Origin of the sequence: Paenibacillus sp. OAS669, from assembly GCF_014873645.1 — a bacterium.
Classification (GTDB): domain Bacteria; phylum Bacillota; class Bacilli; order Paenibacillales; family NBRC-103111; genus Paenibacillus_S; species Paenibacillus_S vulneris.
The window spans coordinates 1-51,244 of the sequence record NZ_JADBDR010000027.1 but is presented as its reverse complement, the minus strand read 5'-3'; the positions used below and the strand labels follow the sequence as shown (position 1 = coordinate 51,244).

At 47.7% G+C, this 51,244-nt stretch carries 46 protein-coding genes; all 46 read right to left on the bottom strand.

From position 1 onward, the window contains the following. Positions 1-165: 165 nt before the first annotated feature. The 46 genes from metK to trpB all read right to left on the bottom strand — a co-directional run bounded on the left by metK (position 166) and on the right by trpB (position 51,019). Entirely contained in the window at positions 166-1,371 is a 1,206-nt protein-coding gene (gene metK, locus GGC63_RS33200; RefSeq protein WP_225948674.1) for a methionine adenosyltransferase, read from the bottom strand. Positions 1,372-1,571: 200 nt separating this feature from the next. Next, entirely contained in the window at positions 1,572-1,838 is a 267-nt protein-coding gene (locus GGC63_RS33195; protein WP_192705861.1) for an alpha/beta-type small acid-soluble spore protein, read from the bottom strand. 87 nt (positions 1,839-1,925) lie between these two features. Then, positions 1,926-2,528: a hypothetical protein gene (locus GGC63_RS33190; protein ID WP_192705860.1), complete on the bottom strand. Its 603-nt coding sequence runs from the start codon at positions 2,526-2,528 to the stop codon at positions 1,926-1,928. A gap of 105 nt (positions 2,529-2,633) precedes the next feature. After that, positions 2,634-6,005, bottom strand: coding sequence for an S-layer homology domain-containing protein (locus tag GGC63_RS33185; protein ID WP_192705859.1), 3,372 nt, complete (start codon positions 6,003-6,005; stop codon positions 2,634-2,636). Positions 6,006-6,473: 468 nt separating this feature from the next. After that, a complete protein-coding gene (locus tag GGC63_RS33180; protein ID WP_192705858.1) occupies positions 6,474-10,346 on the bottom strand; it encodes an S-layer homology domain-containing protein in 3,873 nt (1,290 codons plus the stop codon). Between the two features lie 239 nt (positions 10,347-10,585). Continuing rightward, positions 10,586-11,695: an MraY family glycosyltransferase gene (locus GGC63_RS33175; RefSeq protein WP_192705857.1), complete on the bottom strand. Its 1,110-nt coding sequence runs from the start codon at positions 11,693-11,695 to the stop codon at positions 10,586-10,588. A 128-nt stretch (positions 11,696-11,823) separates the two neighbouring features. Further along, entirely contained in the window at positions 11,824-12,516 is a 693-nt protein-coding gene (locus GGC63_RS33170; RefSeq protein ID WP_079914323.1) for a WecB/TagA/CpsF family glycosyltransferase, read from the bottom strand. A 47-nt stretch (positions 12,517-12,563) separates the two neighbouring features. Continuing rightward, positions 12,564-13,688 carry a polysaccharide pyruvyl transferase CsaB gene (gene csaB / locus GGC63_RS33165; RefSeq protein ID WP_192705856.1) on the bottom strand — a complete coding sequence of 375 codons (1,125 nt, stop codon included), beginning with the start codon at positions 13,686-13,688 and terminating at the stop codon, positions 12,564-12,566. Further along, complete coding sequence (locus tag GGC63_RS33160) at positions 13,661-15,718, bottom strand: DUF5693 family protein (RefSeq protein WP_192705855.1); 2,058 nt, start codon at positions 15,716-15,718, stop codon at positions 13,661-13,663. Before GGC63_RS33160 ends, csaB begins: the two co-directional genes overlap by 28 nt. A 19-nt stretch (positions 15,719-15,737) precedes the next feature. Further along, positions 15,738-17,444: a phospho-sugar mutase gene (locus tag GGC63_RS33155; protein ID WP_192705854.1), complete on the bottom strand. Its 1,707-nt coding sequence runs from the start codon at positions 17,442-17,444 to the stop codon at positions 15,738-15,740. A gap of 46 nt (positions 17,445-17,490) precedes the next feature. Next, positions 17,491-17,928 carry a 3-hydroxyacyl-ACP dehydratase FabZ gene (gene fabZ / locus GGC63_RS33150; RefSeq protein WP_192705853.1) on the bottom strand — a complete coding sequence of 146 codons (438 nt, stop codon included), beginning with the start codon at positions 17,926-17,928 and terminating at the stop codon, positions 17,491-17,493. 214 nt (positions 17,929-18,142) lie between these two features. Beyond that, complete coding sequence (locus GGC63_RS33145) at positions 18,143-18,691, bottom strand: CDP-alcohol phosphatidyltransferase family protein (RefSeq protein ID WP_192705852.1); 549 nt, start codon at positions 18,689-18,691, stop codon at positions 18,143-18,145. Positions 18,692-18,805: 114 nt separating this feature from the next. After that, positions 18,806-19,051, bottom strand: a complete 246-nt coding sequence (locus GGC63_RS33140) for a DNA-directed RNA polymerase subunit beta (RefSeq protein WP_079914235.1) — start codon at positions 19,049-19,051, stop codon at positions 18,806-18,808. A gap of 26 nt (positions 19,052-19,077) precedes the next feature. Further along, positions 19,078-19,944 (bottom strand): flagellar hook-basal body protein, encoded by an 867-nt coding sequence (locus GGC63_RS33135; protein WP_192705851.1) that lies wholly within the window; start codon positions 19,942-19,944, stop codon positions 19,078-19,080. A gap of 133 nt (positions 19,945-20,077) precedes the next feature. Next, positions 20,078-20,992 (bottom strand): flagellar hook-basal body protein, encoded by a 915-nt coding sequence (locus GGC63_RS33130; protein WP_192705850.1) that lies wholly within the window; start codon positions 20,990-20,992, stop codon positions 20,078-20,080. 45 nt (positions 20,993-21,037) lie between these two features. Beyond that, positions 21,038-22,036, bottom strand: a complete 999-nt coding sequence (locus GGC63_RS33125) for a rod shape-determining protein (protein WP_079914232.1) — start codon at positions 22,034-22,036, stop codon at positions 21,038-21,040. 188 nt (positions 22,037-22,224) lie between these two features. After that, positions 22,225-22,512: a sporulation transcriptional regulator SpoIIID gene (spoIIID, locus tag GGC63_RS33120; RefSeq protein WP_028550977.1), complete on the bottom strand. Its 288-nt coding sequence runs from the start codon at positions 22,510-22,512 to the stop codon at positions 22,225-22,227. Positions 22,513-22,701: 189 nt separating this feature from the next. Beyond that, positions 22,702-23,436, bottom strand: coding sequence for a M23 family metallopeptidase (locus GGC63_RS33115; RefSeq protein WP_079914231.1), 735 nt, complete (start codon positions 23,434-23,436; stop codon positions 22,702-22,704). A 67-nt stretch (positions 23,437-23,503) separates the two neighbouring features. Beyond that, positions 23,504-24,562, bottom strand: a complete 1,059-nt coding sequence (spoIID, locus tag GGC63_RS33110; protein ID WP_192705849.1) for a stage II sporulation protein D — start codon at positions 24,560-24,562, stop codon at positions 23,504-23,506. Positions 24,563-24,716: 154 nt separating this feature from the next. Next, complete coding sequence (murA, locus tag GGC63_RS33105) at positions 24,717-26,036, bottom strand: UDP-N-acetylglucosamine 1-carboxyvinyltransferase (RefSeq protein WP_192705863.1); 1,320 nt, start codon at positions 26,034-26,036, stop codon at positions 24,717-24,719. Between the two features lie 327 nt (positions 26,037-26,363). Continuing rightward, positions 26,364-26,615: a DUF1146 family protein gene (locus GGC63_RS33100; RefSeq protein ID WP_192705848.1), complete on the bottom strand. Its 252-nt coding sequence runs from the start codon at positions 26,613-26,615 to the stop codon at positions 26,364-26,366. Between the two features lie 20 nt (positions 26,616-26,635). Then, the gene (locus tag GGC63_RS33095; RefSeq protein WP_192705847.1) at positions 26,636-29,170 is read right to left on the bottom strand and encodes a S8 family serine peptidase; all 2,535 of its coding nucleotides are present in this window, start codon (positions 29,168-29,170) and stop codon (positions 26,636-26,638) included. Between the two features lie 257 nt (positions 29,171-29,427). Then, positions 29,428-30,942: an NADH-quinone oxidoreductase subunit N gene (locus GGC63_RS33090; RefSeq protein WP_192705846.1), complete on the bottom strand. Its 1,515-nt coding sequence runs from the start codon at positions 30,940-30,942 to the stop codon at positions 29,428-29,430. 4 nt (positions 30,943-30,946) lie between these two features. After that, positions 30,947-32,566 carry a complex I subunit 4 family protein gene (locus GGC63_RS33085; protein WP_192705845.1) on the bottom strand — a complete coding sequence of 540 codons (1,620 nt, stop codon included), beginning with the start codon at positions 32,564-32,566 and terminating at the stop codon, positions 30,947-30,949. Then, on the bottom strand, positions 32,556-34,439 hold the full coding sequence (gene nuoL, locus GGC63_RS33080; protein WP_192705844.1) for an NADH-quinone oxidoreductase subunit L: 1,884 nt from the start codon (positions 34,437-34,439) through the stop codon (positions 32,556-32,558). The genes GGC63_RS33085 and nuoL overlap by 11 nt, the downstream gene beginning before the upstream one ends. 74 nt (positions 34,440-34,513) lie before the next feature. Then, on the bottom strand, positions 34,514-34,825 hold the full coding sequence (gene nuoK / locus GGC63_RS33075) for an NADH-quinone oxidoreductase subunit NuoK (protein ID WP_192705843.1): 312 nt from the start codon (positions 34,823-34,825) through the stop codon (positions 34,514-34,516). Positions 34,826-34,828: 3 nt separating this feature from the next. Beyond that, positions 34,829-35,353 carry an NADH-quinone oxidoreductase subunit J gene (locus GGC63_RS33070; RefSeq protein WP_079914222.1) on the bottom strand — a complete coding sequence of 175 codons (525 nt, stop codon included), beginning with the start codon at positions 35,351-35,353 and terminating at the stop codon, positions 34,829-34,831. Next, positions 35,354-35,797, bottom strand: coding sequence for an NADH-quinone oxidoreductase subunit NuoI (nuoI, locus tag GGC63_RS33065; RefSeq protein WP_079914221.1), 444 nt, complete (start codon positions 35,795-35,797; stop codon positions 35,354-35,356). It abuts the gene before it with no gap. Positions 35,798-35,845: 48 nt separating this feature from the next. Beyond that, on the bottom strand, positions 35,846-36,853 hold the full coding sequence (nuoH, locus tag GGC63_RS33060) for an NADH-quinone oxidoreductase subunit NuoH (protein ID WP_079914220.1): 1,008 nt from the start codon (positions 36,851-36,853) through the stop codon (positions 35,846-35,848). Next, positions 36,853-37,953: an NADH-quinone oxidoreductase subunit D gene (locus GGC63_RS33055; protein ID WP_079914219.1), complete on the bottom strand. Its 1,101-nt coding sequence runs from the start codon at positions 37,951-37,953 to the stop codon at positions 36,853-36,855. The genes nuoH and GGC63_RS33055 overlap by 1 nt, the downstream gene beginning before the upstream one ends. 6 nt (positions 37,954-37,959) lie before the next feature. Continuing rightward, positions 37,960-38,865: an NADH-quinone oxidoreductase subunit C gene (locus GGC63_RS33050; RefSeq protein WP_192705842.1), complete on the bottom strand. Its 906-nt coding sequence runs from the start codon at positions 38,863-38,865 to the stop codon at positions 37,960-37,962. Then, entirely contained in the window at positions 38,862-39,380 is a 519-nt protein-coding gene (locus GGC63_RS33045; RefSeq protein WP_028550962.1) for a NuoB/complex I 20 kDa subunit family protein, read from the bottom strand. The genes GGC63_RS33050 and GGC63_RS33045 overlap by 4 nt, the downstream gene beginning before the upstream one ends. Next, positions 39,365-39,730 (bottom strand): NADH-quinone oxidoreductase subunit A, encoded by a 366-nt coding sequence (locus GGC63_RS33040; RefSeq protein WP_079914217.1) that lies wholly within the window; start codon positions 39,728-39,730, stop codon positions 39,365-39,367. Before GGC63_RS33040 ends, GGC63_RS33045 begins: the two co-directional genes overlap by 16 nt. A 442-nt stretch (positions 39,731-40,172) precedes the next feature. Then, entirely contained in the window at positions 40,173-40,571 is a 399-nt protein-coding gene (locus GGC63_RS33035) for a F0F1 ATP synthase subunit epsilon (RefSeq protein WP_079914216.1), read from the bottom strand. Between the two features lie 146 nt (positions 40,572-40,717). Further along, positions 40,718-42,124 carry a F0F1 ATP synthase subunit beta gene (gene atpD / locus GGC63_RS33030; protein WP_192705841.1) on the bottom strand — a complete coding sequence of 469 codons (1,407 nt, stop codon included), beginning with the start codon at positions 42,122-42,124 and terminating at the stop codon, positions 40,718-40,720. 127 nt (positions 42,125-42,251) lie between these two features. After that, the gene (gene atpG, locus GGC63_RS33025; RefSeq protein WP_079914214.1) at positions 42,252-43,109 is read right to left on the bottom strand and encodes an ATP synthase F1 subunit gamma; all 858 of its coding nucleotides are present in this window, start codon (positions 43,107-43,109) and stop codon (positions 42,252-42,254) included. A gap of 120 nt (positions 43,110-43,229) precedes the next feature. Beyond that, positions 43,230-44,747, bottom strand: coding sequence for a F0F1 ATP synthase subunit alpha (gene atpA, locus GGC63_RS33020; protein WP_079914213.1), 1,518 nt, complete (start codon positions 44,745-44,747; stop codon positions 43,230-43,232). A gap of 33 nt (positions 44,748-44,780) precedes the next feature. Next, the gene (locus tag GGC63_RS33015; RefSeq protein WP_079914212.1) at positions 44,781-45,314 is read right to left on the bottom strand and encodes a F0F1 ATP synthase subunit delta; all 534 of its coding nucleotides are present in this window, start codon (positions 45,312-45,314) and stop codon (positions 44,781-44,783) included. Next, positions 45,311-45,796 (bottom strand): F0F1 ATP synthase subunit B, encoded by a 486-nt coding sequence (gene atpF / locus GGC63_RS33010; protein ID WP_079914211.1) that lies wholly within the window; start codon positions 45,794-45,796, stop codon positions 45,311-45,313. The genes GGC63_RS33015 and atpF overlap by 4 nt, the downstream gene beginning before the upstream one ends. A 77-nt stretch (positions 45,797-45,873) precedes the next feature. Next, complete coding sequence (gene atpE, locus GGC63_RS33005) at positions 45,874-46,098, bottom strand: F0F1 ATP synthase subunit C (protein ID WP_028550954.1); 225 nt, start codon at positions 46,096-46,098, stop codon at positions 45,874-45,876. Positions 46,099-46,175: 77 nt separating this feature from the next. Then, entirely contained in the window at positions 46,176-46,877 is a 702-nt protein-coding gene (gene atpB, locus GGC63_RS33000) for a F0F1 ATP synthase subunit A (RefSeq protein WP_192705862.1), read from the bottom strand. A 33-nt stretch (positions 46,878-46,910) separates the two neighbouring features. After that, positions 46,911-47,306, bottom strand: coding sequence for an ATP synthase subunit I (locus GGC63_RS32995; protein WP_192705840.1), 396 nt, complete (start codon positions 47,304-47,306; stop codon positions 46,911-46,913). Then, the gene (locus GGC63_RS32990; protein ID WP_192705839.1) at positions 47,306-47,527 is read right to left on the bottom strand and encodes an AtpZ/AtpI family protein; all 222 of its coding nucleotides are present in this window, start codon (positions 47,525-47,527) and stop codon (positions 47,306-47,308) included. Before GGC63_RS32990 ends, GGC63_RS32995 begins: the two co-directional genes overlap by 1 nt. Before the next feature lie 174 nt (positions 47,528-47,701). Beyond that, positions 47,702-48,844, bottom strand: coding sequence for a non-hydrolyzing UDP-N-acetylglucosamine 2-epimerase (gene wecB / locus GGC63_RS32985; RefSeq protein ID WP_079914207.1), 1,143 nt, complete (start codon positions 48,842-48,844; stop codon positions 47,702-47,704). A gap of 48 nt (positions 48,845-48,892) precedes the next feature. Then, positions 48,893-49,522, bottom strand: a complete 630-nt coding sequence (upp, locus tag GGC63_RS32980) for a uracil phosphoribosyltransferase (protein ID WP_079914206.1) — start codon at positions 49,520-49,522, stop codon at positions 48,893-48,895. Positions 49,523-49,855: 333 nt separating this feature from the next. After that, entirely contained in the window at positions 49,856-51,019 is a 1,164-nt protein-coding gene (trpB, locus tag GGC63_RS32975) for a tryptophan synthase subunit beta (protein ID WP_192705838.1), read from the bottom strand. Positions 51,020-51,244: the final 225 nt, after the last annotated feature.

The following is a 51,244-nucleotide window of genomic DNA, read 5'->3' as shown; positions in this document are numbered from 1 at the left end:
ATACATAAGAATCCAAGCTACGCGGGGGCTTGGCCCCTCCCGCGACCGGACTTTCACCGGATAGAAGATGCGTGCTTAGCTGGGCACGCCCAAAACAAAAAAAAGCCCGGATCACTAGGAACCAGGCTTTGGTATCGTTTGTCTAACTGTATTCGATTAGGCTGCTTATGCCAAAGCGTCACGTTTAAGCAAGTCTGCTTTGTCCGTACGTTCCCATGGAAGATCCACGTCGGTACGCCCAAAATGTCCGTAAGCCGCGGTTTGATTATAAATCGGTCTGCGAAGATCCAATTGCTTGATGATGCCTGCAGGACGCAGATCAAAATGCTTGCGGATCACATCAACCAATTTCTCTTCAGCTACTTTGCCCGTTCCAAACGTATCTACGGAGATCGATACAGGCTGTGCCACACCGATAGCGTAAGCGAGCTGAACTTCACATTTGTCAGCAAGTCCTGCTGCAACCACGTTCTTAGCGACATAACGAGCTGCATAAGCACCGGAACGGTCCACTTTCGTAGGATCTTTACCGGAGAATGCGCCGCCGCCATGACGAGCATAACCGCCGTACGTATCAACGATGATTTTACGTCCAGTCAAACCAGCGTCACCTTGTGGTCCGCCGATAACGAAACGGCCCGTTGGGTTGATGAAATACTTTGTGCTGGCATCAAGGAATTTCTCAGGCACGATTGGTTTGATAACGTGCTCTTTGATATCCGCTTGAATTTGCTCCAAAGTAACGTCTTCACTGTGCTGGGTAGAAACAACAATAGTGTCAACACGTACTGGTGTGTCGCCATCGTATTCAACTGTTACTTGGGTTTTTCCGTCTGGACGAAGGTAAGGCAAGGTACCGTTCTTACGAACTTCAGCCAGTCTTCGGGACAATTGGTGGGAAATCGAGATAGGAAGAGGCATCAGCTCAGGAGTTTCGTTAACCGCAAACCCGAACATCATCCCTTGGTCGCCTGCTCCGATAGCCTCGATTTGTTCGTCTGTCATTTGACCTTCACGTGCTTCCAGAGCCTTGTCTACGCCTTGAGCAATGTCAGGAGACTGCTCGTTCAAGGAAACAAGCACAGCGCAAGTTTTGGAGTCAAATCCGTATTTAGCACGAGTATATCCGATATCTTCGATGGTTTTGCGAGCAATAGCTTGAATGTCGACATACTCGGATTGGCTTGTGATTTCACCGATAACAAGCACCAAGCCTGTAGCAACGGATACTTCGCAAGCTACACGGGCATTGGGATCATTCTTAAGAAAAGCGTCAAGTACCGCATCGGAAATCTGGTCACAGATTTTATCCGGATGCCCTTCAGTTACGGACTCGGATGTAAATAAACGACGACCGCGAGGAATGGACATAGTATCGACCTCCTAAAGAGTATTTATTAGATAAAAAGTATACATACAAAAAATCAACCTTTTCCTATAGGAAAAGGTTTTGTTTACATGACCTTCTTTATGCTATGTTACTGGATTTGTCGAGGACTGTCAATAAAATTGCATGAGTTCCTACAAAAATTAACAATTGGAATGCCCCGTTGTTTACCTGATTAATGGCACTATAGATTGAGCATCATTTCTTCTGCTTTGCGAATCAAACGGCTTGTAATGGCTCCGCCTACAGCACCAGTATCTCTGGATGCAATATGTCCCCAATAATCCTCTTTTACTGATTGTGCCGGTATGGCACCAAGTTCTGTCGCAAATTCTACATTGGCATGGGCTGCACTCTTCCCAACAGGAAGACCTAATTCAGCCGCAATCTCATACTTCAATACATCCAATGCCTGCTTGCTTTCCGGAACCACTTTCTTGGCCTTTGCCATAAGATCCACCTCCATAAGTGATGTAAACCTAGTTTGTCCACTCACTTAAGGTGCAATCGTATAAACTGTTTACATTATGGGTAAAATTTATGGTGTAACCTTAGAGCCGTCAGCATTGGTTAACTTATAGTCGCCGCGAATCATGACGTATACTTCTTGCTTTTGTTTCGGATCCGGCTTAATACCACGGCCTTCTCTTGGAATAATCAGCAGATGATTGTTCTCAACGGCCGAACCTGCGACGATATCTTTACCTGAGGTGACATCAGCTATACCGTCGTCTTTACTGACAGCTATCGTTTTTCCGGTCCGAACAATAATCTCTGTACCGGCACTTCCATATAAAATCTGTCCTTGTTCTAATTTGATGACTTCCAAGGAAGAGCCACCGGATGAGCCGGTAGTATCTGAAGCATTATTTGATGTTCCTCCGGAATTACCATCAGCTTGTCCTTTTCCCAGCTCTGAACTGATGATTTGTCGAACCTTCTCTTCAGTTATGGACTGTTTGGTCAGCTCGTCCGTAATTTTTTGTTTAATATTTTGTTCCAAGTAGCTTTTCGTAATGACAGGATCATCTACAGAACCTGGTTGCACCGATGTATTCGTACCATCCGCATTCGCGCCCACAATGGTTGCTGCCCATAGCATTAATGTACTGATGATAATCTTGGTACGTATCTTGTTCATGCTTCACCTCTTGTATTTTGCTTGGTATGTATTGTAAGTATAGCTTGTAAAGATAAAAAAAAGAAGACCCCGAAGGGTCCCCTTTCTTTCAATAGTGGTTAACTATTAGTTTTTAACAGTTACAGCGAAGGATGCAGTTACATTGCTAGTCGAGAAGACATTAACTGTGAATGCATCAACGTTGGAACCAACTTTAGTGATTTTACCGTTAGTGATTTTAACGTCGTTATCAGTTCCGTTTTTGTCTCTAAGAACGATGTCAGAAACATAGAAGCTGATACCCAATACATCGATGTGGTTTTTACCGATGTCGCCGTCTTTAACCAAGAATTGATCTGTAGCTTTGTTTTCTTCACCTTTAGCACCAGGAGCGAACTCGGATACGATTTCGTCACCATATTGGTCTTTAACAGTGATTTTCTCAGCAAGTTGCTTATCCCACAGGTAAACACCGCTATTCAATACAGATCTTTCTACATCTTTACCAGTTTTCTTCAAGGAAATGCTAGCAACAGAAGGAGACTCATTCTTAGTTGTCAAGTTCAATGTAGCAGACTGAGACTCGTTTTTAGCATTCGTAAATACAACGTTCAATTGGGAAGTACCAGCAATCAAACCGAATACGAAGTTTGGTTTTCCGTTAGGGAAATCAGCTACTGATCTGTTACTGGAGCTTACGCTAGTGATAAGGTTAGGAACTTTAACCTCTTCACCACTGCTGTTTTTCGCTCTAACTTTGAGTTCTTTACCCAATTTGTTGTAGTTATCGTTAACGTAAGTTGCTTGGGAAACGGAACCGTTAGAAGTATAAACTGTTTTGTCAAGGTTCAAGTAGTCAGCAGAAGCAAGGATGGTGTTGTTAACACCTTTATCCAAGTATACTTCATAAGTCAATTTGTTAGAAGTTTTCGTAGGATCGATAACTTCTACATTTTGGCTCTTGCTGTCAACAGAAACTGCATCGGCTTTTGTTTTCTTTTTGTCGTACTTGAACAGTTCAGCTTTAACTGTGTAGGAAGCTTCAGGAGCACCTGGGTTAGAGTAGATTTTGAACGATTTGTCGAAGAAGTTCTCCCAATCGTTTTTACCCTTCATATCATCGCTGCTCATCAGGTCATACTCTTTAGCGTATACGTTTTTAGTAACTACACCATTCTTATCTACAACTTTAGTAGCTTCGGATGGGAATACATCAGTTCTAGTATCGTCAGCATTCTTTTGCTTAGATGCAAGGTAAGTTTTTTCAGCACCAGCAACAGAACCATCAAGAGTATAAGAAAGTCTTACGAAGTAGTTGTACTCATCGTTGTTGTTGAATTTCATTTCTGTGCCATTTTGGTCATAGATTTTGAATTTCAATTCGTTATCAACAACAGTTTTTCCGTCTCTAGCAGAAACCATTTGTTTCTTAGGCAGAGTGGAGAACTTGATTTCAGAAGCTTCACGAGCATCACCAACTTGAATAGTTGTATTTGCTCTAACGTTAGGAAGATCTTTCAAAGTAACTGTCAATGTAGCAGTACCTTTTCTACCTACGCCTTTAATTGCGATTTGACCTTTGTGAGCGCCAGTTTTTGCGATTTCATTGTCTTTATCCAAATCGATACCGCTGGAAGAACGAACGTCGATCTTATCATCGTTAAATGCATCAACGACCTCTTGCGGGCTCAATTGTTCACCTTTGGAATCTTTGAAGATCACAGGTACGTAGAATTTGTTATCAACGGATTCGTCGTTAGTGATAACGTCGTTCTCAGCCAATGTGTAGTTGTAAGAACCGAACTCTACAGTTGCTGGTACTTTGGATGCTTTGATCGTGATATCTTTAGTTACCGATTGTCCGCCACGAGCGAAGATGGAAACAGTAATTTTCTTCTCTTCGTTCTTAACAGAACGGATTTTCAAGTCTGCAGCATCGTCGCCGATAACATTATCAACAAATGCGTCTTTGTCGTCGTTACCAACTTCGAGGTCACGGTCAGTTGGGTTAACTGTTACGCCGTCATTCAACAGATCTTTATCTTCTACGCGAAGACCGTATTGGTCATATGCTTTGAAGGAAAGGTAGCCAGTTGTGTTAGCTTCCAGGTAGTCAACTTTATTACCAGCGCTGTTCAACAGGTCGCCGACGTCGATTTTGGAAACGATAGCTTTGTCACCAACAGTGAACAATTTGCTAAAGTTAATTTGACTGTCTTCATGCATGATAGTAATGTTGATTCTGTCGTTTCTTTCTTGTTTGGAATCTTGGGACAAGTTGATTGCTTGCTCGCCTGCGATTGTGGAGAAAGAACCGTCACTTACTCGAATGTCAAATTGGCTTGCGTTGAAGGAAGCTTTTTGACCATATTGGTTAGTTGCTTTAAAGTCGATACGAACTTTGTGCAACAATTTACCGTCTTTATCAACTGCAAGAGGAATTGTGTCAGATGCAGTCAAGAAGTCGATTTTTGTTACTTTTTCTTTCGTAGTTGTTACGGAAGAAGTTTTAGCAGTGTCATCGATGTTGGATACGCCGCTAATAGTAACATCAAATTTGCTTTCTTGGAATTTAGTATCGAAAGTCAGAACAGCTTTAGTTTTGTCATCGCTCCACTTCGTAGTGTAGCCAGAGGACAATGTGTTGCCGTCTTTCTTAAGTTCGATTTTAAAAGTTTTTGCAGCTTCTTCAGTCAAAGGACCGTTCAATTCAAGAGTCAACTCGTTAAAGTTAGTTGCTTTGAAGGAATTGATGGCATATTTGCCGTTGAAGTCTGCTTTGTATTGATGTTTAGCTTCATAGGAGCTGAGCACCAACAGGTCACGAGTAGCTGCAGTAGTACCACCGAAAGTACCGTCAGTACCGTTGCTCAACAATTTCAATTGAAGTGCAAGAGCTACATAACCTTTAGCCCAGTCGGAAACAGTGTTGTCGTTAACGCCTGGAGTCGCTTTGCCTTCGGAGTCTTTTTTCAGACCACGAATCAAGAAAGTAGCCAATTGTTCTTTGGTTACTTCGCCAGCTGGGTTGAACTCGCCAGGAGCGTAGCCATCAGTAATACCAGCAGCTTTAACTGCTTCGATGTACGGAAGAGCATAGCCGTTAGCTGGGTCGTCAGCTTTAACGTCCGTGAAGCTGGAAGTTTTCAAGGAAGTGTCAACTTTCAATTTGAAAACCAAAGCCGCAACTTTAGCAAATTGAGCGCGGTTCATTTTGTCTTTCAAACCAAAAGTATCGTCTTTCACGCCATCAAAAATACCAGCGGAAATCATTTCATCAAATTTAGCTTTAGTAGCTGCGTCAAGATCTTTCAGGTCGCTAAAGTTAGCGGAAGTCTTGCCAGCTTCTTCACCGAATGCTACGGAAGAAAACATCGAGAATGCCATAGCAAGGGACAAGATTGTGGATAAACTTTTTTTCATAACCTTTTTTTCTCCTCCTCGAATATCTTTCGGTTGTTGAGAGTTTTGTTTTAAATTAGAGCTCGATTCCCTCATTAGCCGATTCACCCCCTTCCCAGAGTTGAGCGAATTATTATTATAAAGGTCTGCAATGAATAAGATTGCAGAAACTAGTAAACCATAAGTAAAAAAACTAGATAATCGCATACCCTTATACATTATACACTGCAAAACTAGTAAGGTAAAGAGGTTATTTTGTGAAAAAAAACCAACAAAACCAGCCTCTTCATGGTGTATCATTTGTGTTTCAATGAATTAAACGCAGTGTTGCATCAAAAGTTGCGGTCTTTGAAAAACTTTTTTTCGGTATTTTAATTTATTTTCGTATTCATTGTTTGTTCAGCAAGCTTGTCTATCAGACATATATATCATTTTTCATACACTCGCTTGCTCACGAAACTTAGTATACAATGATATATCAGCTTCGTCATCACGTATTATTTTCCAATGTTAATTAAAGAAAAAACTCGCCATATTAGTACTTTGGCGAGTCTTTTCATCTGCTTACTTAGGTATTTTCTTTTGTTGCTTCAGTACGCGTATAGCTACAGCTGCCGCTTCGGCACGAGAGAAAGGATCTTTGGGTGCAAAGCGATATGTTTGTTTCTTTTGTCCCTCAAGAAGGACATTCGGCATACCTTCAATTAAACCGGCTTTGGTAGCCGCTTCAACAGCTCCTCTGGCGTAATAATCAATACTTCCACCGTCTGTAAAGGACTTCTGAAGGGATGCCAGCAGCTTCTTGTCATCAGTGCCCATTTTCAGATCAGCAGCACGAGCAATCATAACCGCAGCATCCTGACGAGATATCGCATCGTGGTGGCCAAAATAACCATCGCTGCCTCCTCTAACAATACCAGCCCTTGCGGCCGCTTCAATGTGTTTGAAGTCATAGAGGCCGTCAGATCCGTACAAGTCGCCTCTCTGAACGTCTTTGAAGGTTCCGTCTGTGTAAACGTTGTTGTCTATAGGCATACTTGTATCTTCGTTGTCCAACGGAATATTGAAGATTTTGACGAGCATAGTGACAAATTCCCCGCGGGTTATAGACTCATCGGGCGAGAATTTCTCAGGGCTGGACGTTTTGTTGTTCATCATCCCTTTGGAATACAAAATATCCAAATAGTCTCTTGCCCATGGATGCCCTGTCACATCATCGAAGCTGTCATCCATATACATAACCTGATAGTAACCGAAGGAATCAAATGGTACGGTAATGGTGTTTTTGCTTATGTCCACTACACCACCGATGTTTCTCCATTCTGCTCTTGTATCATTCGGCATACCGTTATTATCGGAGAAGGTGCTGAATTCAAATACCGTAACGTATTTCCATGCATCATCACGAATGCTAGAATCATATTTCAATGTCAACGTACCTCTTTTGGTAGGAATGACATTGTCTTTTAAATACCTATTATAGAAAACATCGTTCGAGGAACCAAAATCGGAAGCTTCATTCGGCAAACGACCGCTTCCTTGAAGCGCGTCCTTCAGTTTAGCTTCCTGATTAGAGCCTCTAATCTCCTCAATCGTTCCCGCATCGATCCAGAATCGCTTGCTCGCCGGTTTGAATCGTCCCGACGTTTCAATAAGGAAGTTTTTCCCGCCACGGTCTTCAATTTCTTTATCTACCCGACCGTCGTCATTGCTTGCAATACCGAACAGGATTTTGCGGTCAGCTGAAATATACTGTTTCTCTGCTGCACGATCGTTGCGCATAAGCTTTGTATCTTTAGGGAAGCTTAGTTCAATATCTCCATTAAATACTTTCATCTTGGAGGTCAGGAGTGACTTATACTGATTTCCTTCAATAGGTGTATCCACGTTAAACAGGATGAAGCTTCCGCTTAGTTTGCCTGCCGCACGATTAATAGTAAATTTAATTTCATTTTTCCCTGGCTTTAATCCTGTAACCTCATAATAATAAATATCAGGTTGGGTTGGATCTGTAGATTTGACTGCCTGATCCTTACCAAAAACTACGCTATCCGCATTTTCAGCAAGAATTTTGATTTTCTGAAAGTTCTTGTTGATGTTAGCTTGATCTTTGCCTGCTTCATTCTTAATAAGCTGCGGCTCCAGAATTAAATAAGGGGTCGGCTCACGAGTGATAGTGAACGACTTGGTTACTGTAGCCCCGCTATCGTTCGTTACGACTACTGTAAATGTATATGCGCCGTAATCATTAAGCTTAATTGGATCTCCGCTATTTCGGAATGGAGTTGCTACAGCTCCTGCTGATGTTGGCGATATACTAAGATCAATAGCTGATGTGCTGCCCGGCTTGAAATAAGTCACTTTAATTTGTTTTGCGTTTGCCGCCGAACCTGTAATTTTCAACTCGCTGGAGGTTGTATAATACGTATCCGGCTTTGTATCTTTAGTGTACTTAACATCCTTTGGATCATAATCCGGTGCAAAATTCAAGATGGTCGGAAGATTTTGACTAAATACAAAAATGTCATAGTTGGCTTCTGATACCTTTTGACCATCAATCCAAATTTCAAAATGAACCGTCTTTCTTCCATCTTCTTTCCCAAACAACGACTCAGCCCGTGTTGCATCGGTAGGCTTCACAGTAAACTTGGTAGCTGAAGAGAACGTAACCTCTCCAGGCTGATCCACCGGCTTATTGTTTATGGATACCTTCAGTTCTCCATTTCCGCCTAGGTTAGCCACTCTACCTGTAATACAAGTATTTCCGCTTTCACAGATGATCTCACTGATACTCTTTACAACCATTCCGTTGTAAATATTATCTACGATAATGTAAGGTGCAGCAGAAACCTGCAAATCATAGGATTTGGCTCCAGCCGGAAAATCAGTCGGAGTCCCCCCTGTTGTATAAGGGATAATTTCCAATGTAGTTAAACCATCGCGAAGCCCTTGCAACAGCACGTCCGCAGTATCGCTATTAATAGGATAAATTCCGCCTGAGTGCCCAGCTACCCCATCATCGTAAGGAGAGCCATTAAGCTTCACCAATACTTGCGATGATTGTTTGGCAGTGATTCTCAAAGTAGCCGGAAACTCGGTAATCTGATTGCTTCCTGTTTCAATGAGCTTAGGATTAGTGCTGGCACCAGAGATAATGCGTTCAACGAAATCTACATAAGGTGCATTAGCATCTACGAAATTGAAATTAAAGCTGGATTTCGTAGTGTCGATCATATTTTTATGGGTAAAAGTCACATCAATTTGTTGAAATCTCCGGCTCGTATTAACCGGCAAATCAACTTGAATGTTATGAATTTCAATACCACTTACTGTATCGATCGTTACATTAGTATTTGCTGTATTAAGATTTGGAATGAAGTTTGGTGTAACCCCATTGTTCAACTTACCAGTGGGATCCATTACAACATTATTATCGATATCAAGAAGAGTAAGCTTCTTATCGCTGAAATTATAGTGAAGCTTATAAGCTCCGCCTGTACCCACCATTTCGATATCGGCATAAACGTAGTCAGATACGCTTCCTGAACGGGTCGTCTTTAATGATGCGGAAAAAGTCACGTTATTGTTGGTACTTGAATTTTGCTGCAAGGTCGGAACTTGTGCCGCGCTTACCTTTTGGGTTGGCGCTGCCCCGTTAGTCGTTTTCTGATCCACCATAGCACCATAAGCAAATGCTTTGCCATCGTCATAAATAAACGACTTGTTTAAGTTGTATGTATTCGTGGAATTCTTGGATACAAAATTAACTTCATTATCACCCGGCACAAATTTGATATCATTGGTTCTGCCCGTGTTAGTAATATAGGTAAAAGTACCCCGTGTAAAATTGGCTGGATGATAAGCCGTCGTACCTCTGTTCAAGTAAGCCTCTATACTTGTAGCATTTCCCGCTATCCCTGTAACAGTCGCTCCGGAATACGGCGCCTTCTTAGGGAACATTTGACCATCAATAATTTGGTCCCCGTTAATGAGGAGATTATTAATAGTAGAAACCGGAACATAATAAGCCCAGCTTGGGGCGGATGCAGTATTTACGGTTCCGTCATATCTTAAGACGATTTTGTTAAGACCTTCGGTTAAAACTACATTAGAAAAAGTAATTTCGTTATTTCCCGTTTTAATCGGCTTGCTGGTCTTGTCGACATTCGATTTCCCTGTCTTTACGTTCGTTACCTCGAAGTAAATGTTAGAGATCTCGTCATCCCCAATACCATTCACATCAGCTGTGATAGAAATCGGGTTCGTTGTGAATTGGTCAACGATCGAATTTCCGTCCGGCTCTTTATCTGTATTACGATACTGCAAGCTTGTAACGCTCAACGTCACTTCGGCGAAGGCCGTTAATGGCGCCACTAAACTTAAAACTAGAGCCAATACAATGGAAAAGCTGGTCCATTTGTAAGTGAGTCGTTTCAAAATGGTTCCTCCTTATGTCATATTTCTTTGATATTTGTTGCATGCTGTCGATCTGCCCTCTCTGCAAAAAAGCCCCCTTTGTTCGTTTTACTGCAGACACAGGCTACCGCAGCAGTAAAAAAAGATTCGTGTACTTTACTTATCGGCTTTAAGACCTAAAAAATTTAGCGAATCCTGAAAATAGGCAGAACAAAAAATCCCAAACCTTTGAAGGTCTGGGATCTTCTACATATTACTATTTACTTAATCATCCGAGATCGGTTGCCGGACAAACCTCTTATTTTTTGCAGAAACTGAAGCACAGGCTTCTTCGTCTGACTAATGATACCTATCGCTTCCGCCCCTAGTACAAGGACCGCGATAAGAACGACGATCAATAACACCATTCCCCATATCGCCTGCTGCTCGGACATATAGGAGAGCAGAACGGCCGCGCCTCCAAATAGGGAAGCTACCCCGTAAATAATCAAGACGGTTACACGGTGACTGAAGCCTAATTGCAGCAAGCAGTGGTGCAGATGGCTCTTGTCCGGTTTGGAGATAGGCAAATTATTAACCCATCGTCTCAAAATGGCAAAGAATGTATCAGATAGAGGTACCCCAAGTATCATGATAGGCACCAGTAAGGATAAGACAGTAGCCTGCTTAAAGCCTAGGACAGATAACGTTGCCAAGCTGAACCCAAGGAAGAGTGCGCCTGAATCTCCCATAAAGATTTTGGCAGGGTGAAAATTATAAAATAAGAATCCGACAATGCTGCCAAGCAATATGATACTGAGCAGAACTACGGTTATGTTCCCCATCATCAAGGCCAAGATAAGAATCGTTGTCGTTGCGATCCCTGATACGCCTGCAGATAATCCATCCAGACCATCAATCAGGTTAATCGCATTCGTCACTCCGACAATCCAGAAAATAGTCAAAGGAACAGCCAGCCAGGTTAACGAAATGGTTGTGTCACCAAACGGAACGTTCACTAGATCAATCACGACTCCGGAATAAACGACAACGCATGCGGCGAGGATTTGCCCAAGCAGCTTTACTTTGGGGGACAAATCAAACCGGTCATCCAAAGCACCTACCAGTACAATAATTGCGCCTCCGATAAGCAAGCCCAGCGCTACGTCTCCGTTCAACGAGTCGATGGCAGGAGAAATGACGAAATAAGCGCCTACAAATCCAACAAAAATGGCCAAACCGCCTAGCCTTGGCATGATGCGACTATGTACTTTCCGATGATTGGGTGCATCAACAGCGCCTACCCAGAAAGCAAACTTTTTTACCAAAGGTGTCATTAGAAGGGCAATTATGCATGCGACAGCAAATCCAATTCCGTATAATACATTCATTTTTGTTTTCACAGCCCCTTTTATCTATAAAAACCTCAAACACTTCAGATTATACTCCGTTTGACACCGCAACACCACACTAATTTTAAGGAAATCAGGCGGTTATCAGTAAGTTTTCATAGTTTTTTTCAAGGTCTCTGTACGGTATCCTTCTCTCTAATCACTTTCAAAGCAAACTTCGGCAGGACAAGCATACGTTTGTACCGCCAAGGTTCCTGAAGCAGCCGGTAAAACCATTCCAATTTCAGCTTTTGGAACAACTTCGGTGCCCGCTTTAATTTGCCGGACATGACATCAAAGCTTCCCCCAACCCCCATAATAACCGGAACCTGAAGCTGTTCCTTGTACTTGGCGATCCAGGGCTCTTGGGTATCCGCCGATCTTCCTACCAATAGGATGTCCGGATGATGTGATCTAATATTCTCGATGACACTTTGATCCTCTTCCGGCTTAAAATAGCCATCCCTATATCCGACTAGCTGGAGGTTCGGAAACTTCTCCTTTAAACGGTTCGCAGCAGCCTCAATAATTTCGGGGGATGCTCCGAGCAAAAATACTTTCCACCCTTTGGATTGCCCCAAATCCATAAGATGATGTATCAGATCGAAGCCTGTTACCCGTTCGGCCACAGGGTTGCCAACGTATTGAGAGGCCCATACGACCCCCGCCCCGTCAGGGACGATCAAGTCGGCATTTTTCATCATCTCTAGATAAGCCGTGTTTTCCAAGGCTGACATGACCATAATCGGGTTAGCCGTAATGATTTGATGCGGGTGTCCGGAATCGATCATCCGAGCAACTTGTGTGATCGTATCCTTCATATTGAGTTTGGAGAACGGTACGCCGAATATGGACACTTTCGGTATCGTCACTTGGAATCCCTTCCTTTGGTGAAAAATGAAGCCATATATTGTGCAGGCTTTTGTGCTTCGTTCTTCAGCTGACTAATAAGCCCTTTTTTCTCTTCACGCCAGGAAGAACGATTGGCAAGCAGCTGCAGCCCTTCTTCAGCCACTCGTTCCGGCTGAATACTCTTGGTCGTTGCAACGACCGGCATTTGCAGCCGTTTCATAAATTGATCGATCTTCGGATCATAGGAAATTCCGAGCATAGGCACTTCCTGTGAAGCGGCATAGATCAGCGAATGAAGTCTCATTCCTATTAACAGCTGGCACCGGCCGACTTCAGCCAGCATGTGCTGCGGGTTAATAACATTCTCTGCCGTAGTGATCCGGGAGCTAAACTTGTCCCCGATGAGACTGCGAACTTCGCCGGAAGCATCCGTATCTAATGGCAAGTGAAACGGTAAAAATCTGACAACTGCTTCGCTTTGCTCCAACATAAGGCGCAGTGCCTCGGCAAGAGCCTTCAGCTCTGAACGGTCCTGGTTCCAATAGCGAACGGACACGCCGATGACGGGTTTTTCCTCTGACCGGTGCCCTTCCGTTTCATAAGAGCCAAGCGGCATCCCCATCACCGGATCCGGTACCACGGTGATCTCCTTCGACACCTTCATCCTCTGAAGCAATTCTCTAGATTCCTGGTCTCGAACCGATATATATTGCGTTTTATTAAAAATAGAACGAATCCAGCCAAAAAACAAACCGCGGCTAACCGGACCGATTCCTTGCGAGTAAATAAAGGTTGGTTTCCCAAACCATTGCGCAATTTTCAGGATGGCCAGGTAATAAGGAATCGTTTTTGCGCTGGTGGCATCCTGGAGAAGACTGCCCCCGCCGCTAATCAGTCCATCCGCTCCGCGAATGGCGCTAATCACTTGGCCGAGCTTCATCCGATGAACGGATTCGACTCCGTACATTCTGCTTGTTTTCTCAGGCTGAATCGAAAGAACGACCGGCACGAATCTTACGCCGTTCGCCCTTCCTTGTTCATCCAATGCCAGCAAGATAGATTGGAGTACAGCTTCATCACCGCTATTATCAAAGCCATAATAGCCGGATAAGACTATTCTTTTAGTAATAACGGGGTCCAACGACGCCAACTCCTTACTACGATCTCCCAAACAATAATGTAACCAAGTCCGATTAGGATCCCGAACGACAAGCCGTATACGATTCGAATCGACGAAATCATCAGCGGGGTATGCAAATGAGCAAAGGTATCGACTATTGAAGCCTGACCAACGACACCTACCAGGATAAGCAGCAGCGCATTGCGATATTTCATGCACAAGTAAGCTCCAAGCAGGAATAGCGGATGGGCAATCAAGAATTCCTTGGTTCTAGGTCGAATGCCTAAAGTGTTCTCCAGGAATGAGCGGAACAAACGTTCAAACGCTGAAGCTTGTCCTTCGTTTCCCGTTCTTGATAAGTAGTACATCCCGGCACCGACAATGGCGGCGGCACCGATAACCCACAATACGCTAATGTACGATGACAGCAGCTTTTTCCCTTTGGCCAGCTTTTCTTTATGAGATAAATCTTCATTAAACAGCAGCCAGTAAAGTGCTACCAGGACAATCGGCAGCAAATGCAGCACGCTGACGCCCCTGAACTGGTCTAACACCAGCGGGTAAATGATCTGATTTAGCAGCCCTACGATAAAGCATACGCCAATAACTGAGATAGCCGAAGTTCGCAGCAGCAGCCAAATCGCATAGCCAAGACGGTTGCCTGTGCGCGCCTGATACTTGGCTTTTGCCGAACGAAGGGCGTAAATAATGGCCAACGTAGGGGCACAAGTTCCCGAGGCCAAAGCAAGGGCTTGAGCGAACAAATTCGGTGAGAGAACGTATAATCCTGCTGCACCGATCAAGCCGATAATAAAGATAAACAAGGTTATCTCCGGAATAAAAGCCGATACCGTCAATGCAATCAAAGCAATCGCCCCAACGAACAACACGACCTTGGCTGCCTTCTGCCATCCGGAATGGAATGGGAAGAAGCGCTCTGCTATCCCCATGGTATATCCGGCATCTTTAATACGAGGAATCGCTCCATCCTCGCCCCGCAAGCTTTCTTTGATGGAATCGAGCGGGTTAAGAATTTTTCCTTTATCCAGATTCTTAACTGCCCGCGCATTTAGGAATACCATGCGGATATTGCGATCCTTAACCGCCAACACAAAGCGATCCGAGACGCCTTGAATGCGATCCTTCAATTCTTGCTCCGTCAAGTTCTCCGTCAGCTTCTCTCCATCCTTCTCGGTGAAGGAGTGCAGACGAACGACGTTATAATCGATCAGCTTGGATAGCCGGTTAAATCCTTTTTGCTGCGTTTTCTGCAGCTCGATATTGGCCAGGCCCATATGATGCTTTTTCATCAGCTCAGCCATAATCTCGATGTTTTCCGGCTTGGTCTCACTGACGTAGCCAGGAACCGTCTCTCCATCGATGATAAATCGCTTAACACCTAACTGTTGAAGCTGGCCGAGCAGTCCGTCCATCCGAGCTTCATCGAACGGTCTCCGGTTGGACATCCTCATAACGATTTGGAATCCTTGCTCCTTCAGCATCGAAAGCGTGATCGGATCCGGGTCCATAGGCTTGAGGTTCGCTTCATCCAGTCCCATTTCGATAATCATACCGTTTTGGTTTTTGAAGCTCCATGGACGTGTTTTTACATTCAAGCTGTTAAAGGTTTGGGTAATCAGCGGCTGGAGCTTATCCTGAGCGTCCTTCTCAGCAAACAAAATATAAGTAAAGTTTTCGTTCGGTGAGATCGGGCTCTGGGTCAGCGCAGTCGCTTCATGAGATGAAAACACCTCTATCCTCCGGCTTAATCTAAGCTCGCTTAACGTAGACTCATAGACCGCCATGGATTGTACGCCTGCGCTTTTCAGCTCTTTAAGCTGAGTCATAACAAATTGACGCGGATCTGTCTGGGTATCGGAAATTTCAAGCAAGTCCCGATAATCAAACACAATTTCAACCTTGCGCGCCGTTTGCTGTTCGGTTTCGTTTCTTTCATAAGCAATGGGCAGCGAAGCCAAAAGCCCAAGAATAACAAGCCACCATAACCATTTGATACATTTCCGATTCCAGTGCGAGTAACGCCCAGTCAACACATTCCAACTCCTACCGTTATTTTTGGTCAACCCGGCTCATGACGGCGTTAACCAGGCCATGAATCGCGTCGGAGGCTGCTTGCGCTGAATTGCCGCGGACAGCAAAATATACTTTAATCTTCGGCTCTGTGCCGGATGGACGCAAGCAGAACCACGAATTGTCCGCTAACGTATATTTCAATACATTTTCAACCGGCAATCCATACAAGCCGAGGGAGAAGTCTTCGACTTTGACAACCCTTTGGCCGTTCACTTCAGTAGGTGGATTTTCACGCCAGTCTCTCATAATGCCCTGAATTTGCTCTACGCCGTCTTTGCCTTTCATAGTCCGCGACTCAAGCGATTCCAGGAAATACCCGTGGCGCTCATAAAGCTCCTGAAGAACCGCGTACAAGGTTTTTCCTTGATTCTTATAATAAGCGGCTGCTTCACAAATAAGCATGGAAGCGATGACCGCATCCTTATCTCTTGCATAGTTGCCGGCCAGATAGCCATAGCTTTCCTCATAACCGAACAAAAATTCCGCTTCTTTAGAAGCTTCGAACTGCGTCATTTTCTCCCCGATGTACTTAAATCCGGTTAAAGTATTCAAGGTTTCCACGCCATAATGCTTGGCAATAACGGCGCCCATCTCGCTAGTTACAATGGTTTTAACTACAACCCCGTTGGAAGGCAGCTCACCGCGTTCCTTCAGATTGCTTAACAAATAATCAACCATGATGGCACCGGACTGATTGCCTGTCAGGACAAAATACTCCCCGTTCGCATCCTTGACTACCGCACCCATCCGGTCGCAATCCGGGTCGGTACCGATGATGATGTCAGCGTCGACTTCCTTCGCTTGCCGAATCGCCAAAGTGAAAGCATCCTTTTCTTCCGGGTTAGGGGACTTGACTGTAGAGAATTTAGAATCCGGCAGCTCTTGCTCGGCCACAACCTCAACATGATTAAAGCCAACAGCGCCCAAGACCGCTCGAACCGATAAGTTCCCTGCTCCATGAAGCGGAGTGTACACGACGCGGAAGCTATCGCTCATTGTTCTTACGATTTCTTTATTCAAGCTGACGGCCGTAACAGCCTGAACATACTGCTCATCCAGTTCTTCTCCAACCCACTGCAGAAGACCGGATGCTTCCGCGCTGGCCCGCGTCTCCCGTTTCACATCGCTGAAGGACTGGACCTGCTGAATCTCGCCGATCACTTGTTCCGCTTGATCAGGAACCAGCTGCCCGCCATCGGAGCCGTATACCTTGTATCCATTGTATTCAGGCGGATTGTGGCTGGCTGTCACTACAATACCTGCGGATGCCTTCAAGGCTCTAACGGCAAAGGAGAGCTCTGGCGTAGGACGCAGCGATTCAAAAACATAAGCCTTAATTCCGTTACCGGCCAACACTTTGGCTGCTTCCAGAGAGAACTCCGGCGACTGATTCCGCGAATCATAAGCTATGACTACCGACGGATTAGTGTAACCTCTTTTATTAATAAATTGTGCAAGGCCTTGTGTGGCCCGGCCCACCGTATATTTATTCATGCGGTTCGTTCCCGCTCCAATAACACCGCGAAGTCCTCCGGTTCCAAATTCGAGATCGCGGTAAAAGCGGTCCTCTATTTCCTTCGGCTGATCTGCGATGCTTTTCAATTCATTCTTCGTCTCTTCATCGATGGCAGGATCGTTCAACCATAGTTTGTATTGTTCTTCCACTCGGTTTTGCGTGCTCATAATCCATCTCCTTTTTAGACCTATATAATAGTAAGAAATAAAACCATTACTTTTTGGCGGGGTCGGACAAAGCGAACATAAGGGTTCCTTCGGCAACCACCTTGTCGCCTACTTTGGCTACGGCCTGTCCTTTCCCAATGGAGCCCTTAAGGCGTGTAATCTCTACTTCCAGGATCAAAGTATCACCAGGCACAACTTGGCCGCGGAAACGAAACTCATCAATGCCGGCGAAAAACCCCAGCTTGCCCCGGTTGGCTTCTACCAGCAGCATTGCAACAGAGCCGACTTGAGCTAACGCTTCAACAATCAGGACTCCTGGCATCACCGGATATCCCGGGAAATGGCCTGCAAAAAAAGGCTCGTTAATCGTTACGTTTTTAAGACCCACCGCTTTGACGCCGGCTTCCACCTCTAAGATTCGGTCTACAAGCAAAAATGGGTGTCGATGAGGAATAATTTCTTGAATTTGTACAGCATCCAGCACAGTAATGTGACTCCTCTCAAGATTGGGTATAAAAATTTTTCTTTCAACTTACAATATAACTGTCCCTTCATGACCTGCAGTAGTGAAGGTTGATATAAGGGAGCTTATGTCCAGGCTTGCCGATGTATGCCAGCTTGGGCCTAAGCTCTTTTTACAGTATAAGGGCTAACGAGGCTGCACATCCACTCTTGCTCCAGAAGTGCGGCAGGCCTCTTCATATGTTGGGCTTTTGCGGCTCAACGGCCACCTTATCTTCGGGTTTATTGAGAAAGTAAAATTGAAAGGCATAAATCGTCGATGTAACGAAAGAAACAATAATAACAAACCATAAATAGGCATTCGCATAAGGAAGCTGAAAAATAATAAGCAGAATGGCTACATAGTATAAAACCGTTGTCAATTTACCCATAGCATTAGCCGGTACCGTCTGTTTGCCGCGAAAGTGAAAAATCGCTGACCCCACAATCATTCCAGCATCGCGCAAGAACATGGCCAAAGCAGCCTCCCACGAAATCATCCTGGACCACACCAAGGAAAGAATGACGGTTATCATCATCATCTTGTCCGCCAATGGATCGAGCATGCTGCCCAGTTGGGTGACCAGCTTCTTTTTACGCGCGATATAACCGTCCAGCACATCCGTCATCCCCGCCAGCAGCAGCACAAAAAAAGCGGATCTGACATAACCTGCCTCGAACACCAACAAATACACGGGGATAAGAAAAAACCGGCATACTGTTAACAGATTAGGTAAGTTCCACACGTAAAAACCTTTCTCCCCTTCCGCGTGATTTGGGCATTCGTTCCCATCATCCATATATTATACCGTTCTTAGACCAAAAATAAAACTCCCACGAAGGGAGCTTCTACGACGGTATTAAGTTTCGGAAAAGACCAGATCATACAAATGACGCCATGTGTCTATTTCATAGACTTCGCTCATGGGACGCTTTCCTATATAGACGTATCCCAAGACAAGCCCAATAGCTAAAGCAACCATACATAGGAACGGAATGGACAACCACTTGGCTATTAAAAAGGTGACTCGCTTCCATTTTTTTGGGGACTTGGGACGTTTCTGTCCTTTATCCTTACTTGCTTTTTTGGGAACTGCTTCTGTCATTACCTCAACCTCACTTTAAAAGAGGCCTATCCGCGCAAGCTGTTGGCAAGACCCATCATCGTATCTGCGGAAGTGATCGCTCTCGAGTTTAATTGGAATGACCTTTGCACTTGAAGCAGGTCCGTCATTTCATCGGCTAATTTCACGTTCGACTTCTCTAGGAATCCTTGACGCACGGCCACTCTATTTACTGTATTGTCCGTTGTTGCTACGGGCTCCAAAATATCATTGGGGTTCGCAGCATCGGCCGGTAACCCGTATAAATTATCACCCAGCTGCTTCAGAAGCTGCGGGCGAAGAACGCGTACCATCTTGATCTGGCCGACTTCTACCGGAGGAGCCGACTTGTCGGCATCGTCCATCGCCATGATCGTACCGTCCTCTTCAATCTTCACTTTATGGTTAGCCGGAACTCGGATCGGATTCCCGTCGGTTCCCATTACGTAACGTCCATCTTTCGTGGTCAGAAAGAAGTCCGCATCCGCCGGGTTTTCCGAAGGACTCAGCTGAAAGGAACCATCCCTCGTCCATACGGTTTGGGCTGTTAAGGCCCCATTGGCATCCCGGGTGATGCTATTGATTTCGAATAAACCGTTACCCTCGACAGCTAAATCCAGATCGTTGCCTGTAGGCTGCAGGGAGCCTTGTCCCATATTGAGCTGAGCCTGTACTAGCATGGCACCCCATCCCTGATTATACCCAAGAGGAGATAAACGGCCTTGCTTTTGAAACCCGTTAGGCTGTTGCTTTACGCTGGTAAGGACATCCTGGAAGGATGCTTCTTTGCGTTTATATCCGTTCGTATCAATATTAGCCATGTTATTGGATAAAATATCGAGCTTTTGCTGCAGAGCCTGCATTGATACCGACGCGTTGATCATTGAGTTGTTCATGCGTTTCCTCCTAAGAGTTTTGCGAAGCAAAACTTACTACGTAAGCGCTGCTGAGTTTTGCTGCAGTAAGCTTGCTTCGTAAACATCGCCGAGTCCTGACCTAGCAAGTAGGCTGCCGCGGCAACCCATTCGCTTATACTCGGCCGACCTCGTTAACGGCCTTGTCCATGCTTTTGTCATAAAACTGGACCACTTTCTGGTTCGCCTCATAAGCTCTTAGAGCGGCCATCATATCAACCACAGATTGGCTCCCATCGACATTGGAGCGCTCAATAAACCCTTGGCGTACCTCCAGCTGCTCCATCTCGTTAGGATCGTTCGCATTAACAGGTCTTGCCATGCCTTCGAAGCCAGGATTCAACCGATATAACCCATTTCCTTCGCGCACCAATTGGTTCGGGTCTTCAATGCGGCTAATCAACAGACTGACAGGCTGATTGTTAGCATTAAGAATTTCGCTTCCGTCCGGATTCAGAAACCGACCCGACTTCGTTACACGAAAATCGATGATTGGCGTTTGGGTTGTGGTGTCCATCAACACAATAGGTTGTCCATCCGTACCCAGTACCGGAAGCCCGTTAGTCGAAATTAACCGTCCGTTGACGTCGACGGAGAACTTGCCGTCCAATGTATACCGCTGCTCGCCATTAGGATCCTGAACCGTAAATAGAGCTTGCGGCTGATTAATTCGCTGCCCATTAGCATCCACATATTTACCTGAAGCATCAAATCGGGCACCAGGCACCTGCATGTTGGATACAATCGCAAAATCAAACGGACTGCTCGTCTCCTGAATGTCCCCCTGCTTATGGACGGACACATTTTCCTCCGCCATAACGCCTGTATTGAGGCGGCCCACAGGAATGGCTTGAGGCTCTCCCTTCCCGTTCCCGATACGCGAAATCAGCATTTCCGGAAAGGAGCGGTTTATCGCATTGCCTTGTTTGAAGCCCGGTGTATTGATGTTAGCGATGTTGTTCGTCACGATGTCGTGTCTGCGCTGTTGTGAAATCATACCCGAAGCCGCGGTATAAAGACCTCTTAGCATGGTTATGTATCCTCCCAGACGTACCAGTTAATAGTTGAAGCCGGGTTAAAACTTCCGTTTGGAGACCTTGTCAAGGTTGTCCAGCATAATTCCGGTTCCTTTAACGACGCAATGCATCGGGTCTTCTGCAATAAGGACAGGCACCTTAAGCTCGTCCGCCAGCAATTGATCAATTCCGTGCAATAAAGCGCCGCCGCCCGTCAGAATAACGCCTCTGTCAATAATATCTGCGGATAGCTCCGGAGGAGTGCGTTCCAATACGGATTTTGCCGCAGCAACGATCGAAGAAACCGGATCCCACAACGCTTCCTGAATCTCATTCGAGTTGATGGTAATCGTCAACGGCAGTCCGCTCACCATATCTCTGCCGCGGATATCCATCGTTTCCTTGCGTCCGTCCGGATACACTGTTCCAATTTTGACCTTGATATCTTCCGAGGTGCGTTCCCCGATCAAAAGCTTATATTTGCTCTTGATATACTTCATAATACTATTATCGAACTTGTCCCCCGCAATTTTAATAGAAGAGGAGGTGACAATATCGCCCATGGACAGCACGGCAACATCTGTCGTCCCCCCGCCAATGTCTACAACCATGTTCCCGCTAGGCTGGTAAATATCCATGCCCGCGCCGATCGCAGCGGCTTTAGGCTCCTCTTCCAAGAATACCTCTCGGGCTCCGCTGCGCTCTGCAGCTTCACGAATAGCCTTTTGCTCCACGGACGTAATGTTGGTCGGAGCGCAGATGAGAATTCTAGGATGGCTGTACCACTGCTTGCCTCCGACCTTATTGATGAAGTGCTTGAGCATTAATTCCGTGATCTCGAAGTCGGCTATGACGCCGTCCTTAAGTGGGCGAATAGCCACAATATTGCCGGGAGTACGTCCAACCATACGGAACGCTTCCTCCCCTACGGCCAGCACCCGCTTCGTGTCGCTCTCAATGGCGACAACCGACGGCTCATCCAGTACAACGCCGCGCCCTTTCACATGTATCAGGACGTTCGCTGTCCCAAGATCTATGCCAATATCCTTGCTTAACATTGAAATGTTCCTCCCTAAACAAACCGTCCATTCCTTAAACAGAAGCGGTACCTCTATTATAATCGTTACTGTATACCATTCGCTATTCGTTTGCAAAATCCTCTTTTTTAATCGGCTTTTTCGACATGAATCGCTTTCTGTTGTCGGTTCGGATCGGTTTGAGGGAGTGTAAGCGAAATCATAACCTTTTACTTCGCGGTGACCAGTTTATCCTGAGCTTTTGGGCTGCGTGTTTTCCGGTATTTGATCTTCGTAGCTTCCCCCCCGCGCAGGTGACGAATCGACTTGTGATACTCCAGAATATGTTTGACTTGGTTAGCCAGATCCGGGTTAATTTCGGGCAGTCTTTCGGTTAAATCCTTGTGCACCGTACTCTTGGAAACACCGAATTCTTTAGCGATTGTGCGAACCGTATGCTTAGTTTCCACTAGGCAACGTCCGATTTTGATGGTTCGCTCCTTAATGTAATCGTGCACTCCCCTCGCCTCCCTACTCGAGTTAGTTTGGTACATTATATGAGGGGCGTTTACTTATATTCTTTGTTTCCAAGCGTGACAAGCCCATTAAGACACAATTATTTTCAAGGACAAGCAGCCATGACAAGCTTCGATGCGAAAAAAAGGGAGCGTCTATGCGCCCCCCGCCATCTTTATTCCTGGTTCAGATTAATGACTTGTCAAAAAGGTTTCCGGATTGACGGCTTGACCGCTCTCACCTTGGCGAACCTCGAAGTGAAGGTGGTTGCCTTGTTCCTTCTCCAGCTCGTTGCGGCCGGCTTTGGCGATAATATCGCCTTTTTTCACTTCGGCATCTTTGGCTACTTTAATATCCGCCAAGCTTTGGTATACGGTAACCAAACCGTTGGAATGCGTAATTTCTACCAGGTTGCCGACGACCGGATTTTTCTCCACTGCCGTCACCTTGCCGCTCATAGCAGCCATAACGTCAAACGACTGATTGTCCGGTCTGGAGAAATCCATGCCCATGTGCGGAGTGAACGTGTCGCCGTATTCTACCATGGCTGTCTGTCTTACTTCGTTAGAAGCCTTGCTGTCGAAGAACGGAAGCACTACATCAAGCTCACTGCGATCCTTGAACGGCCATTGCATCGTTTCGGTGTTGGCGTTGACAGCTACGGCGTTCGGGTTCATTACGCTATCGGTTACCGATGCCGATTTGCTGCTGTCGATTCCCAATTCATTCGTTAGGGTCGACTTTCCGGCATCCTGGTACACCCACATTAACGTTAAGATAATTGCCGCCGCTGCCATGTAAGTTGCAGGAAACACCCACTTTTTCGCTAGCAATCTTCTCCAGGAAAAAGCTGGTTTGGTTTGCGCTCCTTCGATAGTTTTAGGAGCTTCTTCATTGTTTTGCAAATCTCTCTTTTGATCATTCATAGATTTATCACCTCGCTAACCATTGTTGCCACGGATACAAGTTTTATACGCGAGATGATCTATTTTTTTAGAAACTTTTCCCTTTTACTAGGTTCGATGCTCTACTAATTTGGATTCCGGTATAAAAATACTTGACGATCTCCTCCGCTTTACGTCCCTCCATCGCCATTCCGTTGGCTCCCCATTGACTCATTCCGACTCCATGGCCGTAGCCGAACGTAGTGACCTGCAGATTCGTCCCCTTCCAACTCCATTGAAATTGAGAGGAAGCCAAGCCCAGCTTCTCACGGACTTCACGACCCGTAAATGTCTTTCCTCCTATGGCCATTGACTTGATCCTGTGCCCTTCGGTCATCTGAAGCACCTTTAACGCCCCGCTGCCGTTGGCGGAGACCGGAATGGACGTGCGAATGCCCAGCTTGCTTTGCAGCTCTTTGAGAGGAATGGTGGTTGTCTCCTTGTAACGCGGCGATAGCTTGGTGTCCCAAGGGCTGGGCACGCTGCGTAAATACGGGATGTATTCGTTCCAGTAATCCTCCGAATTTTCCGTATATCCGTTGCTGGTAGAGAAGAAGGTAGCCTGGATCGGCTTTTGTTGATAGGTTAAGATCAAATCCTTCGTTTCGTTCACCGCCTGATCCAGCTTGTCCGAATTAGCCGCATAGGCTGCTCCCCATCGCGCTTTCAATTCGTCGTCGGACACATAGGCTTGGTGAGCAGTCGTATCCGTTACCCAGGCATTGCTTACCGGCATGTTGCTGAAATCCTGCTCCACTATTCTTCTAAGGATGTACGTTCGCGCCGCCATAGCCTGAGCCTTCATTGCTTCCAATTCAAACTCTATCGGCATCTCGGCAGCCAAGACGCCTCTTACGTAGGCTTCGAGTGGAATAGATTCCACTTGCTTGTTTTTGCTCAAATAGACCGGGATAACGAGGGAGGCGATCCCTTCCTGTTGAACTGGCTGTGAGGCTGCCGCGTCCTGCTGTCTTTCTGCCGGAGGCGCAGGAGTAACGTTTTTTACGAGTATGGCGGGTACTATGATTATGACGGCTAAGAAACTAGTTAAAGATAGCGCAGCCCATTGGATCATCACTCTCTTGTCCATCGTTTCTACTTCCTCCATCTTCTGTCGGCTCTTAGACAGCTTATTGTTGTGATGCCAGGTAACTCCATCTTATGAGCCCAAAAAATAGAATAGAACACGGAAATAGAAAACAAAAAAGAGGAGCTCTCCCTCGTATGAGAGATTCTCCTCCTGCCGTACACCTTCTATTCAATTATGCCAAGCTAGGGCTTACAGCGAAGATCGAAATGGATTCTTCCTCCGGCTCCACGACTTCCAGCGATACCCGCTGAATGTCTGCACCCAGCATACGCAGCTTATTGGCAATATCAACGTAGCCCCGGTCAATATGGTGGATGCCGGTAATCTCCGTTTCTCCATCCGCAGCAAGCGCAGCCAGGATAAGTGCCGCTCCGGCGCGAAGGTCGGTAGCGCATACCTTGGCTCCACGCAGTCTGGCGCCGCCGCTAATGACAGCCGAACGCCCGTCAACCTTAATGGACGCATTCATATTAACCAGCTGTTCTACATGCATAAAGCGGTTCTCGAATACGGTTTCCGTAACGATACCGGTCCCTTCAGCCGTTAACAAGAGCGCCATCATTTGCGATTGCATATCGGTAGGAAATCCGGGATAAGGCAGCGTCTTCACATCAACGCAGCGAAGAGCTCTATCGGTATATACACGAAGACCGTTCTCGTCTTCCTCGATGGTTACACCCATCTCCTGCATCTTGGAAATAACCGGCCTTAAGTGATCGCCAATGGCGCCTTCAATGTACAAGTCGCTTCCTGTAATTGCTGCAGCAATCATGTATGTACCCGCTTCGATCCGGTCCGGTATGACCGTATGTACTGCACCGCTCAGCTTCTCGACACCGTCGATACGAATGAGCCCTGTTCCGGCACCGCGAATTTTGGCTCCCATGGCATTCAAATAGTTTGCCAAGTCCACAATCTCCGGCTCCTTAGCCGCATTCTCGATCGTGGTCGTCCCTTCGGCCAACGTGGCGGCCATCATAATATTTTCGGTAGCCCCAACGCTAGCCACGTCCAGGTACACCTTCGCACCCTTCAGCCGGCCCGATACTCTCGCCTCGATATAGCCCTGACCCAGCTCGATCTCCGCTCCCATCGCCTCAAAGCCTTTTAAGTGCTGATCAATAGGACGCGTGCCGATCGCGCAGCCGCCCGGCAATGATATTCTTGCCTGACCCATACGGGCCAATAAAGGTCCCATAACAAGAAAAGAAGCCCTCATTTTGCGGACCAGCTCGTAGGAAGCCTCGCACGTTACAATGTTCCGGGCATTGACCCGTATCGTTTCATCTTTATATTCGATTTGTACCCCGAGACTTTCCAAAACCTTATTAATAACGATGACGTCGTCCAGGGGAGGTGCGTCGTGGATTACGCTGTCTCCTTCTGTACCCAAAATAGAGGCTGCGATAATCGGCAAAACGGCGTTTTTTGCACCGTGTATTCTAACTTTGCCTGACAATCTCTGGCCGCCGCGGACGATAATTTTGCTCATCATGGTCCCCCTCCGCGCTGTTTTCATTGCACACTGTACTAGTTTAGCATTGAACCTTCAGCATGTAAATTTTCATTTTGAAAAACCAATCAAGATACTATTCGGAGCAAACAAGGGATTTACAACGGTTGTACTATCCATTGTTGACAAGATTCACCTTAGTTATTCGCAAACCGCATCTTCCTGCCTGCTTTAGCCATCTTTTTCACAAAAATGTCTAATCATTCGATAAAGCCCGACATCCATACGAGGCACGCCTCGTTATCCCTAACGCTTTCCTCGGTTCAGTGCATCTCAACGATGTTATGGAACAAACCGGGCTGCCGGTTAAAACATCCCCGACAGCCAAGTAGACCAGTTAAAATAGTCAATGAAAAACCGCGCCAATTGGTAGCCTAGACCGACGGATAAAAAAATCTGAAGCATCTTGCCCTGCATGCTTTTCGGCCTTTTCATCATTTTGTCCAGGTTCAGCTCTTGGAGCGCCCACCAGGAACAAGCGATACAAATCAAAGTAATGAAAATATTGATTATACCGTTCATTCCCATGGAGGTGTTCATTTGCTGTACATAATCCATATTTGACCCCACTTTTCATCTTAAGGCATAATTTTGGCCAGCATTGTCACGAATTCAGCCCGCGATGCTTGCTGATCCGGCTTGTAGCTTCCGTCCTCGTAGCCGTTAATCCAGCCTTCCGCCTTCATCTGCTTCAGAATGCCAACGCCCCAATAATCGTCGTCTACATCCGTGAACGGAACAGCACCGCGTTTTTTGCCCGAAATATTCATGCTTCTTGCAATCATTGCCGTCATTTCCATGCGGCTTACCGGCTGGTCCGGAGCAAAGGAATTGTCCGGGTATCCGTCAATAATTCCGCTCTGCGCTGCCTTGGCTATGTCCGCATACGCCCAGTGATTCATACTCACATCCGTATAGCTGATGCTCTTCTGCTTGGACAGCTTGAAGGCCCGGCTGATGATCGTAGTCGCCTCCGCTCTAGTAATAGGAGAATCCGGCCGGAACGTATAGTCGTCGTACCCGTTTACGATCTGCTTACTGCCCATCTCCAAAATGCTGTCCATCGCCCAATGCCCCTGAATATCGGCATACCCGCCGATCAATGGCTTGGCTCTGACCATCAGCTGGTACACATCGCGGTCGAACGGAGCACTCGCCGTAAGCTTCAGGTAGTAGGTCCCTGCCGGAAGCCGTTCCTTCATCTCAATCTCTCTCGATGAATTCGTGCTGGCCATAGGCTTCATGCTTCGATCGTATAGGAAGGCATACATATTCACGCTGCGGGGAATCCCCGTCAAGCTCAAATGAACATAGCTTTCTTCATTCAGCTGGAACTGGAACCAGTCAATATCGTCCACTTTGTCAATTAGCCCGGTATACTCCGTATCCAGAGATATAGTCGTCGCCTGATACGAACGATTGTTAGGTTCATTAGGATCGATCTGTTTCGCATCATACTCTATTTGTAACGTATATTCCCCGGTGACCGGAAATGCATACTCTTTCACATTGCTGACGCGAATATAATATTTGCCCGGAAACACCTCCGGCACTACCAGCACCTCTGTAACCCCGTCTCCTCCCTCATCAACGGTAGTGCCCTTTTCCCCCTGCTTCTGCACGAACAGAACCGGATCAATCCTTGCCGTATCCGTACTGAGATGGAAGGTGAGCATACCGGATTGTTCCACGGGGAACTCAAACCAATCCTGATCGTTCATCTGATGGAAGGTTCCTTTGATCGTTTGGCTCCGTGAGGGAAGCACATAGGCCTTGTACTGCCGGTCATTATCTTCGAAAACATCACGGTAGATGTCAAACGACGTCGTCAGCTTATAAGGAATTTCAGCCTTCTGGTTCCTGTCGGCCAAGCGAAATTGCAAATAGCTGCGACCTTTGCTGACGTTCAAGGCAACAGGCTGTCCCGGAGCCGCCGTCACACTCGTAAATGTCCCTTTGGCATCCGTGTGCTGAACGGCAACCGACTGCCCTTCTTGAAGGTCAAAGGTCAGATTGACGGTCCCGTCATAAGGAGCATCCAGGTAAAACCAATCCTGATCCGATCCGCCGGTGAAGGATGCCGAGATCATCTTACTGATGGACAGCGCCTTGGCCTGATCCTTCCGGTTGTTCGGCTCATAGATATCGAGCAGTGGCATCTCCGTCAATGCCCGGTCGGCTCTTAGCAATCCGTACCCTGTCTGTTGATCCCAGCCCGGAGACATCGAATCGTCTGCCGTTTGGCGTAGCAGCTGACGGATTTCATATGGCTTCATATTCGGATATTTGCTCCATACCAAAGCTGCAACCGCAGCGACTTGCGGAGCCGCCATGGAGGTCCCGTCCTTATACTCGTAAGAACCGCCCAACGCGGTCGTAAATACATCCCAAGGCGCAACAAGGTCAATCTCCGGCCCCGTATTGGACAGCTCATGCGCCGCGCCATCTGCGGTTACACCTCCGACCGCCAATACCGTTGGGTATGCGGCTGGATATTTAACACGATTCCCCTCATTTCCTGTCGCCGCGACAAGAAGGACATCCTTCTCCTCCGCATAGCGTACAATATCGCTCAAATAAGTTGAATATTTATTTAAACCAAGAGATAGAACAACAATTTTGGCCCCATGATCAACCGCATACCGGATGCCTTCTCCAAGCTTGGCTTCCCCTCCGGAGCCGTCCGACTCCAGCGCTTTAATAGGCATCACCTTGGCATCCCATAATATGCCGGAGACCCCTTTATCATTATTGGTTGTTGCTGCAACGATCCCGGCAACATTCGTCCCATGACCATTATCGTCTTGAGGCGGCAGCTTGGGATTCATCAGGTTGACTCCAGGCACCAGATTCTTTTTCAAATCCGGGTGATTCAAATCAACACCGGTATCGACAATGGCAATCGTCAAATTCGGGTTGCCCTTGGCGCTATCCCAGGCTTCGTTAATATGGATCTGCTGCAAGTAAGATTGTTTTTCTGTTAAGGGGTCATTCGCTAGGGCTGCTATGGTAACCAGCGGCTCTTTACCGAAAGCCTGTCCGGCACATACCAGCAGCATCACGATCCCCATGATCCAATGAACGAGTTGGCGAGTCACTAGTTTACGTTGCATGTTCATGGTTCCTTCTTTTCTTTTGCTTATTGGAGTAGCTTTACTATTTCGATAAAAGTATCCGGTTTCCTGCCGTAGTTTCGGAAAACCGCTTAGCAAATGATGGAGGTTTTATGAACTTCTATAGGGGGAAACGGTTTTTGGTAAGAGAATGGGTCAAAAAGCAGCGTATGACAGCCTTATAATAGGGTTTAACCTCAAAAAAGCCCGGCTGACGCACCATCTTAAGCGTCAATCGGGCTCTGACATCCAACCTGCTAGCTGAAGAAAAACAAATCCTGTGTGAGCGAGAAAATACGATCGATCCAGCCCAGCACCCACTGCGGCACAAGACCGAGCAGTACGCTAATTCCGGCACATAGCCACAAGGTAATGCCGAGCGGCCACGGTACCGTGACGCTCCTCGATTCAAAATCGGTGCGCATGAACATTTGACGGATCAGTCCGAAGTAATAATAGAAGGAGATCACGCTTGTCACAATCATCACTGCAGCTAACCAGTAATGCTGGGTTTGCATCGCTCCCATCATAATGAACACTTTTCCGAAGAAGCCGCCGGAAATCGGCAAGCCCGCAAGCGAAAGAATCAGCAGCACTGTCGCCACAGCTGTACCCGGTGCCCGGTAATACAAGCCGGCCAGTCCGCTTACGGTTTCATCGCCAGTAGATCGCTCCATGATCATCACGACTGCGAAAATACCGATATTCATAAACAGGTAAGCGATCAAGTAAAACGCAAATTCCGAGAAGTTCGAATAATGGACCATGGAAAAATGCGTAGCGATCGGAATAAGCAAATATCCTGAGTTCGCAATACCGGAGTAGGCCAATAGCCGTTTTAGATTGCTCTGCCGCAGCGCGATAAAGTTCCCGAGAATCATGGCTGCCGCAGATACGACCATTAGAGATACTAGAACGTCGCCATGGAACGGCAGCTCCATTAAGGCTCCGATGGCATACACGCCGTACAATACGCGGAACAAGACAGCAAATGCGGCTGCCTTGGACACTACGGCCAAGAAAGCGGTGACTGGCGTCTGAGCTCCTTGATACACATCCGGAGCCCACATATGGAATGGAGCCGCCGCAACCTTGAAACCGAAGCCGGCCAGCAGCATAAAGAAGGACACATACAGGAACGGCAGCATCGATTCGGCGTTTTGTCCTAGCGCTGCGTTGATCTCCGGAATGCTGGTCGAGCCTGACATCCCGTACAAGAAGGACATTCCGTACAAGATAATGGCGGAGGAAATCCCCCCCAGCACAACATACTTGAAGGCTCCTTCATTGGAGCGCAGATCTTTTTTGCGCATGGCGACCAGAATGTAGGAGGTGATGCTGAGCAGCTCCAGACCTACATACAGAGTGATCAAGTCGCCCGAAGACGACATAATCATTCCTCCCAGGGTTGCAGGTAAGAGCAGATAGTAAAACTCCCCGATATGCGGAACTTCCTCTTCCTTTAAGGAGCCGATGCTCATGAAGGTCACCAGACCCGCACCGGTTAACAAGATCAGCTTGATAATGCTGGCGAAGTCATCAATGCGATAGCTGTAATTCAACAGCTGTTTCGGCTCTGTCGGGTTCAGGTCACCGACAACGAACAGGCCTGCGATGATGATGCTGAGCAGCGACAGCCAACCGAGGGCTTTACGATTCGTTTGCTTCGGCAGCAGAAGATCGAGCAGCGATAATACCACTGCCGCAATAACCAGAGTCAGCTCCGGTGCCAAGTATCCGAGATCGCTCCATTGGAGACGTAGTTGTTCCACCGGCCTAACCCCCTATCTTCACTACAGTTTGAATGAATTGATCGAAGCCGCTGACGGTTTGATGCAAAGGTCCGCTAAGCACCGCAGGATAGATACCCAGGACAACGACGAAGGCTACTAAGGCCACCATAGGAATGGCTTCCATCAAGCGGGCATCCTTCATGCCGTCTCCCTGAATTCTCGGAGGGCCGTAAGTAATGGCCAGAACCCCGCGCAGCACGTACACGGCGGTGAGTATGACCCCGATGGTTCCGATGACCGTGATGACTTTGGCTGTCTGGAATAAGCCTGCGAAGGCCAGAAATTCGCTGATGAACCCGGACAATCCCGGGAGACCGAGTGAAGCCATTCCGGCTACCAGCAGGATACCGGAAATGAAAGGAACGTTTTTGGCGAGACCGCCCAATTGATCCAGCATAGTGGTCTGGGTTCGTTCATAAATCGCCCCTACCAGCAGGAAGAGCAGCGCTGAGATAAGACCGTGAGATACCAGCTGGAAGACCGCTCCTTCGAGTCCAATGGTATTGAATGCGGCGATCCCGAGCAGCACGATCCCCATATGACTGATACTGGAGTAAGCCAGAACCAGCTTGAAATCCTTTTGTACGAAAGCCAGGATAGCTCCGTATAAAATATTGATCACACCCAGAATAGCAAGTACGGTCGCCCACTGCACAGCTTGCTGCGGAAAGAGCAGAACGCCGAAGCGGATCAAGCCGTAGGCCCCCATTTTCAGCAGGATGCCGGAGTGGATCATGACGATGGAAGGCGGGGCTTCCGTATGTACCCTAAGCATCCACGTATGGAACGGAAAGATCGGAAGCTTGATTCCGAATGCAACCAAGAGCATGATGAACAGCACCCATTTCATCGTGTCGCTCAAGTAGAACGGGTAATCGCTCTGATTGACATAGGCAGCTTCGCTTTGGAACAAATGGCTTGTTATGACACTGAGGTCCCCGCTGTAAAAGATCGAATTGCCGCTGTCATTGGACACCTGTCCGAACCCTGCGGTACAAATGAGAATGATGAAGGCGATAAGCATGATGGCCGAGCCAATCCCGTTGTAGATCAAAAACTTGTTCGCTGCCCTTTCGCGCTCCATATATCCCCATATCCCAATAAGGAAGAAGACCGGAATCAGGGTTACCTCGAAGAACACGAAGAACAAAAACAAATCCTGCGCCATAAATACACCGAACATTCCTGTTTCCAGCAGCAGGTAGAAGATAAAATAAGATTTCCATCTTTTCTTGATATAGACGGAAGCAAGTGCCGCCATCGTACCGATCAAGGCTGTCAGGAATACAAGAGGCAGCGATAATCCGTCCACAGCCATGATGTATTTAAACTGGAAGAAGAAGGACGTCATTTGATTCAGGCCCTGGGCCTCGTGATTGAGAGGCACTTGAATCCAGCCTAGCTCCTCCTTAAACTGCATCCCTTCGAGCTGATGATTGAAGGCGGAGTAGAGCCATGCAGATAATACAAGCGGAATCAGGGTGGTCACAATAGCGACCGTTTTGATCCACTGCCCTTTGTGGGCGGGCATGAATAGTAACACCAGCACCCCTAGCAGCGGGGAAAAAGCTATCAGGGACAATAAATGCATACTATCCGACATGGATGAACCTCCTTCCTGCGATGGCAAGGATCAGAATGAGCAGCCCCAGCAAGGTGGCGAGCCCATAGGTCTGTACCTGACCATTTTGCAGACGAGATCCGATCCGTCCGATGCCGACCACAGAATAGCTGGCCAGCTTAACGATGCCGTCGACAACATATTCATCGAACAGATGAAGCACCAGACCAAGACCTTTCAATGGCCTTACGATAACCTGTTCATAAATTTCATCGATATAATATTTGCGGTTCAGCAAGCGGTACAGCCATGGAGCGCGGCTCGATACGGCATCGCTTGAGATCATTTTTTTGACGTAGACCAGATAGCCCAGCCCGATCCCCAACACTCCAACGACGGTAGAAAGGGTCATCACCACAGCATTGGCGCTCTCTTCCTCCGCATGCCCCGTGAGCCAAGTGCCAAGCCATGGACTGAATGGGGTAAAGACAAAGCCGGCCACCACCGCCAACACAGCCAGAACAATCAAAGGCAAGGTCATAGTTGCCGGAGATTCATGCACATGCTCCTGATGGCGCGGTTTGCCCATAAAGACCAGGAAGAACAGCCTTGACATGTAAAATGCGGTGAAAAACGCCGCGATCAATCCCACCCAAAACAGGAGCTGATTATGCGTGTAGGCTTCCGCTAAAATAGCATCCTTGGACCAGAACCCGGACAACGGCGGAATTCCCGACAAAGCCAACGCTCCGATCCCGAACGTCCAAGCCGTTATCTTCATCTTGCTGCCCAGACCACCCATTTCATGGATGTCTTGAGTATGTACGGAATGAATGACACTGCCCGCTCCCAGGAAGAGCAGAGCTTTGAAGAATGCATGTGTAAATAGGTGGAAAATCCCTGCCGTATAGGCAACCGACGTCCCTATTCCGAGGGCCATCATCATATACCCGAGCTGGCTGACCGTGGAATAGGCAAGCACCCGCTTGATATCGTTTTGCGCCGTTCCGATGGTAGCTGCAAATATGGCGGTAAAGCCTCCGATACACGCCACCACAGTAAGAGCAGCCGGAGATGCTTGGAAAATGTCAAACGTGCGAGCCACCAAATATACCCCTGCCGCCACCATCGTAGCCGCATGAATGAGAGCACTGATCGGCGTCGGGCCCTCCATCGCATCCGGTAGCCAGGTATGCAGCGGAAATTGACCCGATTTCCCTATGGCTCCAACGAAGATCAGGATAGCGATCAAGGTTGCCATCCCGTCGGATATTTTGCCGCCCGTCACTGCATTATGAATGGAGGTAAAGTCCAGCGAATGGTTCGGCATGACCCAGAACAAGAGCAGAATAGCGATCAGTAAGCCCACATCGCCGATTCTCGTAACGATGAATGCCTTCTTCGCTGCAGCCCGCGCTTCCGGTTTGAAATACCAGAAGCCGACCAGGAGAAAGGAACAGACTCCCACGAGCTCCCAGAATATATACAGTTCCAGCAAGTTCTCGGAAATGACGAGTCCTAGCATGGAGAAGGTAAAGAGAGCGATGTAGGCAAAAAATACATTGATGCGTTCATCGCCTTCCATATATCCCTTCGAATATAAGTTGACCAATAGACTGACTAAGGTAACAATCACAAGCATCAAGGCATTCAAATTCGTAACCTCAAACCCCATGTTCAGGGAAAACGTTCCGAACTTGATCCACTGCAGTTTGTTCCATGTGTAGTCCTCAATCGTGCCTCCCAGCCGTTCAATGAAAATGAGCAGAGACACCACGAACGAGGCGAAGACGGCAACAATGCTGATATATGCGCCCGCGTCTTTTAATTGACGCCCTACTGCCGTTAAAATAAGGAACGCTAGCAGCGGGAACAACGGGATAAGCCAGGCATACTGCGAGTAGGCCGATATCATGAATTTATGTCCTCCTCCTACAAGTTTGCATCCGCAAACTTACTTCGAAAGCGCTGCTATACGTTGTTAGCAAGCTATCGTTTCAACGAATCCATCTCATTGACGTCCGTCGTTCCTTTGTTGCGGTACAACGCTATTAGGATGGCTATGCCTACCGCAGCCTCCGCTGCGGCTATCGTGATGTTAAACAAGGAAAAAATTTGCCCCGTCAAGCTCGGATGAACGCCCAGTTTCGAAAAAGCGACCAGGTTAATGTTGACTGCATTGAGCATCAGCTCAATGGACAGCAGTACAATGACGGCATTCTTTTTGGACAATGCTCCATACAGGCCGATACAAAATAAAATCGCCGCCAGGGTCAAGTAAGGGGTAGCCAATCCCGTCATAGTCTAGTCCTCCTCTCTCTTCGCCACTACGATGGCTCCGATAAATGCTACGGTCAAGAGAACCGACATGATCTCAAAAGGAATTACATGCTGATTGAAGATCAGCTTCCCTATCTCCAATGTGTTGTCCTCCGCCGCCTTGAATTCGCCTGCCGGAAGATTCACATTTTGGATCGCGTAGAACAGCACGCCGAACAAGGCCAGCGCCCCGATAAATAACAGCGTGTTATGAACAGGCCGCTTGGGCTCCTCTTCTTCTCCTTGGTGCTTGGTCATCATAATTCCGAAGATCATAAGAATGGAAATCGCACCGGCATAGATAAGAATTTGCACAAAGGCGACGAATTCGGCATCCAGGACGACGTATAGCCCTGCCAAGCTGATAAACGTCAGCGCCAGAGCCACCACCATATGGACTACCTTGTTGAAGCTGATCATAAAGATGGCGCCGCCGATGGCCAGTAATGCGAATACGAAGAACGCAATATTCTCACCGCTGGATAAAAAAGCCGCGATATTACCGAACATTTACTTCGCCCCACCTTTCGGAAGAGCCGAATTATTTTCTTTCCGTACATTCACGTTGTTTTCATTCAGCCACTGCAGGTTTTTAAACAAATCATCGCGGCTGTACGTGCTGAGCTCGAAATTATTGGTCATCACGATAGCTTCCGTTGGGCATACTTCCGTACACAAATCACACAAGATGCATATTTCAAAATTGATATCGTACGTATCGATGACCTTTCCCTTTTTCTCCGGATCCGGATTGGGCTTACCTGTTAAAGTAATGCATTCCGTCGGACAAATACGCGCGCACATATTGCAGACAATGCATTTATCAGGGTCAAAATGCTGAATTCCCCTGAACCGGTCAGGCATTTCCAAAGGAACATCCGGGTACGCGTAGGTTACTTTTTTCTGGGTCATGCTTTTGAGGGTAACGCCGAGACCTTTGACTATGCCTTTCATGATTTCTCACCCTTTCCCAAGCATCATTTCTTTATAGAAGCTTACTCATCATCCGATGATGCTCATATAAATGGCTGTCACAAAAATATTGATCAAAGCAAGCGGCAGCAAGACTTTCCAGCCGAGCCCCATCAGTTGATCTACCCGAATCCGGGGCAGCGTCGCCCGAATCCAGAACAGGAAGAACACGATGAAAGAGAATTTCAGCAGGAACCAGATAATGCCCGGAATGAAATCAAGGAACGGGAATGGCGCATGCCAGCCTCCCAGGAACAAGGTCGTTGTCAATCCGGCAATAGCAAACACATACACATACTCCGCCAGCATGAAGAATGCGAACCGAAAGCCGCTGTACTCCACATGATAGCCTGCAACAAGCTCCGATTCCGCCTCCGGCAAGTCAAACGGCGTACGGTTTAATTCGGATACGCCTGCAATAACGAATACGACAAAGCCGATGATTTGGGGCAGGAAGTTCCAGTGCCAGAACCCTCCGGACTGATGCTCGGCAATCGTGTTCAGGTTCAGGCTGCCTGTCATCATAATGACCCCAATTACGGAGATAACCAGCGGTATTTCATAGCTGATCATTTGAGCAGCTGACCGCATCCCGCCGAGCAATGCGTATTTGTTGTTGGAAGCCCAGCCTCCCAGCACGATTCCGATGGTGGAGATACCAGACAAGGCAACGTAGAACAACAATCCTACATTGAGATCGGTGCTGATCAGTTTTTCCGAGTAGGGAATGACCGCAACAACGACAAACGCAGGAATAAATGCAATGACCGGGGCCAAAATAAACAGTTCCCGTTCCGCTTTACGCGGGATGGTGTCCTCTTTAATCAGGAGCTTGAACACGTCTGCAACGCTCTGCAGAAGCCCCAGAGGGCCTACTCGGTTCGGTCCGATCCGCAGCTGCATCCATCCGATAACCTTACGTTCAAAGTATATGGCATAGGTTACGAACCCAAGGACTAATAACAGCAAAAGGACTCCCCACGCGAAGAAGATCGCAAAATTCGTCCAGTTCAGCTGCTCCTGCAATAAACCTCCCATTAACAGTCCACCTCCCCGACGACAATATCAATGCCTCCGAGTATCGTGATGAGATTCGTCATGGTTTCCCCGACCAGCAGCTTAGGTAATATTTGCAGATTCACAAAGGAGGGTCTGCGGAATTTCAAGCGATAAGGCTTATCCTTCCCTTTGGATACGATGTAGCAGCCGATTTCGCCGCGCGGCGCCTCAATCCGAGCGTATACCTCCCCTTCGGGAACGCGAAGCACCCGGGGAACCTTTCCCATAATCTCGCCCTCGGCGGGAAATTGCTCTACGGCTTGCTCAAGGATCCGCAACGACTGTCTTATCTCCTCAAACCGGATTAAGTAACGGTCGTAGCAGTCGCCTCTCTGCCCAACGGGTACATCGAATTCAAATCGATGATACAGGCTGTACGGCTGGTCCTTTCGAAGATCCCACTTCACCCCGGTACATCGCAGATTGGCCCCGCTTAAGCCGTAAGCAATAGCGGTTTCCGCATCATATTGACCGATCCCTTTAATACGGGCCAGGAAGATCTCATTGCCGCTAACGAGGTTGGTGTATTCATCAAGCTTATCACGCATGTACGGAATAAACTTGCGTACCTTCTCGATCCAGCCTTCCGGAGCATCCCATTTTACACCGCCAACACGCATGTAGTTGTAAGTCAGTCTTGCCCCGCACAGCTCGTTAAATAAATTGATAATGATTTCCCGATCCCGGAAGGCATAAAGGAAGGGACTCATCGCCCCGATATCCAATAAGTAGGTTCCCCACCACACCAGATGGCTGGCTATCCGCTGCAATTCCATGACAATTAACCGTAAAAATTCGGCCCGTTCCGGTATTTCCAGCTGCATCAGCTTCTCTACGGCATGAACAAGGACATAGTTGTTCGTCATAGCCGAGACATAGTCCATGCGGTCGGTGTAAGGAATAATCTGCGTATAGTTCAGATTCTCTGCGAGCTTCTCGGTTCCTCTGTGTAAATAACCCATTACCGGATCGGCATGAGTAATGATTTCCCCGTCAAGCTTAACCACGATCCGAAACACTCCGTGAGTACTCGGATGCTGAGGCCCTACATTTAATAACAGCTCTTCTGTTCTGATCAAGAGACTCTACACCTCCGGGTCAAGCGGTTCATAGTCTTTGCGCAGTGGATGGCCGACCCAATCGTCAGACATCATGATCCTTCTCAAGTCCGGATGCCCCGGAAAATCAATTCCTAATAAATCGTAAATTTCCCGTTCGTTCCAGTTGGCTGTTGGCCAAACAGGGGTAACCGAAGGGATGGACGGAGCTTCACGGTTCGTTTTAATTTTAATGCAAATCTCTTGCTTCGTCTCCAGCGAGAGCATGTGGTAAGCAACCTCCATATGCGTCTCCTGGTCAATTCCGGATACATTCCGCAAGTAGTTCATTTTAAAATCCTGATGATCCCGAAGCTGCTTCGCCGCATCCACCCATCGTTCATTCTGGATAACTATATAAGGAAGATGTGCATCCCGTTCGTTGATAAAAGCTTCCTCTACAATATCGTCGCCGAGCTTCTCTTTGAGAAGCTTCACCCACAGGTCCAGCCTAGGCTGATTCGGGGAAGGCTCTTTAGGCGCAGCGGCTTCCGCTTCACCGTCCGGCTTCTTTGCCCGGGCACTAGCACGCGCCGCGCGAGCTTCAGCAGCCGCTTTCGCTTTAGCTTCCTTGTCCTCGTCCGCTGAAGCCGCCTTCGCCGGTGCAGCATTCTCAACCGCAGCAGCGCCTGTAGCAGCAGCGGCCTTTCTCTCCGGTCTTGGGGGCCTTGCCGGAGCCGACTCCGGCTCCCCATCGCTCGGCTTCTCGTTAGAAGCCGTTTCGCTCACCGCAGCTTCCTTAGGAGCTGCGGCCGCTTCGCTCGGCTTATCTTTCGATTCCGGTGCATTGTCTGCAGGCTTTTGCTGCGGTTCTGGTGCCGATGTGTCTGCATTGGCAGATGGCTGTACTCCTTCATCAGGCTGCAGCCCATCCTTCTTTTGCTCATCGCTCATCGATTGGTCACCTGCTTACCCGTTTTTGCTTCATACCGTATCTTCTCCTGAAGCTTATTGATACCATAGATTAAAGCGGCAGGGTTCGGAGGACACCCGGGAATATATACATCCACGGGAACGACCTGGTCAACGCCTTTTACGACTGCATAGGACTTCACGTAAGGACCGCCCGCCGTCGCACAGGAGCCCATGGCGATCACCCATTTCGGTTCCGGCATCTGCTCGTATAGACGGCGCAGCAGCGGAGCCATTTTCTTCGTTACGGTGCCGGCCACGATCATCACGTCGGATTGCCTTGGAGATGTGCGGAAGATAACCCCGAACCGGTCCAAATCGTAGTGCGATGCTCCGGTTCCCATCATTTCAATGGCGCAGCAGGCAAGACCGAAGGTCAATGGCCACAAGGAATTGCTTCGAGCCCAGGCTTTCACTTGCTCTAACGTCGTCATAAATACATTACGTTCCAGCTCTTGTCTTTCTTCCGGGGAAATTGACTCTAAATTGAAGTCCATTGCAGCACCTTCTTCTTCCAAGCGTAAATTAACCCTACAACGAGAAGCCCGACAAAGATGCACATCTCTACAAGCGCAAACAAGCCTAATTGCTTATACGCAACGGCCCATGGGTACAAAAATACAGTTTCTACATCAAAAATAACAAACATCAAGGCAAACAAGTAATAACGGATATTGAAGCGCACGTGGCTCTCGCCGACGGGCTCATTTCCGCTTTCATAAGTGGTATACTTCTCCTCCACCGGCTTGTTTGGGCGTAGCAATCGTCCAACTGTAAGCGCTACAACTGGAAGTAACACTCCAAGCATGAGAAAAATGGCAACGACCACGTAATTGTTCATGTACATCGTGAACGATCCGCCTCCCACTAAAGTATTGGAAAGTATGTTTTTCTGGAGCTTGTGCAGGGCCGATTTGGCAGAAGGACATCGTCGTTTCTTCTCATTTACAATGTAAGCGTAAACAAGATGAATTTCCTAAGCCGTTTTTTTCTAAAAGCAAATCTGACCAAGCACGCTGCTACTGTTAATTTATGCCTAAATAATTATAACAAATGCCTGTTGGGGTGTCTAATATTTCCTGAATTTCCTTTAAAGCAAAAAGTTCCTTTTTTAAAATATTCCACAGACGGCCGAGAGGGGAGGTTTCATATTCCTATATGGCGAGAAAAAAAGCGAACCCTCCAGTGCCTAAATGCTGATTCGAGCACATTGTGAAGTCAAAATGTAAATTGTATATGGTAAAAAAGCGAGAGAAACTAGGTTCCTCTCGCTTGATTATGTTAACTTCTTATCTTTTACCATACACTTCAATCCGATTCAATGCTTTCTGCAAAGCCACTTCCGCGCGTTTGAAGTCGTAGTTGTCCTTGGACGCCAGACGCTTCTCGGCACGTTCTTTGGCTGCTTTAGCACGCTCAAGATCGATTTGTTCCGGCAGCTCAGCGCTTTCCGCCAGAATAACCACTTTGTCCTTGCGGACTTCCATAAAGCCGCCGTTTACCGCAATATACAATTGCTTACCGTTCTGCTTCACGGTAACCGGTGCCACTTTCAATGGAGTAACCAAAGGAATGTGATTTGGCAGAATACCAAGCTCCCCAGCTACACCCTTCACGATAATCATGTTTGCATCTTCAGCAAACACTTTACGTTCAGGAGTTACGATTTCCAGTAGGAAAGTACTCACTTGGATTCCTCCTAAGAGTTTGCTTCAGCAAACCACTTGGTCAGCAACTAACGAACTTGAGTTCCCTAGTTTGCCATTTTTGCTGCCGTGCTCTTTATAAATACCGCTGGACAAGCCGTTAAGATTGCCCAGCGATGCTTGTTAGATTACAAAGTTTTCGCTTTTGCGATCGCATCTTCGATCGTACCCACGTTGTGGAACGCCGGTTCTGGAAGATCGTCATGCTTACCATCCAGAATCTCTCTAAAGCTGCGAACTGTTTCTTTAACCGGTACGAACAGACCAGGGATACCGTTGAACGCCTCGGCCACGTGAAGCGGCTGGGACAAGAACAATTGAATCCGTCTTGCGCGTTTTACGACCAGTTTGTCTTCGTCGGACAACTCGTCCATACCGAGAATCGCGATGATATCCAGCAACTCTTTATAACGTTGCAAGATTTTCTTAACGCCTTGAGCAACATTATAGTGTTCTTCACCAAGAATTTCTGGAGTCAGAATACGGGAAGAGGATGCCAATGGGTCAACCGCAGGGAAGATACCCATTGCTGCAATGTTACGCTCCAGGTTTGTTGTAGCGTCCAAGTGAGCGAACGCTGTAGCCGGAGCCGGGTCCGTATAGTCATCCGCAGGAACGTAGATCGCTTGGATCGAAGTAACGGAACCTTTTTTGGTAGATGTGATACGCTCTTGCAATTGGCCCATCTCTGTAGCCAATGTAGGCTGGTAACCTACCGCAGATGGCATACGTCCCAGAAGGGCGGATACCTCGGAACCTGCTTGCGTGAAACGGAAAATGTTGTCGATCAATAGAAGAACGTCGCGGCCTTCTACATCACGGAAATATTCAGCCATTGTCAAGCCTGTCAAAGCAACGCGAAGACGCGCACCTGGCGGCTCGTTCATCTGACCGAACACCATCGCCGTTTTGTCGATAACGCCGGACTCCTTCATTTCATGGTACAAGTCGTTACCTTCACGCGTTCTCTCACCAACACCCGCGAATACGGAGAAACCGCCCATCTCGGATGCGATGTTGTGAATCAACTCTTGCAGTGTAACGGTTTTACCTACACCCGCACCACCGAACAGACCGATTTTACCGCCTTTTGCGTAAGGCGCGATCAAGTCGATAACTTTGATCCCTGTTTCCAGAATTTCTACTTGCGTAGACAGCTCTTCAAACGAAGGAGCGCTTCTATGGATTGGGTTCGTCACGGAGCGATCGACTTCCTCAATCCCATCGATTGGATCACCCAACACGTTAAATACGCGGCCCAAAGTAGCTGCACCAACTGGAACGCTGATAGGTGCACCAGTATCAACAGCTTCCATACCGCGAACCAAACCGTCAGTAGAAGACATCGCAACGCAGCGCACCATGTTGTCGCCCAGATGAACAGCTGCTTCAACCGTCAGGCTAATAGTTTGTTCGCCTGCTTGCTCTGCCTTTTTTTCAATTTTAATCGCATTTAAGATCTCAGGGAGGTGTCCACGATCAAACTCAATGTCGACGACCGGTCCCGTAATGTTCACAACGCGCCCTTTGCTCACTGTTTTCCCTCCTAAAAGCTCTGTCATTGGACAAAGCTGCTTGATAGCATTGACTCTGCTTCCGCTTATCGCGCCAGCTTTGCCTTATCCGTTCCTAAATTGTGTTTAGGTTGATGATTGATTCGTATTAGCTTTGTGCGTTCGCGCCCGCGACGATCTCGGAGATCTCTTGGGTAATCGCAGCCTGACGAGCACGGTTGTACGACAATGTCAAAGTATTGATCATCTTTGTCGCGTTCTTCGTTGCATTGCTCATGGCCGTCATTCTCGCGCCGAATTCACTTGCTTTACCGTCCAATACGGCACTGTAAATCAGCGTCTCCGCATATTTAGGCAGCAACACTTCCAATACACCTTCCGGAGAAGGCTCGTATTCGTAGTTCGATACTGCCGTTCCGCTCATATCTTCCATAGGTAAAAGCTGCTTTACCGTAGGAATTTGGGAGATCGCATTGACAAATCTGTTATATACGAGGAACAAACGATCGTAAGATCCGTTCTCAAAGTTTTTCACTGCAGCACTAGCAACTGTCTTGATATCTCCGAAGGTCGGTGAATCAGATAGCCCAACCACCTCTTCGACGATGTTCATGTTGCGCTTGCTGAAGAAATCTCTACCTTTACGCCCGATAACGAAGATGGAATACTCGCTAGGAGACTTGTGTCTTTCCTGGATCTCCGTCATAACCCGGCGCAACACGTTCGCATTGTAACCACCCGCCAAACCGCGGTCTGAAGTCACAACGAGATAGCCCGTTTTCTTCACTTCGCGATTTTGCAGCATCGGATGCTTGATGCCTTTACTGCCTGCCGCAATACTGCCGACCACTTCCTTCAGCTTGTCAGCGTAAGGGCGTGCCGCTTCAGCAGCCTCTTGCGCTCTTCTCAGCTTGGAGGCAGCAACCATCTCCATCGCTTTCGTGATTTGCTTCGTGTTTTGTTTGGACTTGATCTGGCGCTTAATCTCGCGCATTCCTTTTGCCATGCCTGCTCACCTCTCTCTCGAAGCTTCTCCTTTGACAGAAAAGCCTTCACTCGAAAAGCCTGTTAAAAGACTTAAAATGGAACACCGAGCTTCCCGTACGAGAAGCTCAGATTCGTTCATCTATTGCGCGGAAGTTGCAAATCCTTTTTTGAACTGCTGGATTGCATCAACCAGTGCGTTCTCATTATCCGACGTCAAATCTTTCGTATCGCGGATGTTTTGCAAAATTTCAGGACGGTTGGAATCCAGGTAAGCCAGGAATTCAGCTTCGAAGCGAGTGATATCCTGTACTGGAAGCTCGTCAAGATGTCCTCTTACCACCGTGTAGATGGAAGCAACTTGCTTCTCAACCGGCAGCGGCTGGTGAACGCCTTGTTTCAAGATTTCCAATGTACGCAAACCACGGTTCAAACGAGTTTGAGTCGCTTTATCCAAATCGGAACCGAACGCTGCGAACGCAGCTAATTCACGATATTGGGCCAAGTCGGTTTTCAGCGTACCGGCAACCTTTTTCATCGCTTTGATTTGCGCGGAGCTACCTACCCGGGATACGGAGATACCAACGTTAACCGCTGGACGTTGACCGGAGTAGAACAGGTCGGACTCAAGGAAGATCTGTCCGTCTGTGATCGAGATAACGTTCGTCGGAATGTAGGCGGATACGTCACCCGCTTGAGTTTCGATGAACGGAAGGGCTGTAATGGAGCCTCCACCCAAAGAGTCGTTCAACTTAGCTGCACGCTCGAGCAAACGGGAATGCAGGTAGAAAACGTCACCCGGATAAGCTTCCCGACCCGGAGGACGGCGGAGCAGCAAGGACAACTCGCGGTATGCCGCTGCTTGCTTCGTCAAGTCATCATAAACGATAAGCACGTGCTCGCCTTTGTACATGAAGTACTCGCCCATCGCGCAGCCTGCGAAAGGTGCAAGCCACAACAACGGAGCAGGCTCGGAAGCACTCGCTGTTACGACAATCGTGTAATCCATAGCGCCGGCTTTACGCAGAGTTTCAACCACGTTAACGACGGTGGATTGTTTTTGGCCGATAGCAACGTAAATACATTTTACGTTGTTACCTTTTTGGTTGATGATCGTATCGATGGCAATCGCAGTTTTACCTGTTTGACGGTCACCTATGATCAACTCACGCTGACCGCGACCGATAGGAATCATCGCGTCGATTGCTTTAATACCGGTTTGCATTGGCTCATGGACCGATTTACGGGCCATAACGCCTGGAGCCGGAGATTCAACCGGACGGAAAGTCGCTGTGTTGATAGGACCTTTACCATCCACTGGCTGACCCAATGGGTTAACGACACGACCGATCAGTTCTTCACCAACAGGAACCTCCATGATACGGCCGGTACGTTTTACTTGGTCACCTTCACGAATGTCTGTGTAAGGTCCCAAAATAACGATACCTACGTTGCTTTCTTCAAGGTTAAAAACGTAGCCCAAAACGCCGTTAGCGAACTCAAGCAGCTCTCCAGCCATAGCGTTTTCCAAGCCGTGAGCACGAGCGATACCGTCACCAACCTGAATAACTGTACCTACGTCAACCACTTGCATATCGGATTTATAGTTTTCAATCTGTTGTTTAATCAATGTGCTGATTTCTTCAGGTTTGATACTCAACGAACTTCACCCCTATTCTTACAGTGCTAGTGCTTATTTTAACGAACTTGCCAGACGATTCAGACGCCCCGCCAAGCTTCCATCATATAAACGGTCTCCGATCCGTACTTGAATGCCGCCAAGGAGCTTAGGCTCAATAACGGTTTGAACACGGATGGTTTTATTCGTCAGTTTGCCGAATTGTGCCGCAATTTCAGCCTGTTGGGCTTCGGAAATCGCAAACGGCGCGTACACCGTAGCGCTAGCCTGACCCAGAGCTTCATTGGCGATCTTCACATAATCAGTAACCAACTGGGCCAAAACGCCCTCTCTACCCTTATCGATCAAAATCTGCAGCGTATTCCACACCGGTTCGGAAACATTGCCTTCAAAAATCTGCTTCAGCAGGTCCTTTTTGACGGAAGCCCCGATATTCGGATGGTTCAGGAACTTCTGCAGATCCGCATTATCCCTAATCGCACCAACTACAGATTTCAGCTCTTCTTCCACTCCGGAAATAATGCCCTTCTCCTGAGCTACCTCGAATAAAGCTTTGGCATATCGCTTCGCTACTACGATGTCACTCATACGTTGCCTCCTACCTCTTTGAGGTAATGCTCAACCAAATCATTCTGAGTTTTCTCGTCGATTTGCTTCTCAATAATTTTGGAGGCGATCAATACGGACATCGCACTCACTTGGCTGCGAAGAGCTGCAACCGCTTTGTTTTTCTCATTCTCGATATCTTTAAGCGCTTCATCTTTCAAACGGTCAGCTTCTTTACGTGCTGCTGCAACAATCTCATCCGCTTGTTTGGAGCTCGTTTGTCTAGCTTGTTCAATAATATCATGTGCTTCTTTACGAGTTTGTTGAAGGGCCTGTTTTTGCTCCTCTAACAATTGCTCAGCTTGCTTGCGGCTATTTTCAGCCGTTTGAATTTGATCCTTCACGAGCTGTCTGCGTTTTTCCATCATGCCGAACAAAGGGCCGAACGCAAACTTTTGCAGCAGGAAGTACAAAATCAAGAAGGCTACGATTTGAATAAAAAACGTGGTCCATTCGATATGCAAGTAAGGTCACTCCCTTCTGATAACGTGGGCAAAACGAAGGCGTGGAGGCTATGTCGCCATCCCCGCCAAACGATTTCTTAAGCTTGGCCCATCAAGATGAACGCAAGAACCAAAGCTACGACTGGCATTGCCTCTACTAGACCTACACCGATAAACATAGTTGTTTGAAGAGTACCGCGAAGCTCAGGCTGACGGGAAATACCTTCCAAAGCGCGACCTACGATCAAACCGTTACCAATACCTGCACCAAGTGCACCCAAACCAAATACGATTGCTGCTGCTACTAATGCTAAAGCTCCCATTGAGAAAATCCTCCCTTAGATTGAAAAGTTTTTTTATAAAATGACTCGAGTATATAGCCCGAGGTGAGTCTTGCTACTTAGTGGCTTTCTTCTTCGTGGACCAAAGTTTGCGAAATGTAAACCATCGTCAGCATCGTAAATACGAATGCTTGAATCGCACCTACGAACACACTGAAACCCTGCCAAACAAATAGAGGCACAATACCAAACCAGCCAGCCCCCAAGATGACAGAAATCATAATTTCACCCGCATAAATGTTACCGTAAAGACGGAAAGCGAGCGTCAGCGGCTTAGATACCACTTCAATCAAATGCAGCGGAAGCATAGCGCCTTTGTATTCAAAGTAATGCGCAAAATAGTGTTTGGTATTACGAGTAATACCCAAGTAGTGGCTAAGAACGATGACAATAACCGTTAAGGCAGCCGTTACGGCGATGTCTGCAGTCGGCGATTTCCACCAAGCAACGTGATCTTCAGTAACGATAGAGAACGGAAGTCCCAGCATGTTACCGACAAAAATATACATGATGAGCGTCATTCCGAGTGCGATAAACGGTTTGCCGTGCTTCGTCCCAATGGTGCTGCCGATAATGCCCTCAACAAACTCTACGACCCATTCCATAAAGTTTTGAATTTTCGAAGGATTCGTAACGGATCCTTTGCTAGCGCCGGAAATGGCGAGAATTAAAACGATGATACTAGTCACGACGATCATAAGCAGTGCAGACAGATCGAAGTGAAGACCAAACAGTTCTATACCTGGCACGTGATGTTCCATGTTTTCCATTTTCACCCCTTTCCACGAATGGTTTTACTTCTTGGATCTTTTAATAGAAAGAATACCCAATACGAGTGTTGCCAATTGAGCAAAAAAGTATCCGATAATTGTCGTAACAAGCGCGACATGCTCCGGAAAGCGAATGGCCAGAAGCCCCGCCAAACCGGCAATGGCTGCCCTTGTTAAAAAACCTATGTTGGCTTTGGTAGGTACTTTTTGCTCAGGTGGAGCTGCGATCACTTTCTCGGATAGCTTGCGAATTTTCCAAGCAAGATACCTAGCGTTGATCATGCTGACGACTGAACCAAGCATCAATCCTGCCGAATACGGTCGGAATTCGACGAAAATCGCCCATACGACCAAACAAAAGGAAAGAAAAAAGAGAAACACATTTTGAACCGTTTTCAGATGGGCCGAAAAATCATCCATTATAGCCCTCCGTACTGCTTGATCATAAAATAAATGCTGATAATTGCAGAGACAAGACCCAGCAGAAAGCCTCCCAGCAGCCATAACTGCCCGCCTAACGTATGACTTAACCAGTCGCCGAACCAATATCCGGCCAACAAGCATACAACAAGGTCGATTCCAATGGCGCTCGACAATGCAGCGGCTCGCCACGGATTATCGTTGCGGTTTGGCTGTTTCATAGGCATCCTCCTGAGAATCCTCACTTATTGTAACGAAGCTATGCGAGGTTTGTCAATTGCCGATCTTTGTTAACAAACCGTGATCAAAGTCACAAAAAGCCCGTCATATCAAGGTTTTTTTGGCTTACAAACCAAACAGTGCAACTGTACGCTGTAGCGTTTGTCATGAGATTGTCACGGTTGGAACGGCTCGGGTCTTGCAGAAGCTTGTCCGAAATGGTAAAGGATGGCTTGCACGATACGTTCCGACGCTTTTCCGTCCCCGTAAGGGTTGGCCGCTTGGCTCATTTTTTGGTATAAATCAGCATCGGTAAGCAGCGCTTTAGCCCGTTCGTAGACCTTCTCCTCGTTGGTTCCTACCAGCTCCAGCGTGCCTGCGTCGATCCCTTCCGGACGTTCCGTCGTCTCGCGAAGAACCAAGACCGGCACCCCGAACGATGGCGCTTCCTCCTGAAGACCTCCGGAATCGGTCAAAATCATATGCGCATGCGGGTAAATGTTATGGAACTCGAATACATCCAGCGGTTCGATCAATTTGATTCGTGGATGTCCGCCCAGCATTTCGTAGGCCGGTTCCTTCACCGCAGGGCTTGGATGCACCGGATAGACAATCGCGATATCCTCGAATTCATCGGCAATACGTCGAACGGCGCGGAAAATTTGGCGATGCGGCTCTCCCTGCGCTTCACGGCGGTGTGCCGTCATCAGGATGAGGCGTTTGCCTTCGGCCCACTCCAGTACAGGATGGGTGAAGTCTTTTTGTACCGTATACTGGAACACGTCCGTTACCGTATTGCCCGTAACAAAGATCGTATCTTCCGACTTGTTCTCCTTACGGAGATTGTTCGCGGACAAGTCCGTTGGAGCGAAGTGGAGGTCCGACAGCACACCGGTTAACTGACGGTTCATTTCTTCCGGATACGGGGACATCTTGTTCCAAGTTCTCAGTCCCGCTTCCACGTGCCCTACTTTTACCTGCTGCATGAAAGCCGCATAGCTCGCGAGGAAGGTAGTCAACGTATCGCCGTGCACAAGAACCAAATCCGGCTTCTCTTCACGGAACACCGGATCGAGGCCCTGCAGCACGCGAATCGTAATCTCATTCAGCGTTTGGCGCTCCTTCATTACGTCCAGGTCGTAATTCGGCTTAATTTTGAACGTATCCAGCACCTGATCGAGCATCTGACGATGCTGCGCGGTCACGCACACCAAAGATTCGATCTGCTCGGGATATTTCTGAAGCTCCAGCACCAGTGGAGCCATCTTGATAGCTTCCGGTCTTGTGCCGAAAATCGTAATTACCTTAATTTTGCTCATGTTCGTTCCCCCTCCACTATGCCGTTCATCCCTACTACTTCTATTGCCTTATTTCGTCCCAAATAAACGGTCGCCGGCATCGCCGAGGCCCGGGATGATATAACCGTGATCATCCAAATAATCGTCAATGGCAGCAACATAAATATCGACATCCGGATGCGCTTGTTGGACCGCTTGTACACCTTCAGGCGCAGCAATCAGACACATCAGCTTAATTTGCGAGCAGTTTCTATTCTTCAGTGCGGTAATGGCAGCATTCGCCGAGCCTCCGGTGGCCAGCATCGGATCGATAACGATCAGCTCCCGCTCCGTTACATCGGTAGGCAGTTTGGCGTAGTATTCTACCGGCTCGAGCGTTTGCGGGTCGCGGTACAGCCCAATATGGCCGACCTTGGCTGCCGGGACAAGCTTCAATATTCCATCCACCATGCCTAAACCGGCACGCAAAATGGGGATCAATCCTAGCATCCGGCCGGAAATAACACGGCATTCGGCGGTAGCTACAGGTGTCTGCACCTCTACCTTTTGCAAAGGAATATCCCTTGTAATCTCGTAAGCCATCAGCGTGGCCACCTCATCGACAAGCTCCCGAAAATCTTTCGTCGTTGTCGCCTTGTCTCTTATGTAAGTGAGCTTGTGCTGTATCAACGGATGATCGCACACAAATACTTTTCCCATACTATGTCCCCTTTACGCCAAATCTTGTCTATTATACCACAATTGCCGAACGTTATCCTAACATGATTGACATTTTCACTGAAATCCTTTTGCTGGAAAAAAGAAGTGTCCTGATGGCATAATAAAACCCCACGAGGTGGGGCGAATTTGTTGAAAAACGTGCAAGCTTGAACTGCTCCGGTGGGGTATAACTCTCCACCCAGGCTTCATATGGAGGCTTTGCTACACAAGGCCATGAGCCCCGAATTTAATCATTCCCCAATAATGGAAAAACCTTGCCCCGGGATGAAGAAAAGCTTCATCGTCCGAGGCAAGGGACTCTCAAGGCCTGTCCTATTGATTTTGCAGCATATGGAACACTTGTTCCACATCCTTATCCCCGCGGCCGGACAGACTGACGATCAGAATGTCGTCCCTGGTCAAGGTCGGCGCGAGTTTCAAAGCATGAGCAACAGCGTGAGCGCTCTCCAGTGCCGGAATAATGCCTTCGGTTTTGGACAGCACCTGGAACGCATTAAGCACTTCCTCGTTCGTTACGGTATAGTACTCGGCCCGTCCACTTTCTTTTAAATGACTGTGCTCCGGCCCGATGCCCGGATAGTCGAGTCCTGCCGCAATGGAATACGTTTTGCGCGGTTCTCCGTTTTCGTCGAGAAGCACCAGGCATTTGAAGCCGTGCAGTACGGCCGGCACCCCTTGCGTCAGGGATGGCGCTTGGTCCGGCTCCACGCCGATCAGACGAACGGACGGCTCGTCAATATAATGAGCGAAGGCTCCGATCGCATTGCTTCCCCCTCCTACACATGCCAGAACGGCCGTAGGCAGACGCCCTTCCTTCTCTAAGATTTGGCGCTTGGATTCCTCGCTGATAATGGACTGGAAGTGCTTGACCATCGTAGGGAACGGATGCGGTCCTACAGCCGACCCCAGCAGGTAAAAGGTGTTGCGATAGTTTTGCACCAGATCGCCGAGCGCTTCATCCACCGCGTCCTTCAGCCTGCCTTGGCCTTTTTCAACCGCTACGACTTTAGCGCCGAGAAGCTCCATGCGGAATACGTTCAATGCTTGACGGCGGGTATCTTCCGCTCCCATATAGATGGTGCAGTCCATATCGAACATCGCGCAGACCGTTGCAGTGGCCACACCATGCTGTCCCGCTCCCGTTTCCGCGATAATGCGCTTGGCTCCCATCCGTTTGGCCAGCAGGATTTGACCCAATACGTTATTGATCTTATGGGATCCGGTATGGTTGAGGTCCTCGCGTTTTAAATAGATTTTGGCTCCGCCCAGCTTATCGGTCAAATGCTTGGCGTACGTTAACGGATTTTCACGTCCGACGTACTCTCTCAGATAATATTGAAATTCCTCAACAAATTCGGGATCATTCTTATATGTTTCGAACTGCTGTGCCAAATAATCCATTACCTCTTGAAGCTCCGGCGGAATGTAGCTGCCCCCGAAGGAACCAAAATAGCCTGCGGCTTGCTCCGTACTCATAAATTCCAGTCCTCCTCCAATAATCATAACTAAGCACTGTTTTTATTGTACTAAACCCCTTGGATTATACAAGTAGTGCGCCTGCTATTTCTTTACAGCGGCAGTAATCATTCGTTAATCGCTCCTATTTCAATCGGGTAGGAGGCTAACCATTAATTGATTAGCCGACCTCCCACACCACCGTACGTACCGTTCGGTATACGGCGGTTCCTAAGTTTACACAGT

What these genes read in the sequence shown, in the direction of transcription:
- metK (WP_225948674.1), bottom strand. Translation starts at nt 1,371, where the DNA reads ATGTCCATTCCTCGCGGTCGTCGTTTATTTACATCCGAGTCCGTAACT.
- GGC63_RS33195 (WP_192705861.1), bottom strand. Translation starts at nt 1,838, where the DNA reads ATGGCAAAGGCCAAGAAAGTGGTTCCGGAAAGCAAGCAGGCATTGGAT.
- GGC63_RS33190 (WP_192705860.1), bottom strand. Translation starts at nt 2,528, where the DNA reads ATGAACAAGATACGTACCAAGATTATCATCAGTACATTAATGCTATGG.
- GGC63_RS33185 (WP_192705859.1), bottom strand. Translation starts at nt 6,005, where the DNA reads ATGAGGGAATCGAGCTCTAATTTAAAACAAAACTCTCAACAACCGAAA.
- GGC63_RS33175 (WP_192705857.1), bottom strand. Translation starts at nt 11,695, where the DNA reads ATGAATGTATTATACGGAATTGGATTTGCTGTCGCATGCATAATTGCC.
- GGC63_RS33170 (WP_079914323.1), bottom strand. Translation starts at nt 12,516, where the DNA reads ATGAAGGATACGATCACACAAGTTGCTCGGATGATCGATTCCGGACAC.
- GGC63_RS33155 (WP_192705854.1), bottom strand. Translation starts at nt 17,444, where the DNA reads ATGAGCACGCAAAACCGAGTGGAAGAACAATACAAACTATGGTTGAAC.
- GGC63_RS33140 (WP_079914235.1), bottom strand. Translation starts at nt 19,051, where the DNA reads ATGACAGAAGCAGTTCCCAAAAAAGCAAGTAAGGATAAAGGACAGAAA.
- GGC63_RS33135 (WP_192705851.1), bottom strand. Translation starts at nt 19,944, where the DNA reads ATGAACAACTCAATGATCAACGCGTCGGTATCAATGCAGGCTCTGCAG.
- GGC63_RS33130 (WP_192705850.1), bottom strand. Translation starts at nt 20,992, where the DNA reads ATGCTAAGAGGTCTTTATACCGCGGCTTCGGGTATGATTTCACAACAG.
- GGC63_RS33125 (WP_079914232.1), bottom strand. Translation starts at nt 22,036, where the DNA reads ATGTTAAGCAAGGATATTGGCATAGATCTTGGGACAGCGAACGTCCTG.
- GGC63_RS33115 (WP_079914231.1), bottom strand. Translation starts at nt 23,436, where the DNA reads ATGAATGATCAAAAGAGAGATTTGCAAAACAATGAAGAAGCTCCTAAA.
- spoIID (WP_192705849.1), bottom strand. Translation starts at nt 24,562, where the DNA reads ATGGAGGAAGTAGAAACGATGGACAAGAGAGTGATGATCCAATGGGCT.
- murA (WP_192705863.1), bottom strand. Translation starts at nt 26,036, where the DNA reads ATGAGCAAAATTATCGTCCGCGGCGGCCAGAGATTGTCAGGCAAAGTT.
- GGC63_RS33100 (WP_192705848.1), bottom strand. Translation starts at nt 26,615, where the DNA reads ATGGATTATGTACAGCAAATGAACACCTCCATGGGAATGAACGGTATA.
- GGC63_RS33095 (WP_192705847.1), bottom strand. Translation starts at nt 29,170, where the DNA reads ATGCAACGTAAACTAGTGACTCGCCAACTCGTTCATTGGATCATGGGG.
- GGC63_RS33085 (WP_192705845.1), bottom strand. Translation starts at nt 32,566, where the DNA reads ATGTCGGATAGTATGCATTTATTGTCCCTGATAGCTTTTTCCCCGCTG.
- nuoL (WP_192705844.1), bottom strand. Translation starts at nt 34,439, where the DNA reads ATGATATCGGCCTACTCGCAGTATGCCTGGCTTATCCCGTTGTTCCCG.
- nuoK (WP_192705843.1), bottom strand. Translation starts at nt 34,825, where the DNA reads ATGACGGGATTGGCTACCCCTTACTTGACCCTGGCGGCGATTTTATTT.
- GGC63_RS33070 (WP_079914222.1), bottom strand. Translation starts at nt 35,353, where the DNA reads ATGTTCGGTAATATCGCGGCTTTTTTATCCAGCGGTGAGAATATTGCG.
- nuoI (WP_079914221.1), bottom strand. Translation starts at nt 35,797, where the DNA reads ATGAAAGGCATAGTCAAAGGTCTCGGCGTTACCCTCAAAAGCATGACC.
- nuoH (WP_079914220.1), bottom strand. Translation starts at nt 36,853, where the DNA reads ATGGGAGGTTTATTGCAGGAGCAGCTGAACTGGACGAATTTTGCGATC.
- GGC63_RS33050 (WP_192705842.1), bottom strand. Translation starts at nt 38,865, where the DNA reads ATGAGCGATGAGCAAAAGAAGGATGGGCTGCAGCCTGATGAAGGAGTA.
- GGC63_RS33045 (WP_028550962.1), bottom strand. Translation starts at nt 39,380, where the DNA reads ATGGACTTCAATTTAGAGTCAATTTCCCCGGAAGAAAGACAAGAGCTG.
- GGC63_RS33040 (WP_079914217.1), bottom strand. Translation starts at nt 39,730, where the DNA reads ATGTACATGAACAATTACGTGGTCGTTGCCATTTTTCTCATGCTTGGA.
- atpG (WP_079914214.1), bottom strand. Translation starts at nt 43,109, where the DNA reads ATGGCAAAAGGAATGCGCGAGATTAAGCGCCAGATCAAGTCCAAACAA.
- GGC63_RS33015 (WP_079914212.1), bottom strand. Translation starts at nt 45,314, where the DNA reads ATGAGTGACATCGTAGTAGCGAAGCGATATGCCAAAGCTTTATTCGAG.
- atpE (WP_028550954.1), bottom strand. Translation starts at nt 46,098, where the DNA reads ATGGGAGCTTTAGCATTAGTAGCAGCAGCAATCGTATTTGGTTTGGGT.
- atpB (WP_192705862.1), bottom strand. Translation starts at nt 46,877, where the DNA reads ATGGAACATCACGTGCCAGGTATAGAACTGTTTGGTCTTCACTTCGAT.
- GGC63_RS32995 (WP_192705840.1), bottom strand. Translation starts at nt 47,306, where the DNA reads ATGGATGATTTTTCGGCCCATCTGAAAACGGTTCAAAATGTGTTTCTC.
- GGC63_RS32990 (WP_192705839.1), bottom strand. Translation starts at nt 47,527, where the DNA reads ATGAAACAGCCAAACCGCAACGATAATCCGTGGCGAGCCGCTGCATTG.
- wecB (WP_079914207.1), bottom strand. Translation starts at nt 48,844, where the DNA reads ATGAGCAAAATTAAGGTAATTACGATTTTCGGCACAAGACCGGAAGCT.
- upp (WP_079914206.1), bottom strand. Translation starts at nt 49,522, where the DNA reads ATGGGAAAAGTATTTGTGTGCGATCATCCGTTGATACAGCACAAGCTC.
- trpB (WP_192705838.1), bottom strand. Translation starts at nt 51,019, where the DNA reads ATGAGTACGGAGCAAGCCGCAGGCTATTTTGGTTCCTTCGGGGGCAGC.